This window comes from Enterobacter pseudoroggenkampii, from assembly GCF_026420145.1.
GTDB lineage: Bacteria > Pseudomonadota > Gammaproteobacteria > Enterobacterales > Enterobacteriaceae > Enterobacter > Enterobacter pseudoroggenkampii.
Genome location: NZ_JAPMLV010000004.1, coordinates 222,702 through 273,467, shown reverse-complemented (window position 1 = coordinate 273,467; position 50,766 = coordinate 222,702). Strand labels below are relative to the sequence as shown.

Below are 50,766 nucleotides of genomic sequence, written 5' to 3'. Positions count from 1 at the left end.
GTTTTAGAAGTGTTGGTTGCGGGGGCCGGATTTGAACCGACGACCTTCGGGTTATGAGCCCGACGAGCTACCAGGCTGCTCCACCCCGCGTCCGTCTTTCTACTCTTGTAGAAGCTTACTTCTTCAAATTTGATTGGTTGCGGGGGCCGGATTTGAACCGACGACCTTCGGGTTATGAGCCCGACGAGCTACCAGGCTGCTCCACCCCGCGTCCGTCTTTCTACAGTCGTAGAAGATACTTCATCAAATTTTAATTGGTTGCGGGGGCCGGATTTGAACCGACGACCTTCGGGTTATGAGCCCGACGAGCTACCAGGCTGCTCCACCCCGCGTCCGTGGATGCGCACTATACTCGGATAGGTTTGTGATGCAACCCCTTTTTCACATTTATCATGATTTTGTATGCAAATTGAACGACATGGCGTTGTTTGGACTACTTTTTGCGCAAAATTTGCCAAAGGGCATGCGATCGCATTTCATTAGCCCTGGCGGTTTGTTATCTTCATCACGCGGAAATGGGCAACTTAAAGACGAGATATAATGAAAGGACGTTGGGCGAAGTATCTGATGGCGGGCGCAATGGTAGCGATTCTTGCGGCCTGTTCTTCCAAACCGACCGATCGCGGTCAACAGTATAAAGACGGGAAGTTATCCCAGCCTTTCTCTTTAGTTAATCAGCCTGATGCGGTCGGCGCACCGATTAATGCCGGTGATTTCTCCGAGCAGGTCTACCAGATCCGCAACGCGTCGCCGCGTCTGTATGGCACCCAGAGTAGCGTGTATAACGCGGTCCAGGACTGGCTGAAAGCAGGCGGCGATACGCGCAACATGCGCCAGTTTGGTATCGACGCCTGGCAGATGGAAGGGGCCGATAACTACGGCAACGTTCAGTTTACCGGCTATTACACCCCGGTTATCCAGGCACGACACTCGCGTCAGGGCGAGTTCCAGTATCCTATCTACCGTATGCCGCCAAAACGCGGTCGTCTGCCGTCTCGTGCTGAGATCTACGCCGGTGCGCTGAGCGAAAACTACGTTCTGGCCTACAGCAACTCCCTGATGGATAACTTCATCATGGACGTTCAGGGCAGCGGTTACATTGATTTTGGCGACGGTTCACCGCTTAACTTCTTTAGCTATTCCGGTAAAAACGGCCACGCCTATCGCAGTATTGGCAAGGTGCTGATCGACCGTGGCGAAGTGAAGAAAGAAGATATGTCGATGCAGGCGATCCGCGAGTGGGGCGAGAAACACAGCGAAGCCGAGGTGCGTGAGCTGCTGGAGCAGAACCCGTCGTTCGTCTTCTTCAAACCGCAAAACTTCGCCCCGGTGAAAGGGGCGAGTGCCGTTCCGCTGATTGGCCGCGCGTCGGTAGCATCGGATCGCTCGATTATTCCTGCAGGCACCACGCTGCTGGCTGAAGTACCTCTGCTGGACAACAACGGCAAGTTCAACGGCCAGTATGAGCTGCGTCTGATGGTGGCGCTGGACGTCGGCGGGGCGATCAAAGGTCAGCACTTCGATATCTATCAGGGCATTGGCCCTGACGCTGGCCACCGCGCGGGCTGGTATAACCACTACGGACGCGTGTGGGTACTGAAGGCGGCGCCGGGTGCCGGAAACGTATTCAGCGGCTGATTGTGGTATTCTGAGCGCAATACGGATTACTGTTCAGGGTGAGGAAAACCTCACCCTTTTTACATCTGAGGTTTTATGTCTGTGGTAATCAGCGACGCCTGGCGCCAGCGTTTTGGCGGGACGGCACGTTTATATGGTGAAAAAGCCCTGCAGCTGTTTGCGGATGCGCATGTCTGCGTCGTGGGCATTGGTGGTGTGGGGTCGTGGGCGGCAGAAGCGCTGGCGAGAACCGGTATTGGCGCAATCACGCTGATTGACATGGATGACGTGTGCGTCACCAACACCAACCGTCAAATCCACGCTCTGCGTGATAACGTCGGCCTGGCGAAGTCTGAGGTCATGGCGGAGCGTATCCGCTTGATCAACCCGGAGTGCCGCGTGACGGTGATCGACGACTTTGTGACGGCAGATAACGTCGCGGAGTATATGAGTAAAGGCTACAGCTATGTGATTGACGCCATCGACAGCGTACGGCCAAAAGCGGCGCTGATCGCATACTGCCGCCGCTACAAGGTGCCGCTGGTCACGACGGGCGGCGCGGGCGGGCAAATCGATCCGACGCAGATCCAGGTGGCCGATCTGGCGAAAACGATCCAAGATCCGCTGGCTGCCAAGCTGCGTGAGCGCCTGAAGAGCGACTTTAACGTGGTGAAGAACAGCAAAGGCAAGCTGGGCGTCGACTGCGTGTTCTCGACCGAAGCGCTGGTCTACCCGCAGGCGGACGGTTCCGTGTGTGCGATGAAAAGCACGGCGGAAGGGCCAAAGAGAATGGATTGCGCCTCCGGGTTTGGTGCGGCCACCATGGTGACCGCCTCCTTCGGCTTTGTGGCGGTGTCTCACGCCCTTAAGAAAATGATGGCGAAGGCGGAACGTCAGGCCTGAGCCTGACGTGCGGCATCCAGTACCGCGTCGCTGAGCGCGATCAACCCCTGACCGCGCGAGGCGCTGAGCTGCGCGCGCAGTCCAAGCTCATCAAATAACGCCAGCGGCGAATGTGCCAGCAGTTCCGCCGCGCTTTTCCCTTCCACAGCGGTTAACAATACGGCCAGCAGGCCCCGGACAATGCGGCCTTCGCTGTCGCCGAAGAAGTGCAGCTTCTCGCCGGAGACGCTCACGCCCAGCCAGACGCGGTTTTCACAGCCAGCGATCTCTTTCGCCTGCGCTTTGAGATCGTCTGAAAGCGCAGGGAGCTGTTTACCCAGCAGGATCAGCTGACGATATTTATCTTCCCACTGCTGGAGCGGGGCGAAGGTCTGTTTTAAGGTCTCTTCTGTGATGACCGTGCCAAACGGATGTCCGGCTAAAGCAGCGCTAGTCATTAATCCACCAGTATTTCAAGGGCGCGGTCAACGGCGGCAACCAGCGCATCGACATCGCTTTGGGTATTATACGGCGCAAACGAGGCGCGCAGCGTACCGTTAACGCCGAGCGCCGCCAGCAGCGGCTGGGCGCAGTGCTGTCCGGCACGCAGGGCAATGCCATATCCGGCCAGCAGCGTCACCATGTCGCTATGATGAACGCCCGCAAAATCAAAGGCGAGCAGGCTGGAGTCCTGAACGCGGAACGAACGGAAACCCGGGCGCTTTTTGAGTTCTTCCTCTGCCAGCGTCGCCAGTCCCCGGCTCCAGCTTTCAGCCTGGACAATGTCGGTTTCTGCCAGCCACTCCAGCGCCGCGCTTAAGCCAATCACCCCCGCCACGTTCGGCGTACCGGCTTCCAGACGATAGGGAACGTCCTGAGTGTTGAAGCCATCGAACGACACTTCGGTAATCATTTTGCCGCCACCGAGCCACGGCGTCATTTTTGCCAGCAGATCTGGCTTGCCATATAACGCCCCTATACCGGTTGGTCCGTAGAGCTTATGTCCTGAGAAGGCATAGAAGTCGATATCCAGCGCCTGCACATCAGCAGGGAAGTGCACCACGCCCTGCGCGCCGTCGACCATTACCACCATCCCGCTGGCATGGGCTATGCGAATGGCCTGAGCCAGGTCCGGGCAGCCTCCCGTGACGTTCGACATCTGTCCGAGCGCCAGAATGCGGCTGCGGGAGGTAATCAGCTCGGGGAGACGGGCCACATCGGGCAGAAGATCTGCACCCAGTGGAAGCTTCACCACGCGTGCACCCGTTTGCTCGGCCACCATCAGCCACGGCACCAGGTTGGCGTGATGTTCCGCCTCGCTAACGACGATCTCATCGCCCGGCTGAAGCAGCGGGCGCGCGTAGCACTGGGCCACCATGTTGATGGCCTCGGTCGTACCGCGCGTCCAGACGATGTTTTTCCCGCTTTCGGCATTGATCAGGTGTGCGACCTGATCGCGTGCCGCTTCATAGCGCGCGGTTAAACGCTGCGCTTCGGCAAACTGGCTGCGATGCACGTTCCCGGCGCTCAGGCTGTAGAACTGCTGCGTGGCCTCAATCACCGCCTGGGGCTTAAGGGCGGTGGCGGCGCTATCCAGATAAATACCGGCATCGGCCAGGGCCGGAAACTGTGCGCGGAACTGCGCGGGGCTGAAAGCGTTCATGGGATTCCTCATTTCAATATAGCGATCGTCGCGCAATTTCAGCGGCAGGGCAAGGAGGTTGATATCTATCAGAATTGTCTGCTTATCCTGATGCCCCTAAAAAAGCAGGTTATGCTAAATAGTGTTAGGCGGATGTTTTAGCCTGTTATAAATCGAGGTTTGAATAGCATTAATTGCTAAAGGAGAATAATCATGAATAAGACAGCTGCAATCATTTCTGCCTGTGCGTTTACTTTTGCCCTGAGCGCGTGTTCCGGTAACAACTACGTGATGCACACCAACGATGGTCGTTCTATCGTATCGGAAGGGAAACCGACTACTGATAACGATACCGGGATGATTTCATACAAAGATGCTAACGGGAACAAGCAGCAGATCAACCGCACGGACGTGAAAGAGATGAAAGAGATCGAGCATTAACAGATCGCAGGCGAAAAAAAAGCACCGCAAATTGGCGGTGCTACATTAATCACTATGGACAGACAGGGTAAATGTACAGGAAGTGAAAAATTGGTAGCGTTGCTACCGTGGTCTGAATCGCAGACCAATTGCAAACACAACAACACAACATCACAACCGTAAGCCAAAAGCCCTTCAGAACACGCATTCCGAAAAAAGCTCTTCGTTCCGGCTCAGGAAGTGCCGCCACTATAGGTATTTGCTGGTAGTTCCTCAACGGACAAATTATAATGGCTCAGATAAAAAAAACTAATAGGTTAAACGTTGTTTCCTGTTTGTTAAAATCCGTTAACATCTAAGCCAGATAACCATGTCAAAGCGATTGCCACCCCTCAATGCATTACGTGTTTTTGATGCAGCAGCACGTCACCTGAGCTTCACCCGCGCAGCCGATGAGCTTTTTGTGACACAGGCCGCAGTAAGTCATCAAATCAAGTCTCTGGAGGATTTTCTGGGCCTTAAGCTGTTTCGTCGACGCAACCGTTCGTTGTTGTTGACCGAAGAGGGGCAGAGCTATTTTCAGGATATTAAAGAGATTTTTTCACAGCTTACGGAAGCCACGCGTAAGCTGCAGGCTCGCAGTGCAAAAGGTGCCCTGACCGTCAGTTTATTGCCCAGTTTTGCCATTCAATGGCTGGTGCCAAGACTTTCAAGCTTTAACTCAGCTTATCCGGGGATCGACGTTCGAATCCAGGCCGTAGATCGTCAGGAAGATAAGCTGGCAGATGACGTGGACGTTGCCATTTTTTATGGTCGCGGTAACTGGCCGGGCTTGCGTGTTGAGAAATTATACGCAGAATATCTCCTGCCGGTCTGCTCTCCTCTGCTGTTAACAGGTGAAAAGGCGCTGAAGTCACCCGCTGACCTTGCTCAGCATACGCTTTTGCATGATGCCTCTCGACGCGACTGGCAAACTTATACCCGTCAATTAGGTCTTACTCATATAAACGTGCAGCAGGGACCCATCTTTAGCCACAGTGCTATGGTGTTACAGGCTGCCATTCACGGGCAGGGCGTGGCGTTGGCGAACAACGTCATGGCGCAGTCCGAAATTGAGGCAGGCCGCCTGGTTTGCCCTTTTAATGATGTACTGGTCAGCAAGAATGCGTTTTATCTGGTTTGTCATGACAGTCAGGCAGAACTGGGTAAAATAGCCGCCTTCCGGCAGTGGATACTGGCGAAAGCGGCAACCGAGCAAGAAAAATTCCGCTTCAGGTATGAACAATAACGTTTGTGTGCCGGGCACGCATCAATTCAGGACTTAAACATGACCAGCCGATTCATGCTGATTTTTGCCGCGGTGAGTGGCTTTATTTTTGTTGCACTGGGCGCCTTTGGCGCACATGTCTTAAGCAAGTCTTTAGGCGCAGTAGAGATGGGCTGGATCCAGACCGGCCTTGAATATCAGGCGTTCCATACGCTGGCTATTTTTGGGCTGGCGGTGGCGATGCAGCGTCGTATCAGTATCTGGTTTTACTGGAGCAGCGTGTTTATGGCGCTGGGTACCGTGTTGTTCAGCGGTAGCCTGTACTGTCTTGCGCTCTCACATCTGCGCCTGTGGGCGTTCGTTACACCTGTCGGCGGCTTCAGCTTCCTGGCGGGTTGGGTATTAATGTTTATCGGAGCTATCCGTCTGAAACGCAAGGGCGTTGTTCATGAATAAGGTTGTTTTATATTGTCGCCCGGGGTTTGAGAAAGAGTGCGCCGCGGAAATTACCGATAAAGCGGCGAAGCGCGAAGTCTTCGGCTTTGCCCGCGTAAAAGAGAACGCGGGCTATGTGGTATTCGAGTGCTATCAGCCTGAAGACGCAGACAAGCTGGCACGCGAGCTGCCGTTCAGCTCGCTGATCTTTGCTCGCCAGATGTTTGTTGCGGGTGAGCTGCTGAAGGATCTTCCGCCGGAAGACCGCATCACGCCAATTGTCGGCATGCTGCAGGGCGTGGTGGAGAAGGGCGGCGATCTGCGCGTTGAAGTGGCGGATACCAACGAAAGTAAAGAGCTGATGAAGTTCTGTCGTAAATTCACCGTGCCGCTGCGTGCGGCGCTGCGTGATGCGGGCGTGCTGACGAACTACGAAACGCCCAAGCGTCCGGTGGTGCATATCTTCTTTATCGCACCAGGCTGCTGCTATACAGGCTATTCATACACTACCAACAACTCTCCCTTCTTTATGGGCATCCCGCGTTTGCGTTTCCCGTCCGATGCGCCAAGCCGTTCCACACTCAAGCTGGAAGAGGCGTTCCACGTCTTTATCCCGGCGGATGAGTGGGATGAGCGTCTGGCAAACGGCATGTACGCCGTTGACCTTGGCGCGTGCCCGGGCGGCTGGACCTATCAGCTGGTGAAACGCAATATGTGGGTATCGTCCGTTGATAACGGTCCAATGGCGCAAAGCCTGATGGACACCGGGCAGGTCACGTGGCTGCGTGAAGATGGTTTCCGCTATCGCCCGAACCGTAACAACATCTCGTGGATGGTGTGCGATATGGTTGAGAAGCCGGCAAAAGTCGCCGCGCTGATGGCCTCCTGGCTGGTGAACGGCTGGTGTCGTGAGACCATTTTCAACCTCAAGCTGCCGATGAAAAAGCGCTATGAGGAAGTGTCGCAGAATCTGGCCTATATTCAGGAGCAGATGGATGAACACGGTATTAACGTGGAGATCCAGGCGCGTCAGCTGTATCACGACCGCGAAGAGGTGACGGTGCATATTCGTCGCTGGTGGGCTGCGGTTGGCGGACGTCGCGACGAGCGATAGTGCGCGCTTTGTTTTGCCCGGTGGCGCTGCGCTTACCGGGCCTACAAACCCGTGTCGTCGTTTTAACGTTCTAACCGCAGCTGCTGTAAATTCCCGTCCAGCTGTAAATCCGTCTGTAGCGTTGCGATTTCCCGGCAGATAAACGCCATCTCTTTATGCGCCTCCAGCTTCTTGCGCCACTTTTCTGGCACCTCATCCAGACGGGCGTAAATTCCTTCCAGACTCTGAAAATCGGTCAGCAGCTGTGCGGCGCTCTTCGGCCCAATCCCGGCCACACCCGGAACTTTAGAACTGCTGATGCCTGCCAGCCCCCAGTAATCCGGCAGTTGCTCAGGCGATACGCCAAACTCGCTGGCAATAAACGGCGCGTCCAGCCAGCGTTTTTGAAAATAGTCGCGAATGCGGATAGTCGGGGAGAGCAGCTGGCAGTAGCCTTTGTCCGTTGAAACGATCGTGGCCTGATGCCCGGCACTCGCCACCTTTACGGCCAGGGTAGCCGCGAGATCGTCGGCTTCATTTCCCTGTGCCCCCCAGCAGGGGACGCTCCGCTGTTCAAATGCGGCGCGCAGCATGGGCAATTCGGCGTGAAGATCGTCCGGCATCGGTGCGCGTCCGGCTTTGTAGTCCGGCAGACGCTGGTGCCGCCAGCCCGTATTGCGGGCTTCGTCATCAAATACCGCGACCGCATGGGTGGGTTCACTGTGGCGGATAAGCTGTTCCAGCGCGTGCAGACAGGTGTCTTTACAAGGCGTCCCCTGTACCGCATGGATACGGCGAATCAGGTTAAGTGCATCGACGATAAGTAAATGAACGGCCACAGATAATCTCCCTTCTATCTCATGCGTGAAGGGTAACACTGTCAGCAGCGTGAAACTATGAATGGTGGGGAAAACAGGAAGAAGCCTCGCAAAACGAGGCTTCCTGAGAGGCTTAATCGCAGGTCACGATCTTCATCGCCAGGCCGCCGCGAGAGGTTTCGCGGTATTTGGCGTTCATATCTTTACCCGTTTCGTACATGGTTTCGATAACCTTATCGAGACAGACGCGCGGCTCGCTGGTGCGGCGCAGCGCCATACGTGCCGCGTTCACCGCCTTCACGGAGGCAATCGCGTTACGTTCGATGCACGGCACCTGTACCTGTCCGGCAACCGGGTCACAGGTCAGTCCCAGGTTATGTTCCATGCCGATTTCCGCAGCAATGCACACCTGTGTCGGGCTTGCACCCAACAGTTCGGCCAGACCCGCCGCCGCCATGGAGCACGCCACGCCGACTTCACCCTGACAGCCGACTTCCGCACCGGAAATGGAGGCGTTCATTTTGTACAGTGAACCAATTGCACTGGCGACCAGCAGGTAGCGCGCCAGTGAGTTCGCGTTCACTTCACGGATAAACTTGTCGTAGTACGCCAGCACTGCCGGAACGATACCACAGGCACCGTTAGTCGGCGCGGTGACCACACGGCCCCCTGCGGCGTTCTCTTCGTTCACCGCCAGGGCGAACATGTTGATCCAGTCAACGACGGCCATTGGGTCCGTTGTCGTTTTGTCAGTGCTCACCAGCATACGGCGCAGCGCTGCAGCACGACGCGGCACGCGAAGCTTGCCAGGCAGAACGCCTTCGGTAGTGATCCCACGCTCAATACCGCCGCGCATCACGTCCCAGACGTTAGTGAAGTGCTGCTCCAACTCTTCTTTGCTGTGCAGCGCCAGCTCGTTTTTCATCATCAGGCCGGAGAGGGAAAGGCCCGTCTCCTGGCAGTGACGCTGAAGATCCGCCGCCGTTTTGTACGGATACGGCACCTCGACAGAAGCGTTATCGGTTTGACCAAAGTGGTCTTCGTCGACGATAAAACCGCCGCCGATAGAGTAATACGTCTGGCTGTATACCGCTTTGTCGCCGGCCAGTGCGGTAATGCGCATGCCGTTTTCGTGCAGCGACAGGTTGTCCGCATGGAAATTCATGCAGTGGTCAACCGGGAATTCAACCTCATGCTCACCGTTCGCCAGCAGCAGGCGACCGTGGGTGTTCACATCCTGGATGAAGCCAGGGATCGCATCAATATCAACGGTATCCGGCAGATTTCCCGCCAGGCCCATGATAATGGCGATATCGGTATGGTGGCCTTTCCCGGTCAGGGAAAGCGAGCCATATACATCGGCAACCACGCGGGTAATGTCATGCAAGATGCCGCGTGCAATCAAGTCATCCGTGAACTGCTTACCGGCTTTCATTGGTCCGACGGTGTGAGAGCTGGAAGGACCAATACCGATTTTGAAAATATCGAATACGCTAATCATGATGCGTCCATTGCTTTCAGTCAGAGAGGGAGGAGTGCGCCGTCCGAAGACGGCGCGGGTGATAATCAGAACATGGTGTACAGGGAGTAGAAGATCGCAGAGATTGCGATAAGACCCATGATAACCACAAAGACGTTGCTCACATGACCGCTGTACTTGCGCATAGCAGGGACTTTCTGAATCGCGTACATCGGCATCAGGAACAGAATCATCGCGATGACCGGGCCGCCCAGGGTTTCAATCATGCCCAGGATGCTTGGGTTCAGCGTTGCTACCGCCCAGGTGGTGAGCAGCATGAACAGTGCAGTGATTTTGTTCAGCTTGTTGATTTCAATGCTCTTGCCTTTACCGCGCAGAGATTTAATCACCATACCGTTGAAGCCTTCACGTGCGCCGAGGTAGTGGCCCAGGAAGGATTTGGTGATGGCGATAATCGCGATGATAGGTGCCATCCACGCAATGACAGGTGCGTTAAAGTGGTTTGCCAGGTAAGACAGAATAGAGATGTTCTGCTCTTTCGCTGCCGCCAGGTCCGCCGGGGAGAGGCTCAGTACGCAGCTGAAGACGAAGAACATAACGGTCAGTACCATCATGATGTGAGCGCGTGCCAGGATGCTGGAGCACTTCTTCTCTGCACCATTACCGTACTCTTCACGTTTCGCAACAGCGAAAGAGGAGATGATTGGGGAGTGGTTGAAAGAGAACACCATTACCGGAATCGCCAGCCAGAGTGTCATCAGCAGGCCGTTACCGGTTGCCGATGCGCTGCTCAGGGACAGGGTTTCCAGCGCTGCACCGTTCCACTGTGGGATCAGGTAGCAAGCCAGCACCATCAGAGCAATAACGAACGGGAAGACCAGTACGCTCATTGCTTTCACAATCATCTGCTCACCGAAGCGCACGATGGTCATCATGCCCACAATCAGGATCAGAGACAGAATCGCACGCGGCGGCGGCGTCATGTGCAGCTGGTGCATCATGAAGCTTTCAACGGTGTTAGTGATCGCCACGCTGTAGACCAGCAGAATAGGGTAAATCGCGAAGAAGTAGAGCAGGGTAATCAATTTACCTGCGCCAACGCCGAAATGCTCTTCAACCACTTCAGTGATGTCTTCGCCCGGGTTTTTACCGGACAGCACGAAGCGGGTCAGACCGCGGTGTGCAAAGAAGGTCATCGGGAAAGCAATGATAGCCATAATGATCAGCGGGATCAGACCGCCGACGCCTGCGTTGATAGGAAGGAACAGTACACCAGCGCCGATTGCTGTGCCGTAAAGGCCAAGCATCCACATGGTATCCGTTTTGCGCCAACCACTTCGGGATTCAATCGAAGCAACGGTGCTGGTTTGAGTGGTTTCCATCTGTATCTCCTGGAGGAAGCGAATTGTCAGGTTTTTTAGTCAAATCCGATGAAAAAGTGCCTGACGGTAATATGAAATTCGTTCAGTGACGGTTTTTTAATAATTTTCACCCGTAACTATTGGCGGGCGGAAAGATACATTCTAGTTATGAATCTATCAGTGATCGTGATCCCAAATGCAATAATCCACTTATGATGTGGGCATCTTTAGACCATTTATCTGTTAAAAAAACATCAAAGAGAATTTACGGGCGCGAAGGCTACCACCAACGACATGTGCGCTGAAAGACCGCCCCGTGATATAGGTGTCTTTCGCTGTAAAGAAATGGGTTTTTAGTATTTTCTGGCAGGTAATTTGGATTAAGGCTGATAATTTACGGTTGCAAAATGCAGGTAATCGTTTGCGTATGTGACAACTTTGTAAAAGATATAAGTGATGCCTATGAATTACATCAGGAATAAAAAAAGCCGGGACGCGCAACAGGGCGACCCGGCTTTGATGAGATATCGCTAAGCGTCAGGTGCAGATTTCGTAGCAAGGAATATAGGCAGAGCCCGGCAGCTTCATGCGGTGCTGGGCGACAAAGCCCTGCAGCATGTCATCCATGCGGCGCATCATCTCCGGATCGCCGTGGATCTTGTACGGACCGTACTGTTCAATGGCGCGGATACCGACCTCTTTGACGTTGCCCGCCACAATCCCGGAGAAGGCACGACGCAGATCGGCGGCCAGGACTTCTACCGGCTGGTCCGGGTAGAGTTTCAGGTTCGCCATGTTCTCGTGTGAAGGCTCGAACGGGATCTGCAGGTCCGGCGCAATTCGGATTGACCAGTTAAAGCTGTACGCATCACCGGTATCGCGACGGTTTTCTTTCACCAATGGCATCGCTTTCTTCATCTGGCGGGCCACCTCCGCAGCATCGTCGATGATGATGCGATAGTGACGACGCGCGGCTTCACCCAGCGTGTGCACGATAAACTCGTCCAGCACGCGGAAGTAGTCGGCGCTCTCTTTTGGCCCGGTCAGGATCAGCGGCAGAACCTGATCTTTGTTGGCCGGGTTCATCAGAATACCCAGCAGGTAGAGCAGCTCCTCCGCTGTCCCCACGCCGCCCGGGAAGATGATAATGCCGTGGGCGATACGGACAAACGCCTCAAGACGTTTCTCGATATCCGGCATGATAATCAGCTCGTTAACCAGCGGGTTAGGTGGCTCAGCCGCGATGATGGACGGCTCGGTCATGCCGATGAAACGCCCCTCTTTATAACGCTGCTGCGCGTGTCCCACTGCGGCACCTTTCATTGGCGCTTCCATCGCACCCGGACCACAGCCGGTACAGATATTCAGCTCGCGCAGGCCAAGCTGGGTGCCCACCCGGCGCGCATAAAGGTATTCGGTTTCGTTAATGGAGTGACCGCCCCAGCAGACGACCATGTTCGGCGCTTCACCCACGTGCAGGGCACGGGCGTTACGCAAAATGGAGAACACCAGGTTGGTGATATGGACCGAGCTTTCCAGGTCGAGATGCTGGAAACGGCCTGCGTTGTGGATCTGCCCGTTAACAAACAGAATGTCACGCAGCACGGCAAACAGGTTAGCCTGAAGTGAACGAATGATGCGCCCGTCGACAAAGGCCTCTTCCGGCGGGTTGATGACTTCGAGCTTCACGCCACGCTCGCGGCGCAGCACGTTGATATCAAAGCTTTCGAAGCGGGACAGCAGTTCTTTACTGTTATCTGTCAGGCTTCCGGAGTTCAGTACGGCAAGTGAACAGTTACGAAACAGTTGATAAAGATCGCTGCTGGCCGTGCGTTTAAGCATGTCCACTTCCAGCTGCGACAACATATCCATTGAGCCAAGCGGGCTAATATGTGTAATCAAGTGAGCTCCTTACGGGACGATTATCGTCTTTCCCTGTTGATTACAATAGCCCTGGCGCGTGACGTTTCACAACCTAAAGCGCGGAAGATACCGCGCATATTGTGAAAATATTTATATTACTGACGCACCAGCCGTCCCGTCGCCGGCACAAAATCGGTGTTGGTGCGCCACGGGTTAATGTCCAGACCGCCGCGGCGGGTGTAGCGCGCGTAAACGCTCAGCTTCTCCGGCTGACAAAAACGCTGAATATCGCTAAAGATGCGCTCCACGCACTGCTCGTGGAATTCGTTGTGATGGCGGAACGACACCAGGTAGCGCAGCAATTTTTCCCGGTCGATTTTTGGGCCGCGGTACTGGATCTGCACCGAGCCCCAGTCCGGCTGGTGGGTGATCAGGCAGTTGGATTTCAGCAGATGGCTGACCAGCGTCTCTTCGACCACTTTTCCGCTCGCCGCGTTTTCGAGGTAATCGGCGCTGAATTCATAATTCTCCACCTCAATATCCTGATCGTCGATGCACGTCCCGTTGAAGTGGGCGACAGGCTGACCTTCCAGCTCGTGCAGGCGATACAGTGAAACGCTTACCTTACCCTGCGCGCAGGCGCTTAAGTCACGTTCCAGGGTGTGCTGAACGTCGTCCCAGCTGTTGAATTTTGTCTGGTTAAAACTGTTGAGATACAGCTTAAAGCTTTTGGACTCGACGAGATTAACGCTGGCGTAATCCAGCTCGACGTGGCCCACCGCCACCTGCGGCAGACCGCGTGCGTTGAGCCAGGAGAGTTCGTACAGCGTCCAGATATCACCGCCGACAAACGGCAATGCGTCCGCATGCAGACCCAGAGGATCGCGATTCAGGCTGCGCGGTACGCCCTGCAGCAGGCTTGCATCGTAGGTATCGCGGTAATCGGTCGATTTACCCAGCGTTAAGCCGGTTAACGCCTGATGATTTTCGTAAGACATGTTTCATAGCCACTTTACAGGTACACTTATGGGCTGAGTTTATCCTGTCTGACAAGAAGAGAGAAATCGGTGGACGTCGAAACTGCAAATGCCCTCACTACCTTCACGACCCGCTATTGCGACGCATGGCATGAAAAGCAGGGCTCGTGGCCGCAAAGTGCTGATTTATATGGTGTACCCTCGCCGTGCATTATCTCTTCGCTTGAGAATTACGTTATCTGGCAGCCGAAGCCCAATACCGGCGAGCAAAATGTAAATGCGGTTGAACGGGCAATGGACATTGTGGTACAACCAGCGGTTCATGCGTTTTATACCACGCAGTTCGCAGGGGATATGCCCGCGCGCTTTGCTGATATCACGCTGACGCTGTTGCAGACCTGGAGCGAAGACGATCTGCAGCGTGTTCAGGAAAACCTGATTGGTCATCTGGTCACGCAAAAGCGCCTTAAGCTTTCTCCGACGCTCTTTATTGCCACGCTGGACAGTGAACTGGATGTGTTATCCGTCTGTAACCTGTCAGGTGAAGTGGTTAAAGAGACTATCGGTACCCGCAATCGCGAGACTCTCGCCCCCTCTCTTGCGGATTTCCTCACCCGACTTGAGCCACTTCTGTAATCCATGATGCTATAGCGCGTGTGAGAGATCTCTTACAAGGTTTGTGAGAGATCGCTGGAACATTCAGTATTACCTCATTTAGTTCAGATTAATATTACTCTGTTTTTCAATAGATTACGGGTTTATTGCACCGTTTTTAGGGATTTCTTACGGCTTACACACCCGAAAGGGTGGGTTGTAAGACGAAGCGGAATAGCGGATTCTATCTCCGTCGACAGGACGCCGACACGAGAAACGAACATCAGGATGATGGCGTATCTCACTCAGGACTCGTCAGGATGGCGCTGCAGGAAGGCTTCAGGATGAAGCGAAGTGGATTACGCAGGATGCGTAAGGGACACCTCCAGGAAGGAGAACGAGAGCCGGTCAGGATGGTCGGTGGGTCTGGAAGGCCAGGACGTTTCAGGATGAAACAAACACGTCAGGAAGATGTGTGCAGGATGCATCGGTTTACGGATGACCAGGCCTTCGGGCTTCAGGAAAAGTTGTCACGGATGAGCAGGGAGCACGAATTGTAGCTGGAATGCTGCGGAACGAACCGGGAGCACTGTTTTTACAGTGCTCCCTTTTTTTATTTCTGTCTTCCGCAATGCTATGCTGCGCGCCGTTCACTTTTTCAGTTGAGGTTACTATGACGCAACACGATAGCGTTCGTGCTCAGTTGCACGCCATCGAAGCCCTTTTGCGCCAACATCAGCTGTGGCAGGAGACCGCGCCGCAGCCAGAAGCGTTCGCGAGCACCCAGCCCTTCTGCCTGGATACGCTGGCCCCGTTTGAGTGGCTGCAGTGGGTGTTAATTCCGCGCATGCACGCCCTCCTTGAGGGGGGGCACCCGCTACCGCAGGCGTTTGCTGTCTCTCCCTACTATGAAATGGCGCTCGAGGCGACGCACCCTGCGCGTGACGTGATGCTGGTCGAACTGGAAAAACTGGATGCCCTGTTTGCCGGTGAAGATGCATGACGCTTGAGATCCTCTATCAGGACGAGTGGCTGGTGGCGGTGAATAAACCGTCAGGCTGGCTGGTGCACCGCAGCTGGCTGGATCGCGACGAGAAAGTGGTGGTGATGCAGACCGTTCGCGACCAGATTGGTCAGCATGTTTTTACTGCCCATCGTCTCGACAGACCGACCTCCGGCGTGCTGCTGATGGGGCTGTCCAGCGAAGCTGGCCGTCTGCTGGCGCAGCAGTTTGAACAGCACCAGATCCAGAAGCGCTACCACGCGATCGTGCGTGGCTGGCTGACCGAATCCGCCACCCTGGACTACCCGCTGGTGGAAGAACTGGACAAAATTGCCGATAAATTTGCCCGCGATGACAAAGGTCCGCAGCCTGCGGTGACGGATTATCGCGGCATGGCGACGACGGAAATGCCGGTGGCTACCAGCAAATTTCCGACCACGCGCTACAGCCTGGTTGAGCTTCTGCCCAAAACCGGGCGTAAGCACCAGCTGCGACGCCATCTTGCACATCTGCGCCACCCGATTATTGGCGACAGCAAGCACGGTGATTTGCGCCAGAACCGCAGCGCGGCCGAACACTTTGGCTGCCATCGTCTGATGCTGCATGCGAGCGAACTCAGCATGACGCACCCGTTTACCGGCGAGCCGCTGACTATCCGCGCGGGGCTGGACAACGTCTGGATGCAGGCGCTGTCACAGTTTGGCTGGCTGGGACAACTCCCCGAAAATGAAAGGGTTGAGTTTGTATCGGGCAACGTTCAGGATGAACAGTAAACGCATTCATTATGGGAAAATATCATGGCTGAAGTAGGCATTTTTGTCGGCACAATGTACGGCAATTCGCTGCTGGTCGCGGAAGAGGCTGAGGCGATTCTGGTAAGCCAGGGCCATAAAGCCACGGTCTATGAAGACCCGGAGCTGGCAGACTGGGAAAAGTATAAAGACAAATACATTCTGGTGGTGACCTCCACTACCGGGCAGGGCGATCTGCCGGACAGTATCGTGCCGCTGTTCCAGGGCATTAAAGACCAGCTTGGCTATCAGCCGGACGTGCACTACGGCATCATTGCCCTGGGCGACAGCTCTTACGCCAACTTCTGCGGCGGCGGCAAGCAGTTCGATGCGCTCCTGCAGGAGCAGAGCGCCCAGCGCGTCGGCGAGATGCTGCTGATTGATGCGGGTGAGCACCCGGAGCCAGAAAGCGAATCAAACCCATGGGTCGAGCACTGGGCAACGCTGCTTAAATAACCCTGCGCTATACCAATGGTAGGCCGGGTCAGGCGTAGCCGCCACCCGGCAGTACACCCCGCACCAAACGTCATTTCCGTGAACCACCTTCCACTATCCTGGGCTTATGCCATAAACAAGCTCTCATACACCCTTAAATACTGTGTTTCTGCACGGTGAGGTGAAGAGGCACTCCTTCATATACTTTCCTGGTCACGATAAAACGGCTTCAGGCCGTACCAAAACGACAAAACAAATCTCATTCTGATTACCCTACCGGTGCTGTACAGAATGAACCTGGCGAAAGCTATGTTTCAGGAGTGCAACAATGAGTACATTAAGCCACACGGCGAGCAGCGCTGAAAAGCGCACCAACGCCCGCTACTGGATAGTGGTGATGCTGTTTATCGTCACGTCCTTTAACTATGGTGACCGCGCCACGCTGTCGATTGCCGGTTCGGAAATGGCAAAAGATATCGGTCTTGATCCCGTGGGCATGGGTTACGTTTTCTCCGCATTCTCATGGGCCTACGTCATCGGGCAAATTCCTGGCGGCTGGCTGCTGGACCGCTTTGGCTCTAAACGGGTCTATTTCTGGTCCATCTTCATCTGGTCTGCCTTTACCCTGCTGCAGGGCTTCGTCGATATCTTCAGCGGCTTCGGCATTATCGTGGCGCTCTTCACGCTGCGCTTCCTGGTTGGCTTAGCGGAAGCGCCTTCCTTCCCGGGCAACAGCCGCATTGTCGCTGCCTGGTTCCCGGCGCAGGAGAGGGGGACGGCGGTGGCGATTTTCAACTCCGCACAGTACTTCGCAACGGTGATCTTCGCGCCAATCATGGGCTGGCTGACGCATGAGGTGGGCTGGTCACACGTCTTCTTCTTCATGGGTGGGCTTGGGATCGTCATCAGCTTTATCTGGCTGAAAGTGATCCACGAACCCAACCAGCACCCTGGCGTGAACAAAAAAGAGCTGGAGTACATCGCAGAAGGCGGTGCGCTGATCAACATGGATCAGAAATCCGCGACGGCAAAAGTCCCGTTCAGCCAGAAATGGGCGCAGATCAAGCAGCTCGTCGGTTCGCGCATGATGATCGGCATCTATCTGGGCCAGTATTGTATTAACGCCTTAACCTACTTTTTCATCACCTGGTTCCCGGTATACCTGGTTCAGGCCCGTGGTATGTCGATTCTGAAAGCGGGATTCGTCGCCTCGGTCCCGGCAATCTGCGGTTTCGTCGGCGGCGTGCTCGGCGGGGTGATTTCCGACTGGCTGATGCGCCGCACGGGGTCACTGAACATCGCGCGTAAAACGCCTATCGTGCTCGGCATGCTGCTCTCCATGACCATGGTGTTCTGTAACTACGTCAATGCCGAGTGGATGATCATCGGCTTTATGGCGATGGCCTTCTTCGGCAAAGGCATTGGCGCGCTGGGCTGGGCGGTGATGGCGGATACGGCCCCGAAAGAGATCAGCGGCCTGAGCGGCGGTCTGTTCAACATGTTCGGCAACATCTCCGGGATTGTTACGCCCATCGCGATCGGTTACATCGTCGGCACCACCGGATCGTTCAACGGTGCGCTGATCTACGTGGGTGTGCATGCGCTGGTGGCGGTATTGAGTTACCTGGTGCTGGTGGGGGATATCAAACGCGTTGAACTTAAACCTGTTGCGGAGCGTGGCTGATGACAACGCAATCGAGTCCAATGGTCACGGAGATGAAGGTCATCCCGGTGGCCGGGCAGGACAGCATGCTGCTCAATATTGGCGGTGCGCATAACGCCTGGTTTACCCGTAATATCGTCGTACTGAAAGACAGCGCAGGAAATACCGGCGTGGGCGAGGCCCCTGGCGGAGAGGTGATTTACCAGACGCTGGTCGATGCCATTCCGCAGGTCGTGGGCCAGGAAGTGGCCCGTCTGAACAAGGTGGTTCAGCGGGTGCATAAGGGCAATCAGTCGGCAGACTTTGAGACGTTCGGTAAAGGTGCCTGGACGTTTGAACTGCGCGTCAACGCGGTCGCCGCCCTGGAGGCCGCCCTGCTCGATTTACTGGGTAAGGCGCTCAATGTCCCGGTCTGCGAGCTACTGGGGCCCGGTAAACAGCGCGATGCGGTCACCGTGCTGGGCTATCTGTTCTACGTTGGCGATCGCAATAAAACCGATCTCCCCTATCTGGCCCGAACCGCGGGCGACCACGACTGGTATCAGTTGCGCCATCAGGAAGCGCTCTCCAGCGACGCGGTGGTGCAGCTGGCCGAGGCGGCGCAGGATCGCTACGGCTTTAAGGATTTCAAGCTGAAGGGCGGCGTGCTGCCCGGCGAGCAGGAGATTGACACGGCCCGGGCGCTGAAAAAGCGCTTTCCGGATGCACGGATCACCGTCGATCCCAACGGCGCATGGCTGCTGGATGAAGCGATTAGCCTGTGCAAAGGGCTAGGGGATGTTCTGACCTATGCGGAAGATCCCTGCGGCGCGGAGCAGGGTTTTTCGGGCCGTGAAGTCATGGCTGAGTTCCGTCGCGCCACCGGGCTGCCTGTCGCGACCAATATGATTGCTACCAACTGGCGCGAAATGGGTCACGCGGTGATGCTAAACGCCGTCGACATACCGCTGGCGGACCCGCACTTCTGGACGCTTTCAGGCGCAGTGCGCGTGGCGCAGCTGTGCGACGACTGGGGGCTGACCTGGGGCTGTCACTCGAACAATCACTTTGATATTTCGCTGGCGATGTTTACCCACGTTGGCGCGGCGGCGCCGGGTAACCCGACCGCCATCGACACCCACTGGATTTGGCAGGAAGGGGAAGCCCGCCTGACGAAAAATCCGCTGGAAATCATCAATGGCAAGATTACCGTACCGGATGCGCCGGGCCTGGGCGTGGAGATTGACTGGGATCGGATCCATAAAGCCCATGAGGAGTATAAAAAATTGCCGGGCGGCGCGCGTAACGACGCGGGCCCGATGCAGTACCTTATTCCCGGCTGGACATTTGACCGTAAGCGCCCTGTTTTCGGACGTCACTGATAAAAGGACTGAACGATGAGTACTTTTTCTACCCCTGTAGTTACCGCCATGCAGATCGTTCCGGTTGCGGGCCATGACAGCATGTTGATGAACCTGAGCGGCGCGCATGCGCCATTCTTTACCCGCAACATTGTCATTATCAAAGACAATTCCGGCCATACGGGCGTGGGCGAAATTCCGGGCGGGGAGAAGATCCGCCAGACGCTGGAAGATGCCATTCCGCTGGTGGTGGGCAAAACGCTGGGTGAGTACAAAAATGTCCTCAACACCGTGCGCAACACCTTTGCCGATCGCGATGCCGGTGGGCGTGGCCTGCAGACCTTCGATCTGCGCACCACCATTCACGTGGTGACCGGGATTGAATCCGCAATGCTGGATCTGCTGGGTCAGCATCTGGGCGTCAACGTTGCGTCGCTGCTGGGCGAGGGTCAGCAGCGCAGCGAAGTGGAAATGCTGGGCTATCTGTTCTTTGTTGGCGACCGCAAGCTGACGCCTTTGCCGTACCAGGGCCAGCCGGACGAACAATGCGACTGGTACCGACTTCGCCACGACGAGGCGATGACTCCGGATGCGGTGGTGCGCCTGGCGGAAGCCGCTTATGAAAAATATGGCTTCAATGATTTCAAACTGAAGGGCGGCGTGCTGGCCGGTGAGGAAGAGGCGGAAGCCGTGACCGCGCTGGCAAAACGTTTCCCGCAGGCCCGCGTGACGCTGGATCCAAACGGCGCATGGTCGCTTAATGAGGCCATTGCGATCGGTAAACAGCTGAAAGGCGTGCTGGCGTATGCGGAAGATCCGTGTGGGGCAGAGCAAGGCTTCTCAGGACGTGAAGTGATGGCGGAATTCCGTCGCGCTACGGGGCTGCCGACTGCGACCAATATGATTGCGACCGACTGGCGTCAGATGGGACACACCCTGTCATTGCAGTCTGTTGATATTCCGCTGGCTGACCCGCACTTCTGGACGATGCAGGGGTCGGTGCGCGTGGCGCAGATGTGCCATGAGTTTGGCCTGACCTGGGGCTCGCACTCTAACAATCACTTCGATATCTCTCTGGCGATGTTCACTCACGTCGCTGCCGCCGCGCCGGGCACGATCACCGCTATCGACACCCACTGGATCTGGCAGGAAGGTAACCAGCGTCTGACTAAGCAGCCGTTTGAGATCAAAGGTGGCATGGTGCAGGTGCCTTCCACCCCGGGGCTGGGGGTTGAGCTGGATATGGATCAGGTCATGAAGGCCCACGAGCTGTATCAAAAACACGGTCTGGGCGCGCGCGACGACGCGATGGCGATGCAGTATCTGATCCCGGACTGGACATTCGACAATAAACGCCCGTGCATGGTACGATAAACGCATTGGGACCGCTCCCATTAGCGGTCTTTTACGTGGTGTATGCTTAACGTAACGACTATGCGTAAGGATGGCTTATGAAAATTGTTATCGCACCGGACTCGTATAAGGAAAGTTTGAGTGCGCTTGAGGTTGCGACAGCGATAGAACGTGGTTTTCGCGAGATCTTTCCCGAGGCGGTTTACGTCAAACTGCCGGTCGCGGACGGTGGCGAAGGGACGGTTGAGGCGATGATCGCGGCAACCCAGGGACGCATTGTACATGTTCCGGTGACCGGCCCGCTGGGTGAGCGCGTGGAAGGGTTTTATGGCTTATCCGGTGACGAGCAGAGTGCCTTTATTGAAATGGCGGCGGCAAGCGGCCTGGAGCTGGTTGCGCCTTCGCAGCGTAATCCGCTGAAAACCACCTCCTGGGGCACGGGCGAACTGATTCGTCACGCGCTGGATGCGGGCGTTAAGCATATCATCATTGGCATTGGCGGCAGCGCCACCAATGACGGCGGCGCAGGGATGGTGCAGGCGCTGGGCGCTAGATTGCTCGACGCCAGCGAACAGCCTCTTGGGCAAGGCGGGGGCGAGCTGGGAAAACTCGCGCGTATCGACCTGAGCGGGCTGGACAGACGTCTGGCAGAATGCCGGATAGAAGTCGCCTGTGATGTGACGAATCCGCTTACCGGAAAGGATGGCGCGTCAGCCGTATTTGGCCCGCAAAAGGGGGCCACTCCCGAGATGATCGTTACCCTGGACAACGCGCTGGCGCACTATGCGAGCGTGATTGCCCGGGATCTGGATATCGATGTGCTAAACCTTGCTGGAGGAGGCGCGGCGGGTGGCATGGGGGCCGCGCTGTACGCCTTTTGCGGCGCGCAGCTGCGCCAGGGCATCGAGATCGTGACCGATGCGCTACACCTGGCCGATCAGGTAGCCGATGCGGATCTGGTGATCACGGGAGAAGGTCGCATCGACAGCCAGACGATCCACGGCAAAGTCCCGGTGGGCGTGGCGAAAGTGGCAAAACGCTTTAACAAACCCGTCATCGGCATTGCAGGCAGCCTGACGGCGGACGTTGGCGTGGTTCACGATCACGGCATTGATGCCGTGTTTAGCGTGATCTACACCATCTGCTCGCTGGAAGACGCGCTGGAAAATGCCGGCGAGAACGTCTGGATGGCCGCAAGGAATATCGCGGCGGTGCTGAAAGTCGGGCAGGGGATGTAGTTCTCCCTCTCCCCCTGGGAGAGGGGCGGGGTGAGGGCATCAGGCCGCACCCGCAATCGTAGGCCCGGTAAGGCGAAGCCGCCACCGGGCTTTTACCTCAGCTCCCCAACACCTTCATCGCTTCCCGCGTCACGTTATCCATTTCATCCAGCAGCTCCAGGAACTCCGGTTCAAGCTCCGATTCCGGCGTACCGGCACGCAGCTGCTGTTCCAGCAGCTGGCAGAGGTTTTTCAGCCGCGGTACGCCGCTGTACCCGCAGCTACCGTGCAGCTTGTGGATTGCTTCCAGCAGATCTTCCGGGTTTTCACCCACCAGCTGCTCTTCCACCTTATTGCGAATTTCCGGCAGAAACGCGACCAGCATTTGCAGCATCTCGCGGGCCAGATCGGGTTTACCTGCCGCCTGGCGCAGAGCAAGCTGCCAGTCAAGGGTCGCGTTCTGGTTGACGGTTATTTCAACCGGCTCGCTGGATACCGTGTACGTCCCGCCAATATGACCCGGCTTATAGCGTAACAGCAGGTTATGAAGTTTCTCTTCATCGATTGGCTTCGCCAGATAGTCATTCATTCCGGCGCTCAGCAGCTTCTCTTTTTGACCGGCCATCGCGTGCGCGGTGACTGCAATCACCGGCGTTTGTTGCTGATGCGGCAGCTGGTGGATCAGCTCGCAGGCCCGAATGCCATCCATGCCCGGCATCTGAATATCCATAAGGATTAAATCGAACTGCATCTGCTTAGCCTGTTCAACCGCCTGCGCGCCGCTGGTGCACAGCTCAACGTGCTGAACCTGGTCTTCAAGCAATGCACCAATGAGCTTCAGGTTGGCCGGATTATCATCCACCGCCATGACGCTCATCGGCAATTTTTGCTCATCGTCAATCATCGGGAGGGCATGCTGGCTGAGACGGCAATACTCCGTGAGCGCGGGCAGCAGGCGGGTCGCGGTGAGCGGTTTAAGCAAGCAGGCAGCTGCCCCGTCATTTTTCAACTCTTCTGCATTGAGCTGCGCGTGGCAAGGCAGCGCCAGCAGCAGGTAGTCGGTCATCGACGCGGCTTTTGCCAGCCGCTCCTGCTGCATGGTCAGCTCGCCGGTGAAGGTGACCGGGATCCCCATCAGCAGGATGTCGTAATGCTCAACGGCCAGGGCGGAGAAGGTTGGGCTGTAGACCACCTCCAGCGGCGTGGTGCTTAAGATGTCGAGCGCGCACTGCGCCGCCGCAGCGTTAGGTTCGACGTAGGCCAGACGCTTGCCTTTCAGGCAGTCCGTCACCGGGCCATCGGTCAATACGTTTGGATTGAGGTCCAGATTAATGTGGAACCAGAAGGTTGAACCGCGGTTCGGCTGGCTGTGGAAAGAGATATCGCCGCCCATCTCGTTCACCAGGCGTTGCGTGATCACCAGCCCCAGGCCGGTGCCGCCATGACGGCGGGAGATACTGGCATCCGCCTGACGGAACGCCTGGAACAGACGCGACTGATCCCGCTCCGGAATCCCGATGCCGGTATCGCGGATCTGGACTTCAATCTGCACTTTATTGCTGCTGATCGAGCGTTTTTCTACCAGAATGTCGATGTTACCGCTTTCGGTGAATTTAATGGCATTCCCGACAAGGTTGGTAATGACCTGCTGCAGGCGCAGCGGATCGCCAATGACGTTATCCGGCACGTCGTTTTTAATGTTGAGCGTCAGCTCAAGGCCTTTGTCGTGCGACGAGTGCGCGAGCAGCGTCACCACCTCATCGAGCGTACTGCGCAGCGGGAACGGAATACTTTCCAGGATAAGTTTGCCCGCTTCCAGCTTGGAGAAGTCCAGCACGTCGTTGATGATCGCCAGCAGGTTGTTGGCCGAGCGCTCAATGGTGTGCAGGTGATCGCGCTGGGTCGGGTTGAGCTCGCTTTTCAGGGTCAGGCGGGTGAAGCCGATCACGCCGTTGAGCGGCGTACGCAGCTCGTGCGACATATTGGCCAGGAATTCCGACTTAATACGCGCCGCTTCCTGAGCGCGCTTTTTCGCCAGATCCAGCTCAACGTTCTGGATCTCCATCTGCTCCAGCGTTTCGCGCAGGTCGGACGTCGCCTGGTCAACGTTGTGCTGCATCTCTTCGTGGTACGCCGCCAGCGACATGGCCATCGAGTTGATGCCGTTCTTCAGCATATCCAGCTCGCCCAGCATAAACCCTTCCACACGGCTGTCGAGTTGTCCCCGGCGGATGCGGTCAACCGTGTTAACCATGTTGCGGATGGGGCCCGTCACGTCGCGCATCAAGCGCCAGCCGAAGATCAGCGCAATGCCGATGCAGAACAGCATCATCACGCCAGAGATAAAGATCTCTTTATACTGCTGTAGCCGGACCGACTTGAGATCCAGCTCCAGCGCCACATATCCCAGCATATTGTTGCTTGATTTGGCGTCGGATTGTGCAGATTCATCGGGTGAATAGCTTTCCGACACGATCGGCGTGCGCAGGATCATGATATCGCCGCGCCGCAATACGGTGAGGTGGCGCGGGAACGGCGTACCGTCCGGGATCTTCAGGGCCGCCGGATCGAGATGAAAATTCGAGGTGACAAACAGGCGGTTATGTTCGTCGTAAACGGAAATGGCGCGTACGATGTCCGAGTGGCGCCGGTGGAGTACGCTGATTAACTGCCCAATGGATTCGCGGTTTTGCAGGTTCATGCCGTACTCGCTGGAAACGGCAAGCGGTTCGATAATGCTGGCGCCTGCATCCTCCAGCTGTCGCTGCAAATCGTTATAGCGGTGCACCACAAAGAAGATACTCAGCAGCAAACCGATGAGAACGGTGGGGGCGAGGATCAAAATCATCATGCGCGCGCGCAGGCTGTAGTTGGTCATGGCGTTCCGTTATGGGACAATTAAGATAATTATGTTTATGTGAGAAAAATCTCGGCGATGGCGCAATTCTACTCTGCAAAGCGACGCGTGACGACGCGTCAAATCATCACTGTTGAAGCCACGGACCTTGATCCGTTTGGTCAGGGAGTGGCACGTCACAATGGTAAGGCTCTGTTTATAACAGGTTTACTGCCAACAGAACGAGCAGAAATTACGCTGACGGAAGATAAACGCCAGTTCGCGCGCGGGCAGGTTAAGCGTCGCCTCAACGATAGTCCGGAGCGCGTGAATCCCCGCTGTCCACATTTTGGCGTTTGTGGGGGCTGCCAGCAACAGCACGCGAGCACAGAATTACAGCAAAAAAGCAAAAGCCGCGCGCTGGCGCGTCTGCTTAAACATGACGTTAATGAAATTCTCGCCGATGAGCCCTGGGGCTATCGTCGGCGCGCACGCCTGAGCCTCAGCTATCAGCCAAAAACGGATCGGCTGGAGATGGGGTTTCGCAAGGCCGGCTCCAGCGACATCGTTGATGTGAAGCAGTGCCCCATTTTGGTGCCCCATCTTGAGGCATTGCTTCCGGATGTGCGCACCTGCCTCTCCGGGCTGGACGGCATTCGCCATCTCGGGCATGTCGAACTGGTCATGGCCAACAATGGACCGCTGATGGTCCTGCGCCATACCGCGCCGCTGTCGAAAAAAGATCGCGAAAAACTGGAACGCTTTTCGCATTCACACGACCTGGCGCTTTTCCTTGCACCACAAAGCGAGATACTTGAGCAGGTTACCGGTGAGGTGCCATGGTATGCGTCAAACGGACTACGCTTAACGTTCAGCCCGCGGGATTTCATTCAGGTGAATGACGGTGTTAACCAGCAGATGGTTGAGAAAGCGCTGGCGTGGCTGGATGTTCAGAAAAGCGATCGGGTGCTCGATCTGTTCTGCGGAATGGGCAACTTCACGCTGCCGCTGGCGCGAAAAGCGGCCAGCGTCGTCGGCGTGGAAGGCGTTGAGGCGCTGGTGGCGAAAGGGCAGGAGAACGCACAGCAGAACGGCTTGCAAAATGTGACATTCTTTCATCAAAATCTTGAGGAAGATGTCACCCAACAGCCGTGGGCAAAACAGGGCTTTGATAAAATCCTGCTTGACCCGGCGCGTGCCGGTGCCCCAGGTGTGATGGCGCATATTATTAAACTCGCGCCAAAGCGTGTGGTCTATGTTTCCTGTAACCCGGCAACGCTTGCCCGGGACAGTGAGGCATTAATTAGCGCGGGTTACCAGATTCAGCGTCTGGCAATGCTGGACATGTTCCCGCACACTGGTCATCTGGAATCGATGGTGTTGTTCGAGCACATCTAATTTGTTTGGCTTGTCGACTTCGACAGGCCCTGGTCCCTAAAGGAGAGGACAATGGTTGCGGTAAGAAGTGCACATCTCAATAAAGCTGGGGAGTTTGACCCACAAAAATGGATCGCAAGTCTGGGAATTTCCAGCCAGCAGTCGTGTGAACGCTTAACCGAAACCTGGGCCTATTGTCTGCGCACCACGCAGGGGCATCCCGACGCCGATCTTCTCCTGTGGCGCGGCGTGGAGATGGTTGAAATCCTGTCCATGCTGAACATGGACATCGAAACGCTGCAGGCCGCGCTGCTGTTCCCTCTCGCGGATGCGGACGTGGTCAGCGAAGACGTACTGCGCGACAGCGTCGGGAAATCCGTCGTCGCGCTGATCCACGGCGTGCGCGATATGGCGGCTATCCGCCAGCTCAAAGCCGCGCACACCGATTCCGTCTCCTCAGAACAGGTTGATAACGTTCGCCGGATGCTGCTGGCCATGGTGGATGATTTCCGCTGCGTGGTCATCAAGCTGGCCGAGCGTATTGCCCACCTGCGTGAGGTGAAGGATGCGCCGGAAGACGAGCGCGTGCTCGCCGCCAAAGAGTGTACAAACATCTATGCGCCGCTGGCGAACCGCTTAGGGATTGGTCAGCTGAAATGGGAGCTGGAAGATTACTGCTTCCGCTATCTGCACCCGGCGGAATATAAACGTATTGCCAAACTCCTGCACGAGCGCCGCATCGACCGCGAGCACTATATCGAGGAATTTGTCGGTGGCTTGCGCCAGTCGATGAAAGAAGAGAACGTGCGCGCCGAAGTCTACGGTCGGCCTAAGCATATCTACAGCATCTGGCGCAAAATGCAGAAGAAACACCTCGCCTTTGACGAGCTGTTTGACGTGCGCGCCGTGCGTATCGTGGCGGAGCGTCTGCAGGACTGCTACGCCGCGCTGGGGATAGTGCACACTCACTTTCGTCATCTGCCCGATGAGTTCGATGACTATGTCGCCAACCCTAAACCGAACGGCTATCAGTCTATCCATACCGTGGTGCTTGGCCCTGGCGGCAAAACGGTCGAGATTCAGATCCGCACCAAACAGATGCACGAGGACGCCGAGCTGGGCGTCGCCGCGCACTGGAAATACAAAGAAGGTACGTCCGGCGGGGCGCGTTCAGGACATGAAGACCGTATTGCCTGGCTGCGCAAGCTGATTGCGTGGCAGGAAGAGATGGCCGACTCTGGCGAGATGCTCGACGAAGTGCGCAGCCAGGTCTTTGATGACCGGGTCTATGTCTTTACCCCGAAAGGGGACGTTGTCGACCTGCCTGCGGGCTCTACGCCGCTCGATTTTGCCTACCACATCCACAGCGATGTGGGGCACCGCTGCATCGGGGCGAAAATCGGCGGACGAATCGTACCGTTCACCTATCAATTGCAGATGGGTGACCAGATTGAAATCATTACCCAGAAGCAGCCCAACCCGAGCCGGGACTGGCTTAACCCGAACCTGGGATATGTCACCACCAGCCGCGGACGCTCGAAAATTCACGCCTGGTTCCGTAAACAGGATCGTGACAAGAACATCCTTGCCGGTCGCCAGATCCTCGACGACGAGCTGGAGCATATCGGGATAAGCCTGAAAGAGGCGGAGAAATTCCTGCTGCCGCGCTACAACTTCAACGAGCTTGACGAGCTGTTAGCGGCGATCGGCGGCGGTGATATCCGTCTGAATCAGATGGTGAACTTCCTGCAGGCGCAGTTCAATAAGCCAAGCGCGGCAGAGCAGGACGCGGCGGCGCTGAAGCAGCTGCAGCAGAAAACCTACGCGCCTCAGCAGCGCAGCAAAGACAATGGCCGCGTGGTGGTCGAGGGCGTGGGCAATCTGATGCACCACATTGCCCGCTGCTGCCAGCCTATTCCGGGCGACGATATCGTCGGCTTTATCACCCAGGGGCGCGGGATTTCGATTCACCGTTCCGACTGCGACCAGCTTGCCGAGCTTCAGTCGCATGCGCCGGAGCGCATCGTGGAAGCGGTCTGGGGTGAGAGCTATTCCGCCGGCTATTCGCTGGTGGTGCGCGTTACCGCCAACGACCGCAGCGGCCTGCTGCGCGACATCACGACCATTCTCGCCAACGAAAAGGTCAACGTGCTGGGCGTCGCCAGCCGCAGCGATACCCGCGAGCAGCTTGCCACCATCGATATGACCATCGAAATCTACAACCTGCAGGTGCTGGGCCGCGTGCTCGGCAAGCTGAACCAGGTGCCGGATGTGATTGACGCGCGTCGTCTGCACGGCGGCTAAACATCCTCTTACGTAGGCCGGGTAAGGCAACGCCGCCACCCGGCATTTTTTCATCAGGACAGTACTATGACTCAAATCGACCGCCTGCTCGGCATCATGAAACGCCTGCGCGACCCGGAAAACGGCTGCCCGTGGGACAAAGAGCAGACTTTCGCCACCATAGCCCCGTACACCCTTGAAGAGACCTACGAGGTGCTGGACGCCATTTCCCGTGAAGATTTTGACGACCTGCGCGGTGAACTGGGCGATCTGCTGTTCCAGGTGGTGTTCTACGCGCAGATGGCGCAGGAAGAAGGGCGCTTTAACTTTGACGATATCTGCGCTGCCATCAGCGACAAGCTTGAGCGCCGTCATCCCCATATTTTTGGCGATGCCACCGCAGGGAACAGCACCGAGGTGCTGGCCCGCTGGGAGCAGATCAAAAGCGCCGAGCGGGCGGAAAAATCCCAGCACTCCGCGCTGGATGATATTCCGCTGAGCCTGCCCGCGCTGATGCGCGCACATAAAATCCAGAAACGCTGCTCCGCCGTCGGTTTTGACTGGACCTCCCTCGGCCCGGTGCTGGATAAAGTGCACGAAGAGATTGATGAAGTCATGCACGAAGCGCAGCAGGCGGTGGTGGATGAAGCAAAGCTTGAGGAAGAGATGGGCGACCTGCTGTTTGCGACCGTCAATCTTTCTCGCCACCTGGGTGTAAAAGCGGAAACCGCCCTGCAAAAAGCCAACTTAAAATTCGAACGACGCTTTCGCGAAGTTGAGCGGATTGTCGCTTCGCGAGGCCTGGAAATGAGCGGTATTGACCTCGAAGCAATGGAAGAAGTCTGGCAGGAAGTAAAGCGCCAGGAATCTGATCTCTAACGGAATTTTGCGATCAAGCGCAATTTGTGTGATTTTTTAAATGACAAGCGCTTGATTTGCGTCAAAAACATTTACCCAAAAGGGGCTATTTTCTCACTCCTTATGTTTGTCATGGCCTGGAATGGGGACGGAGAATGAAAGTTTGTGGCGCTCGCCGTGTTCGGGTATACTACTTTCCCGTCCTGGTTATTCCATCGTTTCACCCTAACTTCTCAGGTTCAGCATGACAACGAACTATATTTTTGTGACCGGCGGGGTCGTATCCTCTCTGGGTAAAGGCATTGCCGCAGCCTCCCTCGCAGCCATTCTTGAAGCCCGTGGCCTCAATGTGACCATGATGAAACTGGATCCGTACATCAACGTCGATCCGGGCACCATGAGCCCAATCCAACACGGGGAAGTGTTCGTTACTGAAGACGGCGCTGAAACCGATCTGGATCTTGGCCACTACGAGCGTTTCATCCGCACCAAAATGACCCGTCGTAACAACTTCACGACTGGCCGCATCTACTCCGACGTTCTGCGTAAAGAGCGCCGTGGTGATTATCTGGGTGCCACCGTTCAGGTTATCCCGCACATCACTAACGCCATCAAAGAACGCATTGTTGCGGGTGGCGAAGGCCACGACGTGGTGCTGGTTGAAATCGGCGGTACCGTGGGTGATATCGAATCTCTGCCATTCCTGGAAGCGATTCGTCAGCTGGCGGTAGATATTGGCCGTGAACACGCGCTGTTCATGCACCTGACCCTGGTGCCGTACATGGCCGCTGCAGGTGAAGTGAAAACCAAACCGACTCAGCACTCTGTTAAAGAGCTGCTCTCCATTGGTATTCAGCCAGACATCCTGGTTTGCCGCTCCGATCGCGCGGTGCCGGCGAACGAACGTGCGAAAATTGCATTGTTCTGTAACGTGCCTGAAAAAGCCGTTATTTCAATGAAAGATGTCGATTCCATTTATAAAATCCCGGGCCTGTTGAAATCGCAGGGCCTGGACGATTATATTTGTAAACGATTCAGCTTGAACTGTCCGGAAGCTAACCTGTCTGAATGGGAACAGGTTATTTATGAAGAAGCCAATCCGGCAGGCGAAGTGACTATCGGTATGGTCGGTAAGTACATTGAACTGCCGGATGCCTATAAGTCAGTGATCGAAGCGCTGAAACACGGTGGTCTGAAGAACCGTGTCTCCGTGAACATCAAGCTGATTGATTCTCAGGATGTTGAAACGCGTGGCGTTGAAATCCTGAAAGATCTGGATGCTATCCTTATCCCTGGCGGCTTCGGCTACCGTGGTGTAGAAGGCAAGATCGCCACCGCGCGCTATGCGCGTGAAAACAATATTCCATACCTCGGCATCTGCCTGGGTATGCAGGTTGCGCTGATCGAATTTGCGCGCAACGTAGCGGGAATGGAAAACGCGAACTCTACGGAATTTGTGCCAGACTGTAAGTACCCTGTGGTGGCGCTTATCACTGAATGGCGTGACGAAGAAGGTAACGTCGAAGTCCGTACCGAGAAGAGCGATCTGGGTGGCACCATGCGTCTTGGCGCACAGGCCTGCCAGCTGACTGACGATAGCGTGGTTCGCAAGCTGTATGGCGAGCCGGTCATCACCGAGCGCCATCGTCACCGCTATGAAGTCAACAACATGTTGTTGAAACCTATTGAAGCCGCGGGCCTGCGTGTTGCGGGACGCTCCGGGGATGATCAGTTAGTCGAGATCATTGAAGTGCCAAACCATCCGTGGTTTGTCGCCTGCCAGTTCCACCCGGAATTTACTTCAACGCCACGTGACGGGCATCCGCTGTTTGCAGGCTTCGTGAAGGCCGCCAGCGACTACCAGAAGCGTCAGGCGAAGTAAAAAAAGTTAGAACGGCAACGCGTACCTTTGGTACGCGTTGTTTGTCTGGAGTTTTAGTTTAACTTGTACTGAGGAAAATCTAATGTCCAAAATCGTTAAAGTCATCGGTCGTGAAATCATCGACTCCCGTGGTAACCCGACCGTTGAAGCCGAAGTTCACCTGGAAGGTGGTTTCGTTGGTATGGCTGCTGCTCCATCAGGTGCTTCTACCGGTTCCCGCGAAGCGCTGGAACTGCGCGATGGCGACAAATCTCGCTTCCTGGGTAAAGGCGTACTGAAAGCGGTTGGCGCTGTAAACGGTCCTATTGCTCAGGCAATCATTGGCAAAGACGCCAAAGACCAGGCTGGCATCGACAAGATCATGATCGATCTGGACGGTACTGAAAACAAATCTAACTTTGGTGCGAACGCAATCCTGGCAGTTTCCCTGGCGAACGCCAAAGCGGCTGCGGCTGCTAAAGGTATGCCACTGTTTGAGCACATCGCTGAACTGAACGGCACCCCAGGCAAATACTCCATGCCTGTACCAATGATGAACATCATCAACGGTGGTGAGCACGCAGACAACAACGTTGATATTCAGGAATTCATGATTCAGCCAGTTGGCGCGAAATCCCTGAAAGAAGCGGTACGTATGGGTTCTGAAGTGTTCCACAACCTGGCTAAAGTTCTGAAAGCCAAAGGTATGAACACGGCTGTTGGTGACGAAGGTGGCTATGCGCCAAACCTGGGTTCTAACGCAGAAGCACTGGCTGTTATCGCAGAAGCAGTAAAAGCTGCAGGCTACGAGCTGGGCAAAGACATCACCCTGGCGATGGACTGTGCAGCATCTGAATTCTACAAAGACGGTAAATACGTTCTGGCTGGCGAAGGCAACAAAGCGTTCACCTCCGAAGAGTTCACTCACTTCCTGGAAGACCTGACCAAACAGTACCCAATCGTGTCTATCGAAGACGGTCTGGACGAGTCTGACTGGGCTGGCTTCGCATACCAGACTAAAGTACTGGGCGACAAAATCCAGCTGGTTGGTGACGACCTGTTCGTAACCAACACCAAGATCCTGAAAGAAGGCATCGAGAAAGGCATCGTTAACTCCATCCTGATCAAATTCAACCAGATCGGTTCTCTGACCGAAACTCTGGCTGCGATCAAAATGGCGAAAGACGCTGGCTACACCGCTGTTATCTCTCACCGTTCTGGCGAAACTGAAGACGCTACCATTGCCGACCTGGCTGTGGGTACCGCTGCAGGCCAGATCAAAACTGGTTCTATGAGCCGTTCTGACCGTGTTGCTAAATACAACCAGCTGATTCGTATCGAAGAAGCGCTGGGCGAAAAAGCACCATACAACGGTCGTAAAGAGATCAAAGGCCAGGCATAATCGCCTAAGCCTTAAAACGAAAATGCCAGTCGAATGACTGGCATTTTTTTTTGCTATTTAAAATCAACCGCCATTTGCTCCGGAATGGTCAGCCCCTGAGTGGTTTGCACGCAGCGGGCGATATAATCCGTAAACCGGGGTGGCTTCGGCATCCCCATGCTCAGCAGCTTATCGTTGCTGAAGCGCACGTTAAGCGTGGCAAACGCACCGTATAACCGCATGGCTTTCAGCATCAGACGTTCGTTGCACGGCCCAAAAATATGTTTCAGCTCGCGACGCATTCTGACCAGCGTTTCGTAGCTGACCTGCGCATACTTATCACCTACGGGGGCTTTCTCCAGCGCCTGCGCCATTGCCTGATCGATATCCGCAAAGCGAACGCTGTTCTCTTCTCCCGCAGAAATGTGTACCACTTCTCCCGGACGCGCGTTGCTGTTGAGCAGCATTAACATCGCGTCGGCGCAATAATCCACCGGAACAACGTCGATCCGGTCTTCCATTGAGCACATAAACTTCTGCAGCATCAGGCCCATGCTAAAGACCCAGAAAATGCTGCTCGACGGTGTGCAGCCGTGACGGGTATGGCCGACGACGATGGACGGACGGGCGATGAGCAGCGGCAGGTTCGGACACTCCTGGCGCATCAGCTGTTCGATGGTTGACTTCGAAAACGTGTATTCCACCAGGTGTTCAGCATTCTCTCTGAATTCAGCGCTTTCGGCTACCAGGGAATCCTGCTCCGGCGTGCATGACATCGCGGTGCCGACATGGAGGAAACGCTGCAGTCCTGTGACCTGCTCCATACGGCGTGCCAGCGCGAGCGTACCTTCAACGTTGACCTTCCAGATCAGCGGGTTGTTACCAAATGAGGCGACGGCCGCACAGTTCACCACATGCGTGACCCTATCCAGACGGGGATCGTTCAGGAAGGCTTCAGGCTGGCTGAGGTCGCCAATCAGGATATTATCCACCGTCAGGGAGGCCAGTTTGTCCTCAGGAACGTTGAACTTGCGCATATTCTCCAGCACGCGCTCCAGCCCGCTCTGCGGATCGCCGGCACGCGCGAGCAAAAGGAGTTCTACGGATTGATCGTTGGTCAGGATTTTTTCAAGAACTGCACCGCCCAGAAATCCGGTCACGCCTGTAATCAATAACATCTTCATTAATACCGTCTCATTATGATTGATGAGGCGGATTGTAGGCGTGCAAAAGTAAACGGCATTTAAATAATAAATCGCCGAAACCGACAGCATCTTAAGCTTATTTTAAGGAAAGGAAATCGGGCGGATATTTTGGACATTAGCGGAAGGGTAAAAATTCACTCTATTAAAATTTAAATTTTAACTTATTGAATTTAATGTTTTTTATAGAGACGCGCCCGAACGGTAAACTTAATTCAAAATGTAATAAATATAATAATTTGTTACACCAAACATTTATCAAATAAATGATTTAAACGCCACTTAACTAAAATCAGACGGCATAAATCGCAGGCTATTTTATTTAGCCTGCGAAGGATTTTTAGAGTAACAGAGGAAGCGTAGCGCTGGCTGTTTGTTGGCTAACGTCGCCGTAATGACCATCCAGCGCAATCATGGACGTGGTCAGCAGCTCGACCAGCAGCATCACCCCAACCTTAGCATTGAGTGCGCCTGCGCTAAGGGGTCCCTCTGGTTTGGCAGCCACCAGCAACATGTCGCTCAGGGACGCCAGCGGGCTGCGGGGCGTATTGCTGAGTGCCAGAACCTTAACGCCGCGCTTGCGGGCAAGCTTCACCACGTGGAGTAAATCCCGCGTTGAACCCGAACTGGAGATGGCCACAACCAGCGTCTCTTTCGAAAGCGTTGTCGCATTCATGGCCGCGCGGTGCATATCGCTAAACAGCTGTGCGGGTTTGCCCAGACGCAACAGCTTGTAGTGCAGATACTCCCCAAGGATCGCGCTGGCCGCGACGCCATAAATTTGCACGGATTGTGCCTGGTGCAGCGCCAGCGCCGCCTTTTCAAGCAGCGTGCGGTCGAGGAGTCTGGCGGTATCCTGCAAAGCCTGCACCGACTCATCCACGACGTTATCAATCTCATCTCCCGCCTGACGCGCGGGCTGGCCCTGCTGAATATCCAGCGCAAGCGCCATTTTAAATTCGTTATAGCCTTTGCAGCCCAGCGTACGGCAAAGACGCGTGACGCTGGCCTCGCTGGTGTGGCTCTCGCGCGCCAGCTCGGTGATCGTCAGGTAGAGCACCCGGGCAGGATCGCTGAGGACAAATTCACCGAGTTTTTGTTGTGTTGGGCTGTACCCGGAAGCCTCCTGGCGTAGCTTCAGCAGCAGGTTTTCATGGTCTGACATGCTCGATCCTTAATGCGTTTCTCTGCGACTAGTGTGGCGGAAAGCGGGGGAAAGATGCCAGTCATTTTGAAAAAGTATGATCGTCGTCCTGGTTTTTGATGGTAATTTTCACTATTGAATATTTGTATGGTAAAAATTTTCATCGTTTAATGGGGGGATGAAAAAATGATGCAAATATTCAGTGGGGCTTCTTCAGGGGGATGGTTTGAAAAAGCGCAGCGCTTTGGCAAATCCTTTATGTTGCCGATTGCCGTGTTGCCTGCGGCGGGTCTGCTGCTGGGGATAGGCGGCGCGTTATCGAATCCCAATACGCTGGCGGCTTATCCGTTTTTAGATGTGGGCTGGCTTCAGGCCATTTTCACCATCATGAGCAGCGCAGGATCCATCGTGTTTGCGAACCTCTCGGTGCTGTTTGCCGTTGGGGTGGCCGTAGGGCTGGCAAAAAGCGATAAGGGTACGGCCGGGCTGGCGGCATTACTCGCGTTTCTGGTGATGAATGCCACCATTAACGCGCTGCTGATCCTCACTGGCAAACTGGCGCACGACAACCCGGGCGCCGTGGGGCAGGGCATGACGCTGGGCATTCAGACGCTGGAAACCGGTGTGTTTGGCGGCGTGGTGATTGGTCTGGTGACCTGCACGCTCCATCATCGGTTTAATAAAATAGCGCTTCCGCAGTTCCTCGGATTCTTTGGCGGCTCGCGCTTTGTTCCTATTATCAGCTCCCTGGCGGCGATCCTCGTCGGTGCGCTCATGACCGTGGTCTGGCCGCATTTCCAGAAGCTGATTTTTGGTCTGGGCGGGCTGGTGGATGCCACCGGTTATCTGGGCACCCTGCTGTACGGCTTTATTCTCCGCATGCTGGGCCCGTTTGGTTTGCACCACATCTTCTATCTGCCGTTCTGGACCACCGCGCTTGGCGGCAGTGAAATCGTCAACGGTCATCTGGTGGAAGGCACGCAGCGGATCTTCTTCGCCCAACTGGCCGATCCTACCACGCGTCAGTTTTACGAAGGCACGTCACGCTTCATGTCCGGGCGCTTTATTACGATGATGTTTGGCCTGCTCGGCGCGTGCCTGGCGATGTACCACACGGCAAAACCCGAGAACAAAAAGCGCGTTGCCGGACTGCTGCTTTCTGCCGCGTTAACCTCGTTCCTGACCGGGATTACCGAGCCTATCGAATTCTCGTTCCTGTTTATTGCACCGGTGCTTTACGTCATTCATGCGCTGTTTGACGGGCTGGCGTTCATGCTTGCACACATGCTGCATATCACCATCGGGCAAACCTTCTCCGGCGGTTTTATCGACTTCGTGCTGTTCGGCATTTTGCAGGGGGAGGCCAAAACCAACTGGATGTTCGTTCCGCTGGTCGGCGTGCCGTGGTTCTTCCTTTACTACTTCACCTTCCGCTATCTGATTAACCGCTTTGATTTTGCTACGCCGGGTCGGGAAAAGGAGGCGATGACCAATGAAGTGACCTTCTCGCAGAGCGAGCGCGCCGTTGCGGTAATCGCCGGATTGGGCGGAAAAGACAATCTGGACGAGGTGGACTGCTGCGCCACGCGTCTTCGCGTCACGGTGAAGGACGGCAGCAAGGTGAATGACGCGGCGCTGAAAGCCACCGGGGCGCGCGGCGTTATCGTGCGCGGTAACGGTGTTCAGGTCATTTATGGCCCGCATGTCACGATTATCAAAAACGAAGTGGAAGAGATCTTATCGTAATGAAAACTGTACTGGATAACCTGAAGGGAAAACTGGTCGTCTCCTGTCAGGCGCTGGAGAATGAACCGCTGCATAGCCCGTTTATTATGTCGCGGATGGCGCTGGCGGCGGCGCAGGGCGGGGCCGCTGCAATTCGTGCCAACAGCGTGGTAGATATCGAGGCCATTAAGCAGCAGGTCTCTTTGCCGGTCATCGGCATCATCAAACGGGATTACCCGGAAAGCGAGGTGTTTATCACCGCCACGATGAAAGAGGTGGATGAGCTCATGACCGTCTCTCCGGAAATCATTGCGCTTGATGCGACGGCGCGGGCGCGTCCCGGCGGAGAATCCCTGGAAACGCTGGTCTCGCGCATCCGCTCACGCTATCCCGCGGTGCGGCTGATGGCGGATATCGCCTCCGTGGACGAAGCCGTGACGGCGCAGGCGCTGGGCTTTGACTGCGTCGGCACCACGCTTTACGGCTACACGGCTGAAACCGAGGGTCATACATTGCCTGACAATGACTGCGCGTTCCTGAAAGCGGTGCTGGCGGCCGTGACGGTTCCCGTGGTTGCCGAAGGCAACGTGGATACGCCTGAACGCGCGGCCAGATGCCTGGCGCTGGGCGCGCATACGGTCGTCGTCGGCGGTGCGATCACCCGCCCACAGCAAATCACGGAACGGTTTATGGCGGCGATTGGCGCGCAAAGCACCGATGGAGCATGACCATCCGGCGGGGATCTGCGATACTTATCGTTTATCCCCTTTACTGAGATGACTATGCAGTACCCGATTAACGAGATGTTCCAGACCCTGCAAGGCGAGGGTTACTTTACCGGCGTTCCCGCTATTTTCATTCGTTTACAGGGATGCCCGGTTGGCTGTGCCTGGTGTGATACCAAACATACGTGGGATAAGCTCGCAGATCGGGAAGTGTCGCTGTTTAGCATTCTGGCGAAAACCAAAGAGAGCGATAAGTGGGGCGCGGGCAGTTCCGAAGATCTGCTGGCCATTATTGGTCGTCAGGGCTGGACGGCGCGCCACGTTGTGATCACCGGCGGTGAACCCTGCATCCACGATCTGACGCCGCTGACCGAGCTGCTCGAAAAGAACGGCTACAGCTGCCAGATTGAAACCAGCGGCACCCATGAAGTGCGCTGTTCACACACGACCTGGGTGACGGTATCGCCAAAAGTGAATATGCGCGGCGGGTATGACGTGCTGTCTCAGGCGCTGGAACGCGCGGATGAGATTAAGCACCCGGTAGGGCGCGTGCGTGATATCGAAGCGCTGGATGAACTGCTGGCCACGCTGACGGATGAAAAGCAGCGCGTCATTGCGCTTCAGCCGATCAGCCAGAAAGATGACGCGACGCGCCTGTGCATTGAAACCTGTATTGCGCGCAACTGGCGCCTGTCGATGCAGACGCACAAGTATCTGAATATTGCATAAAAAAAGCCCGGTGGCGCGAGCGCTTACCGGGCCTATGGTTCGATGCTCTTGTCGACCGGGCAGGCGTCAGCGCCACCCGGCAAGCATCACTCTCCGCGATACACGCAGCCTGCCGTGCAGGTCTCTTTGATCATCACCGCGCTCAGCAGCGGTACCAGCGGCTTCATCTGATCCCAAATCCATTTTGCCAGCACTTCACTGGTCGGGTTTTCAAGGCCCGGGATCTCATTCAGGTAGTAGTGATCCAGACGATCGTAGGTCGGCTTAAACGCCGCCTTCAGCTCGGCAAAATCCATGATCCAACCGGTATGCGGATCAACTTCACCGGTGATCTCAAGACGCACCATGAACGAATGCCCGTGCAGACGGCCGCATTTATGTCCTTCTGGAACATGCGGAAGGTGGTGGGCGGCTTCGAAGGTGAAATCTTTAAACAGTGTGGTGGACATGATCGCTCTCAGTAATGCGGAAAAAACCGCCGCATAGTACCGGAAAGCACAATTTTTAGCATTAACTAAAACGGCTCTGAAGCCAGGCGTCTCATTAAGAGGCGTTTTTTGTTGTTTTTATCGATAATTTTCAGAGGGTTAATTAATCGGTTTTATCGCTAAGCATGACAACCAAAACAGGTTAGTCCATTTGGTTATTTATTATTTCCATCCCTTCTTTAATTGTTATTATCCTCGCCGTTAACCTTATCTTCAGTTTGGATTTATTCGCTTAAAGTCCGCTTGGCTACTGGAACATAACGACGCATGACAACACAGGCCCCACCTTCAAATTTGCTTCCTCTGAACCCGGAGCAACTGGCGCGCCTTCAGGCTGCCACCTCTGATTTTTCTCCCACTCAGCTTGCCTGGGTCTCCGGTTATTTCTGGGGAATGCTCAATCAGCAGCCTGGCGCCGTGGCAGGTGCACCGGTAACGGCCGTTGAAATTCCGGCCATTACCCTGATTTCCGCCTCGCAGACGGGCAATGCCCGCCGCGTGGCCGAGGCGCTGCGTGACGACCTGCTGGCCGCCAAACTGAACGTGAACCTGGTCAATGCCGGGGATTATAAATTCAAACAAATCGCGTCAGAAAAACTGCTGGTGGTTGTGGCCTCAACGCAGGGTGAAGGTGAACCCGCAGAAGAAGCGGTGGCCCTGCACAAGTTCCTGTTCTCGAAAAAAGCGCCGAAGCTGGATGGCACGGCGTTTGCCGTGTTTGGCCTGGGCGATACCTCCTATGAATTCTTCTGCCAGTCCGGTAAAGACTTCGACAGCAGGCTGGCGGAACTGGGCGCGGAGCGTCTGCTGGACCGCGTTGACGCGGATGTCGAATACCAGACCGCCGCCGCCGAATGGCGTGCACGCATCGTTGAGGTGTTAAAAGCGCGCGTGCCGAAAGAGACGTCGACGCAGGCCGCGTTCACCGCGACGGGTGCTGTTAACGACATCCACACCAGCCCGTACACCAAAGAGGCGCCGCTGACGGCGAGCCTGTCGGTGAACCAGAAAATTACCGGCCGCGACTCGGAAAAAGACGTGCGCCATATCGAAATCGATCTGGGAGACTCGGGCCTGCGCTATCAGCCGGGCGATGCGCTGGGTATCTGGTATCAGAACGATCCGGCGCTGGTGAAAGAACTGGTTGAGCTGCTGTGGCTGAAAGGCGACGAGCCTGTCACCGTTGACGGCAAAACCCAGCCGCTTTCAGAGGCGCTGCAGTGGCATTTCGAACTGACGGTGAACACCCCGAATATCGTCGAAAACTATGCCACCTTGACGCGCAGCGAATCCCTGCTGCCGCTGGTGGGCGATAAAGCGAAGCTTCAGCATTACGCCGCGACGACGCCGATTGTCGATATGGTGCGCTTCTCTCCGGCTCAGCTGGATGCCGATGCGCTGATCGGTCTGCTGCGCCCGCTCACCCCGCGCCTGTACTCTATCGCCTCTTCCCAGGCTGAAGTGGAGAGTGAAGTGCATGTTACCGTCGGCGTGGTGCGCTACGATATCGAAGGCCGCGCCCGCACGGGTGGGGCATCAGGCTTCCTGGCGGATCGCGTGGAAGAAGAGGGCGAAGTGCGCGTCTTTATCGAGCACAACGACAACTTCCGCCTGCCGGCAAACCCGGAAACCCCGGTCATCATGATTGGCCCTGGCACCGGCATTGCGCCGTTCCGCGCCTTCATGCAGCAGCGCGCGGCAGATGAAGCGCCGGGTAAAAACTGGCTCTTCTTCGGCAACCCGCACTTTACCGAAGATTTCCTCTACCAGGTTGAGTGGCAGCGCTATGTGAAAGAAGGCGTTCTGACCCGCATCGACCTGGCCTGGTCCCGCGACCAGAAAGAAAAAGTATACGTACAAGACAAGCTGCGCGCACAGGGCGCAGAGCTGTGGCGCTGGATCAATGACGGTGCCCACATTTATGTCTGCGGCGACGCCAATCGTATGGCGAAAGACGTTGAGCAGACTTTGCTGGAAGTGATTGCCGAATTCGGCGGTATGGATGCCGAAGCGGCAGACGAATTTTTAAGTGAGCTGCGCGTTGAGCGCCGTTATCAGCGAGATGTCTACTAATGAGCGAAAAACATCCAGGGCCACTGGTGGTCGAAGGTAAACTGACAGACGCCGAGCGCATGAAGCTGGAAAGCAACTATCTGCGCGGCACCATTGCTGAAGATCTGAATGACGGTCTCACCGGCGGTTTCAAAGGCGACAACTTCCTGCTGATCCGTTTTCACGGCATGTACCAGCAGGACGACCGCGACATCCGCGCCGAGCGTGCAGAACAGAAGCTGGAGCCGCGTCACGCGATGCTGCTGCGCTGCCGTCTGCCGGGCGGGGTGATTACCACCAAACAGTGGCAGGCGATCGACAAGTTTGCCGGTGAAAACACGATCTATGGCAGCATCCGTCTGACTAACCGTCAGACCTTCCAGTTCCACGGTATTCTGAAGAAGAACGTCAAGCCGGTGCACCAGATGCTGCACTCCGTTGGGCTGGACGCGCTGGCGACCGCCAACGACATGAACCGTAACGTGCTTTGCACCTCGAATCCGTATGAATCCGAGCTGCATGCCGAAGCGTACGAGTGGGCGAAGAAGATCTCCGAGCACCTGCTGCCGCGCACGCGCGCCTATGCGGAGATCTGGCTCGATCAGGAAAAAGTCGCCACCACCGACGAAGAGCCGATCCTTGGCCAGACCTACCTGCCGCGTAAGTTTAAAACCACGGTCGTTATTCCACCGCAGAACGATATCGACCTGCACGCCAACGACATGAACTTCGTGGCGATTGCCGAAAACGGCAAGCTGATTGGCTTTAACCTGCTGGTGGGCGGCGGCCTCTCCATTGAGCACGGTAACAAGAAAACCTACGCCCGCACCGCAAGCGAGTTCGGCTTCCTGCCGCTGGAGCACACGCTGGCCGTGGCGGAAGCGGTAGTGACCACCCAGCGCGACTGGGGCAACCGTACCGACCGTAAAAACGCGAAAACCAAATACACCCTGGAGCGCGTGGGCGTTGAGACGTTCAAAGCGGAAGTGGAGCGTCGTGCGGGTATCAAATTCGAGCCGATCCGCCCTTACGAATTCACCGGTCGCGGCGATCGCATCGGCTGGGTGAAGGGCATCGATAATAAATGGCACCTGACGCTGTTTATCGAAAACGGCCGTATTCTGGATTATCCGGGCCGTCCGCTGAAAACCGGTCTGCTGGAAATTGCTAAGATCCATAAAGGCGAGTTCCGCATTACCGCTAACCAGAATCTCATTATTGCCGGCGTGCCGGAGAGCCAGAAGGCGAAGATCGAGAAGCTGGCGCGCGATCACGGGTTAATGGATGCGGTGAAGCCGCAGCGTGAAAACTCAATGGCCTGCGTGTCGTTCCCGACCTGTCCGCTGGCGATGGCCGAAGCGGAGCGTTTCCTGCCGTCATTTACTGACAAGGTAGAAGCGATTCTGGAAAAACACGGTATTCCGGACGAGCATATTGTTATGCGCGTCACCGGCTGCCCGAACGGCTGCGGCCGCGCGATGCTGGCCGAGCTGGGTCTGGTGGGGAAAGCGCCGGGGCGTTATAACCTGCACCTGGGCGGTAACCGAATCGGTACGCGCATCCCGCGTATGTTCCGCGAGAACATCACCGAGCCGGAAATTCTTGATTCCATCGACGAGCTTGTCGGGCGCTGGGCGAAAGAGCGCGAAGCGGGTGAAGGCTTCGGCGACTTTACGGTGCGTGCGGGCATCATTCGCCCGGTGCTCGATCCCGCAAGGGATTTCTGGGAGTAACCACGAGAGGTAATTATGTCCGTACTCGATCTAAACGCGCTTAACGCATTGCCAAAAGTCGAACGCATTCTGGCACTCGCAGAAACCAATGCCCACCTTGAAAAGCTGGACGCCGAAGGGCGCGTGGCGTGGGCGCTGGAAAACCTGCCGGGAGACTATGTGCTGTCGTCGAGCTTTGGTATTCAGGCGGCGGTCAGCCTGCATCTGGTGAATCAGATCCGTCCGGACATTCCGGTGATCCTCACCGATACCGGCTACCTGTTCCCGGAAACCTACCAGTTTATTGACGAGCTGACGGACAAGCTCAAGCTGAACCTCAAAGTTTACCGCGCGACGGAAAGCGCGGCCTGGCAGGAGGCGCGCTACGGTAAGCTGTGGGAACAGGGCGTTGAGGGCATTGAGAAATACAATGAGATCAACAAAGTTGAGCCGATGAACCGGGCGCTGAAAGAGCTCAATGCGCAGACATGGTTTGCTGGCCTGCGCCGCGAGCAGTCCGGCAGCCGGGCAACCTTGCCGGTGCTGGCGGTCCAGCGCGGGGTGTTTAAAGTGCTGCCGATTATCGACTGGGATAACCGGACGGTGTATCAGTATCTGCAAAAGCACGGGCTGAAGTACCATCCGCTGTGGGACCAGGGCTATCTGTCGGTGGGTGACACCCACACCACGCGCAAATGGGAACCGGGAATGGCGGAAGAAGAGACGCGATTCTTTGGGCTGAAGCGCGAGTGCGGGCTGCACGAAGGGTGATCCTTTATCCTCCCTCTCCCTGTGGGAGAGGGTTGGGGTGAGGGCATCAGGCCGCACCAGGCTTTAAAACATCAGGCTTTCCCCGCTTTCGCCAGCTCCTTCACCAGCGGCAGCATCACCTTCACCACATCACGGCTGCGGTGCTCAATCCGCTGCGGCAGCGCGCGATCGATGTGCTGCTGATTATCCAGCATCACGTTGTGCCAGCTTGTCCCGTCCGGGAAGGCTTTCGATTTAGCCCGCTGCTGATAGCCATCTTTCTTGCCCAATGCCCAGTTTGTCGCTTCGACATACAGCACCGGAATGCCCGCCTTATCGAACACTTCCCCGTCGTTGCAGCAGCCCGTTCCTCGCGGGTAATCCGGGTTACCGCCGGGGTTGCTGGCGGCATAAACCCCGTGGCTGCGGGCAATCGCCAGCGCACGATCTCGCGTCAGTTTCCGCACGGTACCCGGCGTACTTTGCCCGCTGTTGAAATAGAGCTTGTCGCCGACGATCAGGTTATCGAGGTTGATCACCAGCAGCGTATTTTTCTTCTCCTCAGCGCTCATGCGTTTAAGGAGATTCTCAGCGCCGAGTTTGCCCTCTTCTTCACCGCTGGTGGCCACGAAACGGATACCATACTGGGTTGGAATATCCTTCATCCGCTCGGCCAGTTCGAGCATCACGCCCAGGCCTGCTGCGTTGTCGTCCATGCCCTGCAGCGTCAGCCCGCCGAGGTTGTTATCCGTATCGGCGTCACTCATCGGGGCGTAGGTATCAAGGTGCGCCATAATAATAATTTGCTCTTTTGCGCTACCTTCATGTGCCGCAATAACCGTACTGCCGGTCACGTTATGCCAGTTTTTCGTTTTATTTCGTGAGGTATAGACGTAGCGGCTGTGAAACGACCGGATATCGCTCTGGTAGCCCATCCCGGCAAACTGCTGGCGAAGATAGTCCGCGGAGAGCATTTCCGCAGGCGAACCGGTCATACGGCCAGGAAAGACGGTGGCGATATGCCGCGCCTGCATAGTGGCGATTTCACCATAAGGTTGGTTTTTTGCCTGGGCAGGAAGAATAAAGCAAACGCCGAGCGCCAGGGCAGCAATACGGTGGCGCGTTGCGGAGAACATAGTGAGTCCTTAAAAACTGAGCAAAATAATAACCCGCTTAGTATGAAACTGTGATCGTCCATACACAATTTGAATTGCTCTTAAATGCCCGAAATTTCGCGTGTTAAGCACTTTTTGGTATTAGCTTTTCCACGGCGTTATTCCATTGAGTAACTACTCATTCCAATTCGTAATTTCATTCGGTCTAAGCCGCCCCCTATAGTCCCTCTATTCCTCGTTGTTAGTGAGTTGTTGCTTGTGGACTATCTGCCCTTATTTGCCGCGATAAAAGAGAAGCCGGTGCTGGTTGTTGGCACGGGTGAAATTGCCGATCGCAAAATTGCGTTTCTGCAGCGCGCAGGGGCGCAGGTGCGGGTAGTAGCAGAAGCGGATTTCGACGAATCACAAATCGACAGCGTCGTGCTGGTGATTGCGGCGACCGAAGATCGCGACCTGAACCGGCGGATTTCCGAGGCCGCTCAGGCCCGCTACCGCCTGGTGAACGTGGTGGACGACCAGCCTTTATGCTCATTTATCTTCCCGTCGATCGTTGACCGTTCGCCGCTGCTGGTGGCGATCTCCTCCGGCGGTACCGCACCGGTGCTGGCGCGCGTGCTGCGGGAAAAAATCGAAGCGCTGCTGCCGACCAGCCTCGGGCGCATGGCGGAAAAAGCCAGCTACTGGCGCAACCATCTGAAAACCCGCCTGACCAGCGTGACGGAACGCCGTCGCTTCTGGGAACGCGTGTTTCGCGGCCGCTTTGCCAGCCTGATGCATGCCGGCAATGAGACGGCGGCGCAGAAAATTCTTGAAGACGAACTGGATAACCCCGGCAGCACCGGCGGGGAGATCATTCTGGTAGGCGCAGGACCGGGCGATGCCGGGCTCCTGACGCTGCGCGGACTGCAGGTGCTGCAGGACGCGGACGTGGTGTTTTACGACCATCTGGTTACCGACGGCGTGCGCGAGCTGATCCGTCGCGACGCGGAGCAAATCTGCGTCGGCAAACGGGCTGGCGAGCACTCGGTGCCGCAGCACGACACCAACCAGATGCTGATTGACGCCGCCAAAGCGGGTAAAACCGTGGTGCGCCTGAAAGGGGGCGATCCGTTTATCTTTGGTCGCGGCGGCGAAGAGCTGCAGGCGGCAGCCGAAGCGGGCGTACCGTTCCAGGTGGTGCCGGGCATTACGGCGGCCTCTGCGGTAACGGCCTACGCCGGTATCCCGCTGACCCACCGCGATTACGCCCAGAGCGTGACCTTTGTGACCGGCCACTACAAGGCCGACAGCACACCGTTCGACTGGTCGCATCTCGCCCAGAGCCGCCAGACGCTGGCGATCTACATGGGCACGATGAAGGCGGCAGATATCAGCGAACAGCTTATTCAGCACGGTCGCGAGGCGACGACGCCCGTTGCCGTCATTTCTCGCGGCACGCGCGTCGATCAGCACGTTGCGACGGGCACCCTGGAACATCTTGCAACCCTGGCGAAAGACGCCCCGATGCCCGCCCTGATCGTGGTGGGAGAAGTGGTGCAGCTGCACAGCACGCTCGCCTGGTTCCAACACACAACCGATACAGAAGGCTTTGGTTCTTCTGTCGTAAATTTGGCTTAAGGAACGGTTATGGACCAAAAACGTCTTACACACCTGCGGCAGCTCGAAGCGGAGAGTATCCATATCATCCGCGAAGTGGCCGCCGAGTTTTCTAACCCGGTGATGATGTACTCCATCGGTAAAGATTCCAGCGTCATGCTGCATCTGGCGCGTAAAGCGTTTTATCCGGGCACGCTGCCGTTCCCGCTGTTGCACGTGGATACCGGCTGGAAATTCCGCGAGATGTATGAGTTTCGCGACCGTACCGCGAAAGCCTACGGCTGCGAGCTGCTGGTGCATAAAAACCCGGAAGGGGTGGCGATGGGCATTAACCCATTCGTGCACGGCAGCGCCAAGCATACCGATATCATGAAAACCGAAGGGCTGAAGCAGGCGCTGAATAAATACGGTTTTGACGCTGCTTTTGGCGGCGCGCGCCGTGACGAAGAGAAATCCCGCGCCAAAGAGCGTATCTACTCCTTCCGCGACCGCTTCCACCGCTGGGACCCCAAAAACCAGCGCCCGGAGCTGTGGCACAACTACAATGGTCAGATCAACAAAGGCGAAAGCATTCGCGTCTTCCCGCTCTCTAACTGGACCGAGCTGGATATCTGGCAGTACATCTATCTGGAAAACATCGAGATCGTTCCGCTGTATCTGGCCGCCGAGCGCCCGGTGCTGGAGCGCGACGGCATGCTGATGATGATCGACGACGATCGCATCGACCTGCAGCCGGGTGAAGTGATCAAGAAACAGATGGTCCGTTTCCGCACCCTCGGCTGCTGGCCGCTGACCGGCGCGGTGGAATCCAGCGCGCAGACGCTGCCGGAGATCATCGAAGAGATGCTGGTGTCCACCACCAGTGAGCGACAGGGGCGCGTGATTGACCGCGACCAGGCAGGCTCCATGGAGCTGAAGAAACGTCAGGGTTATTTCTAAGGAGCCGCCATGAACACCACTATTGCTCAACAAATTGCCAACGAAGGCGGCGTGGAAGCCTATCTGCACGCGCAGCAACATAAAAGCCTGCTGCGTTTTCTGACCTGCGGCAGCGTGGATGACGGTAAAAGTACCCTGATTGGCCGCCTGCTGCACGATACGCGCCAGATTTACGAAGATCAGCTCTCTTCCCTGCATAACGACAGTAAACGTCACGGTACCCAGGGGGAAAAACTCGATCTGGCCCTGCTGGTGGACGGCCTGCAGGCGGAGCGTGAGCAGGGCATCACCATCGACGTGGCCTACCGCTATTTCTCTACCGAGAAACGCAAATTTATTATCGCCGACACCCCGGGGCACGAACAGTACACCCGCAATATGGCGACCGGCGCGTCGACCTGCGACCTGGCGATCCTGCTGATGGACGCGCGTAAAGGCGTGCTGGATCAGACCCGTCGTCACAGCTTTATCTCCACGCTGCTGGGGATCAAACATCTGGTGGTGGCGGTCAACAAGATGGATCTGGTGAACTTCAGCGAAGAGAAGTTCGAGGAGATCCGCCAGAGCTACTTGACCTTTGCCGAACAGCTGCCGGGCAATCTGGATATTCGCTTTGTACCGCTCTCGGCGCTGGAAGGGGATAACGTCGCCTCCCAGAGCGCGAACATGCCGTGGTACAGCGGCCCGACGCTGCTGGAGGTGCTGGAAACCGTTGAAATTCAGCGCGTGGTCGACACCCAGCCGATGCGCTTCCCGGTGCAGTACGTTAACCGTCCTAACCTCGATTTCCGCGGTTTCTCAGGTACCCTCGCGTCAGGCTCCGTGAAGGTCGGCCAGCGCGTTAAGGTGCTGCCATCCGGCGTGGAATCCACCATCGCCCGCATCGTCACCTTCGACGGTGACCTGCAGGAAGCGGGCGCCGGTGAAGCCGTAACGCTGGTGCTGAAAGACGAGATTGATATCAGCCGGGGCGATCTGCTGGTGGATGCCCAGGAAACCCTGGCGGCCGTACAGGGGGCTTCCGTGGATGTGGTGTGGATGGCGGAGCAACCGCTGACGCCGGGCCAGAGCTACGACATCAAAATTGCCGGCAAGAAAACCCGCGCCCGCGTGGACGGTATTCAGTTCCAGGTGGACATCAACAATCTCACCCAGCGCGAGGTTACCGAACTGCCGCTGAACGGCATTGGTCTGGTCGATCTGACCTTCGACGAACCGCTGGTGCTGGATCCGTATCAGCAGAACCCGGTGACGGGGGGGCTTATCTTTATCGACAGGCTGACCAACGTTACCGTCGGGGCCGGAATGGTCCGCGAACCGATTAAACAGTCTGTCGTGGCGTCTGAATTCAGTGCCTTCGAGCTGGAACTGAACGCGCTGGTGCGTAAACACTTCCCGCACTGGGGCGCACGCGATCTGCTGGGAGGCAAGTAATGGCCGCCCATGATGAGAACGTCGTCTGGCATCCTCATCCGGTGACCGTCGCCCAGCGCGAACAGCTCCACGGTCACCGTGGGGTTGTGCTGTGGTTTACCGGGCTGTCCGGCTCGGGTAAATCAACGGTGGCGGGCGCGCTGGAAGAGGCATTGCATCAGCAGGGCGTAAGCACGTACCTGCTGGATGGTGACAACGTGCGTCACGGCCTGTGCAGCGATTTAGGGTTTAGCGACGACGACCGTAAAGAGAACATCCGCCGGGTGGGCGAAGTGGCCAGCCTGATGGCGGACGCCGGGCTGGTGGTGCTGACCGCGTTTATCTCTCCGCACCGCGCCGAGCGCCAGATGGTGCGTGAACGCGTGGGCCAGGATCGCTTTATCGAGGTGTTTGTTGATACGCCGCTGGAGATTTGCGAAGCGCGCGACCCGAAAGGGCTGTACAAAAAAGCGCGTGCCGGAGAACTGCGAAACTTCACCGGAATTGACGCGGTATACGAAGCGCCTGAATCGCCTGAAATTCACCTGGAGGGTCAACAATTGGTAACAAATTTAGTAAGCCAATTATTAGACCTGCTCAGACGGGACGATATTATCAGATCCTGAGACGGTATCGTTCGGGAGCTGTCTTCCCGAACGATGAGTCACGGTCACAGGATTAGCTATGCGCAACAGTGAACATTACATCACCACCACCGGGTCGGAGCCGCTCGCGACCGACGACGAAACGACCTGGTCATTTCCTGGGGCCATCATCGGCTTCGTCTCATGGTTGCTGGCGCTGGGTATCCCGTTTCTCATCTACGGCGGTAACACGCTGTTCTTCTTTCTCTACACCTGGCCTTTCTTTCTGGCGCTGATGCCCGTGGCGGTTGTCGTCGGCATTGCGCTGCACTCGTTGCTCAACGGTAAGCTCCTGTACAGCACCGTGGTCACGATTGTGACGGTGGTTCTGATGTTTGGTCTGTTATTTTTGTGGCTCATGGGCTAACTTCAGCCATAATTCAAACCGTAACCAACTGTGTAACGATATTGTGCAGGACGATTCTGCGGAAAAAATGTGGTACATTTGCCCGCGATGTTGCGGCATCTCTGTTACCCCGGCGTAGTGCTCTGGGGAAGTCTTGGGATGATGATGCCGTTTTTCAGGGGGCAGGATGGGTAAACTAACGCTGCTGTTGCTGGCTTTGCTAATCTGGCTGCAATATTCGCTGTGGTTCGGTAAGAACGGACTGCACGACTATAGCCGGGTAAGCGATGACGTCGCGGCTCAGCAGGCAACAAACGCCAAACTTAAGGCGCGAAACGATCAACTCTTTGCTGAAATTGATGACCTCAATGGCGGGCAAGAGGCGATTGAGGAACGCGCACGTAATGAACTCAGTATGACTAAGCCGGGCGAAACCTTTTATCGTCTGGTTCCGGATGCGTCTAAACGCAATCAGGGCTCAGCACAAAACAATCGATAATCAGGCCCAGGATTACGACATGGCAGTAACTTTTTCGGACGTATGCGCCGTGGTGCCGGCCGCAGGTTTTGGCCGGCGCATGCAGACAGAATGTCCCAAGCAGTACCTCTCTATTGGCGATAAAACGATCCTCGAGCACGCCGTGGCGGCGCTGCTGGCGCACCCACGGGTGACGCGGGTGATTATCGCTATCAGCCCTGGCGATGCGCGCTTTGCGCAGCTGCCGCTGGCAAATCATCCACAGATTACCGTCGTTGACGGTGGCGCCGAGCGCGCCGATTCCGTGCTGGCGGGCATTCAGGCCGCCGGTAACGCGCCGTGGGTGCTGGTGCATGACGCGGCGCGTCCGTGCCTCCATCAGGACGACCTTGCGCGTCTGCTGGCCCTGAGCGAAACAAGCAAGGTTGGCGGGATTCTGGCCGCACCGGTGCGCGACACCATGAAGCGCGCCGAGCCGGGCAAACAGGCTATCGCCCACACCGTCGATCGCGTCGATTTATGGCACGCGCTGACGCCACAATTTTTCCCCCGCGAATTACTCCACGACTGCTTAACGCGTGCGCTTAGAGAAGGTGCAACCATCACGGACGAAGCCTCTGCGCTGGAATATTGCGGTTTCCACCCTGAGCTTGTTGAAGGACGCGCTGATAATATTAAAGTGACGCGTCCGGAAGATTTACAGCTCGCGGAATTCTATCTTACCCGTTCGACCCATCAGGAGAAGGCATAATGCGAATTGGACACGGTTTTGATGTACACGCCTTTGGCGGAGAAGGCCCAATTATCATTGGCGGCGTGCGCATTCCTTATGAAAAAGGACTGCTGGCACATTCTGATGGC

45 protein-coding genes and 3 tRNA genes (1 of these 48 cut by a window edge) are annotated in these 50,766 nt (G+C 56.2%); 33 read left to right on the top strand and 15 right to left on the bottom strand.

Annotated features, from left to right (window positions below; genetic code table 11):
- Positions 1-13: 13 nt before the first annotated feature.
- The 3 genes from OTG14_RS18315 to OTG14_RS18305 form a co-directional block, all read right to left on the bottom strand.
- A tRNA-Met gene (locus tag OTG14_RS18315) sits at positions 14-90 on the bottom strand.
- A 44-nt stretch (positions 91-134) separates the two neighbouring features.
- A tRNA-Met gene (locus OTG14_RS18310) sits at positions 135-211 on the bottom strand.
- Between the two features lie 44 nt (positions 212-255).
- Positions 256-332: transfer RNA gene (locus OTG14_RS18305), tRNA-Met, on the bottom strand.
- Between the two features lie 208 nt (positions 333-540).
- Here OTG14_RS18305 and mltA point away from each other — a divergent pair.
- Together mltA and tcdA are read left to right on the top strand one after the other, a co-directional pair.
- Positions 541-1,638, top strand: a complete 1,098-nt coding sequence (gene mltA / locus OTG14_RS18300) for a murein transglycosylase A (RefSeq protein ID WP_023309035.1) — start codon at positions 541-543, stop codon at positions 1,636-1,638.
- A 75-nt stretch (positions 1,639-1,713) separates the two neighbouring features.
- Positions 1,714-2,520 carry a tRNA cyclic N6-threonylcarbamoyladenosine(37) synthase TcdA gene (gene tcdA, locus OTG14_RS18295; RefSeq protein WP_006811804.1) on the top strand — a complete coding sequence of 269 codons (807 nt, stop codon included), beginning with the start codon at positions 1,714-1,716 and terminating at the stop codon, positions 2,518-2,520.
- Here the strand turns inward: tcdA and csdE are convergent.
- A complete protein-coding gene (gene csdE / locus OTG14_RS18290; protein ID WP_023333259.1) occupies positions 2,511-2,957 on the bottom strand; it encodes a cysteine desulfurase sulfur acceptor subunit CsdE in 447 nt (148 codons plus the stop codon). The two genes, tcdA and csdE, sit on opposite strands and share 10 nt — an antisense overlap.
- Positions 2,957-4,162: a cysteine desulfurase CsdA gene (csdA, locus tag OTG14_RS18285; RefSeq protein WP_061714531.1), complete on the bottom strand. Its 1,206-nt coding sequence runs from the start codon at positions 4,160-4,162 to the stop codon at positions 2,957-2,959. Before csdA ends, csdE begins: the two co-directional genes overlap by 1 nt.
- 192 nt (positions 4,163-4,354) lie before the next feature.
- On the opposite strand from csdA, the gene OTG14_RS18280 reads away from it, so the two are divergent.
- The 4 genes from OTG14_RS18280 (at position 4,355) to rlmM (ending at position 7,377) form a co-directional block, all read left to right on the top strand.
- Complete coding sequence (locus tag OTG14_RS18280; RefSeq protein ID WP_008499648.1) at positions 4,355-4,582, top strand: YgdI/YgdR family lipoprotein; 228 nt, start codon at positions 4,355-4,357, stop codon at positions 4,580-4,582.
- A gap of 349 nt (positions 4,583-4,931) precedes the next feature.
- On the top strand, positions 4,932-5,849 hold the full coding sequence (gene gcvA / locus OTG14_RS18275) for a glycine cleavage system transcriptional regulator GcvA (protein ID WP_024909282.1): 918 nt from the start codon (positions 4,932-4,934) through the stop codon (positions 5,847-5,849).
- A gap of 39 nt (positions 5,850-5,888) precedes the next feature.
- On the top strand, positions 5,889-6,284 hold the full coding sequence (locus OTG14_RS18270) for a DUF423 domain-containing protein (RefSeq protein ID WP_023309031.1): 396 nt from the start codon (positions 5,889-5,891) through the stop codon (positions 6,282-6,284).
- Positions 6,277-7,377: a 23S rRNA (cytidine(2498)-2'-O)-methyltransferase RlmM gene (gene rlmM, locus OTG14_RS18265; RefSeq protein WP_023309030.1), complete on the top strand. Its 1,101-nt coding sequence runs from the start codon at positions 6,277-6,279 to the stop codon at positions 7,375-7,377. Before OTG14_RS18270 ends, rlmM begins: the two co-directional genes overlap by 8 nt.
- A gap of 62 nt (positions 7,378-7,439) precedes the next feature.
- Here rlmM and xni read toward each other — a convergent pair whose 3' ends face one another.
- The 5 genes from xni to queF form a co-directional block, all read right to left on the bottom strand.
- Entirely contained in the window at positions 7,440-8,195 is a 756-nt protein-coding gene (gene xni / locus OTG14_RS18260) for a flap endonuclease Xni (protein ID WP_267215560.1), read from the bottom strand.
- 112 nt (positions 8,196-8,307) lie between these two features.
- The gene (locus OTG14_RS18255) at positions 8,308-9,675 is read right to left on the bottom strand and encodes an L-serine ammonia-lyase (protein ID WP_267215559.1); all 1,368 of its coding nucleotides are present in this window, start codon (positions 9,673-9,675) and stop codon (positions 8,308-8,310) included.
- A 65-nt stretch (positions 9,676-9,740) separates the two neighbouring features.
- Positions 9,741-11,036, bottom strand: a complete 1,296-nt coding sequence (locus OTG14_RS18250; RefSeq protein WP_024909280.1) for an HAAAP family serine/threonine permease — start codon at positions 11,034-11,036, stop codon at positions 9,741-9,743.
- Between the two features lie 516 nt (positions 11,037-11,552).
- On the bottom strand, positions 11,553-12,917 hold the full coding sequence (gene ppnN, locus OTG14_RS18245) for a nucleotide 5'-monophosphate nucleosidase PpnN (protein WP_008499641.1): 1,365 nt from the start codon (positions 12,915-12,917) through the stop codon (positions 11,553-11,555).
- A 116-nt stretch (positions 12,918-13,033) separates the two neighbouring features.
- Positions 13,034-13,876 carry an NADPH-dependent 7-cyano-7-deazaguanine reductase QueF gene (gene queF / locus OTG14_RS18240; RefSeq protein WP_021241894.1) on the bottom strand — a complete coding sequence of 281 codons (843 nt, stop codon included), beginning with the start codon at positions 13,874-13,876 and terminating at the stop codon, positions 13,034-13,036.
- A 69-nt stretch (positions 13,877-13,945) separates the two neighbouring features.
- Between queF and syd the strand changes: the two genes are divergently transcribed.
- The 8 genes from syd (at position 13,946) to OTG14_RS18200 (ending at position 22,272) form a co-directional block, all read left to right on the top strand.
- Positions 13,946-14,491 carry a SecY-interacting protein gene (gene syd, locus OTG14_RS18235; RefSeq protein ID WP_267215558.1) on the top strand — a complete coding sequence of 182 codons (546 nt, stop codon included), beginning with the start codon at positions 13,946-13,948 and terminating at the stop codon, positions 14,489-14,491.
- Between the two features lie 631 nt (positions 14,492-15,122).
- A complete protein-coding gene (locus OTG14_RS18230) occupies positions 15,123-15,452 on the top strand; it encodes a YqcC family protein (RefSeq protein ID WP_023309024.1) in 330 nt (109 codons plus the stop codon).
- Positions 15,449-16,225 (top strand): tRNA pseudouridine(65) synthase TruC, encoded by a 777-nt coding sequence (gene truC, locus OTG14_RS18225; protein WP_248272355.1) that lies wholly within the window; start codon positions 15,449-15,451, stop codon positions 16,223-16,225. The genes OTG14_RS18230 and truC overlap by 4 nt, the downstream gene beginning before the upstream one ends.
- Positions 16,226-16,249: 24 nt before the next feature.
- A complete protein-coding gene (locus OTG14_RS18220) occupies positions 16,250-16,699 on the top strand; it encodes a flavodoxin (protein WP_032648107.1) in 450 nt (149 codons plus the stop codon).
- A 307-nt stretch (positions 16,700-17,006) separates the two neighbouring features.
- Positions 17,007-18,362, top strand: coding sequence for an MFS transporter (gene gudP / locus OTG14_RS18215; RefSeq protein WP_248272354.1), 1,356 nt, complete (start codon positions 17,007-17,009; stop codon positions 18,360-18,362).
- On the top strand, positions 18,362-19,702 hold the full coding sequence (locus tag OTG14_RS18210; RefSeq protein ID WP_248272353.1) for a glucarate dehydratase family protein: 1,341 nt from the start codon (positions 18,362-18,364) through the stop codon (positions 19,700-19,702). The genes gudP and OTG14_RS18210 overlap by 1 nt, the downstream gene beginning before the upstream one ends.
- A gap of 15 nt (positions 19,703-19,717) precedes the next feature.
- Entirely contained in the window at positions 19,718-21,055 is a 1,338-nt protein-coding gene (gene gudD, locus OTG14_RS18205) for a glucarate dehydratase (RefSeq protein ID WP_024909272.1), read from the top strand.
- A gap of 77 nt (positions 21,056-21,132) precedes the next feature.
- Positions 21,133-22,272: a glycerate kinase gene (locus OTG14_RS18200; RefSeq protein WP_248272351.1), complete on the top strand. Its 1,140-nt coding sequence runs from the start codon at positions 21,133-21,135 to the stop codon at positions 22,270-22,272.
- 97 nt (positions 22,273-22,369) lie between these two features.
- Here the strand turns inward: OTG14_RS18200 and barA are convergent, their stop codons facing one another.
- A complete protein-coding gene (barA, locus tag OTG14_RS18195) occupies positions 22,370-25,129 on the bottom strand; it encodes a two-component sensor histidine kinase BarA (protein ID WP_024909270.1) in 2,760 nt (919 codons plus the stop codon).
- A 57-nt stretch (positions 25,130-25,186) separates the two neighbouring features.
- Between barA and rlmD the strand changes: the two genes are divergently transcribed.
- The 5 genes from rlmD to eno all read left to right on the top strand — a co-directional run bounded on the left by rlmD (position 25,187) and on the right by eno (position 32,868).
- Positions 25,187-26,485, top strand: a complete 1,299-nt coding sequence (gene rlmD, locus OTG14_RS18190; RefSeq protein ID WP_032648099.1) for a 23S rRNA (uracil(1939)-C(5))-methyltransferase RlmD — start codon at positions 25,187-25,189, stop codon at positions 26,483-26,485.
- A gap of 51 nt (positions 26,486-26,536) precedes the next feature.
- Entirely contained in the window at positions 26,537-28,768 is a 2,232-nt protein-coding gene (gene relA, locus OTG14_RS18185) for a GTP diphosphokinase (protein ID WP_024909268.1), read from the top strand.
- A 66-nt stretch (positions 28,769-28,834) separates the two neighbouring features.
- Positions 28,835-29,626, top strand: coding sequence for a nucleoside triphosphate pyrophosphohydrolase (gene mazG / locus OTG14_RS18180; RefSeq protein WP_149366631.1), 792 nt, complete (start codon positions 28,835-28,837; stop codon positions 29,624-29,626).
- Between the two features lie 223 nt (positions 29,627-29,849).
- Positions 29,850-31,487, top strand: a complete 1,638-nt coding sequence (pyrG, locus tag OTG14_RS18175; RefSeq protein WP_032648095.1) for a glutamine hydrolyzing CTP synthase — start codon at positions 29,850-29,852, stop codon at positions 31,485-31,487.
- 82 nt (positions 31,488-31,569) lie between these two features.
- A complete protein-coding gene (gene eno / locus OTG14_RS18170) occupies positions 31,570-32,868 on the top strand; it encodes a phosphopyruvate hydratase (protein ID WP_024909267.1) in 1,299 nt (432 codons plus the stop codon).
- A 53-nt stretch (positions 32,869-32,921) separates the two neighbouring features.
- Here eno and OTG14_RS18165 read toward each other — a convergent pair whose 3' ends face one another.
- The gene (locus OTG14_RS18165; protein WP_032648092.1) at positions 32,922-34,031 is read right to left on the bottom strand and encodes an SDR family oxidoreductase; all 1,110 of its coding nucleotides are present in this window, start codon (positions 34,029-34,031) and stop codon (positions 32,922-32,924) included.
- 358 nt (positions 34,032-34,389) lie between these two features.
- Positions 34,390-35,214: a MurR/RpiR family transcriptional regulator gene (locus OTG14_RS18160; protein ID WP_024909265.1), complete on the bottom strand. Its 825-nt coding sequence runs from the start codon at positions 35,212-35,214 to the stop codon at positions 34,390-34,392.
- 165 nt (positions 35,215-35,379) lie between these two features.
- On the opposite strand from OTG14_RS18160, the gene OTG14_RS18155 reads away from it, so the two are divergent.
- From OTG14_RS18155 to queE, 3 genes are read left to right on the top strand one after another with little or no spacing between them, the layout of a single operon-like run.
- Positions 35,380-36,939 carry a maltose/glucose-specific PTS transporter subunit IIC gene (locus OTG14_RS18155; protein WP_090418480.1) on the top strand — a complete coding sequence of 520 codons (1,560 nt, stop codon included), beginning with the start codon at positions 35,380-35,382 and terminating at the stop codon, positions 36,937-36,939.
- Positions 36,939-37,646 (top strand): N-acetylmannosamine-6-phosphate 2-epimerase, encoded by a 708-nt coding sequence (locus OTG14_RS18150; RefSeq protein ID WP_267215557.1) that lies wholly within the window; start codon positions 36,939-36,941, stop codon positions 37,644-37,646. The genes OTG14_RS18155 and OTG14_RS18150 overlap by 1 nt, the downstream gene beginning before the upstream one ends.
- 54 nt (positions 37,647-37,700) lie before the next feature.
- Positions 37,701-38,372, top strand: a complete 672-nt coding sequence (queE, locus tag OTG14_RS18145; RefSeq protein WP_023333236.1) for a 7-carboxy-7-deazaguanine synthase QueE — start codon at positions 37,701-37,703, stop codon at positions 38,370-38,372.
- Between the two features lie 86 nt (positions 38,373-38,458).
- On the opposite strand, the gene queD is transcribed toward queE, so the two are convergent.
- The gene (queD, locus tag OTG14_RS18140; RefSeq protein WP_014885039.1) at positions 38,459-38,821 is read right to left on the bottom strand and encodes a 6-carboxytetrahydropterin synthase QueD; all 363 of its coding nucleotides are present in this window, start codon (positions 38,819-38,821) and stop codon (positions 38,459-38,461) included.
- A gap of 306 nt (positions 38,822-39,127) precedes the next feature.
- On the opposite strand from queD, the gene cysJ reads away from it, so the two are divergent.
- Genes cysJ through cysH form a run of 3 tightly spaced genes read left to right on the top strand, consistent with a single transcriptional unit; the run spans position 39,128 to position 43,395 of the window.
- Positions 39,128-40,933 carry an NADPH-dependent assimilatory sulfite reductase flavoprotein subunit gene (cysJ, locus tag OTG14_RS18135; protein ID WP_267215556.1) on the top strand — a complete coding sequence of 602 codons (1,806 nt, stop codon included), beginning with the start codon at positions 39,128-39,130 and terminating at the stop codon, positions 40,931-40,933.
- Complete coding sequence (gene cysI / locus OTG14_RS18130) at positions 40,933-42,645, top strand: assimilatory sulfite reductase (NADPH) hemoprotein subunit (RefSeq protein ID WP_032648087.1); 1,713 nt, start codon at positions 40,933-40,935, stop codon at positions 42,643-42,645. The genes cysJ and cysI overlap by 1 nt, the downstream gene beginning before the upstream one ends.
- A gap of 15 nt (positions 42,646-42,660) precedes the next feature.
- Positions 42,661-43,395, top strand: a complete 735-nt coding sequence (cysH, locus tag OTG14_RS18125) for a phosphoadenosine phosphosulfate reductase (RefSeq protein WP_024909260.1) — start codon at positions 42,661-42,663, stop codon at positions 43,393-43,395.
- 71 nt (positions 43,396-43,466) lie between these two features.
- On the opposite strand, the gene OTG14_RS18120 is transcribed toward cysH, so the two are convergent.
- Complete coding sequence (locus OTG14_RS18120; RefSeq protein WP_267215555.1) at positions 43,467-44,510, bottom strand: aminopeptidase; 1,044 nt, start codon at positions 44,508-44,510, stop codon at positions 43,467-43,469.
- A 237-nt stretch (positions 44,511-44,747) separates the two neighbouring features.
- Here OTG14_RS18120 and cysG point away from each other — a divergent pair, with 237 nt between their 5' ends.
- From cysG to ispF, 8 genes are all read left to right on the top strand, one after another.
- Positions 44,748-46,106, top strand: a complete 1,359-nt coding sequence (gene cysG / locus OTG14_RS18115; RefSeq protein WP_090418465.1) for a siroheme synthase CysG — start codon at positions 44,748-44,750, stop codon at positions 46,104-46,106.
- Between the two features lie 9 nt (positions 46,107-46,115).
- On the top strand, positions 46,116-47,024 hold the full coding sequence (gene cysD, locus OTG14_RS18110; RefSeq protein ID WP_006811770.1) for a sulfate adenylyltransferase subunit CysD: 909 nt from the start codon (positions 46,116-46,118) through the stop codon (positions 47,022-47,024).
- 9 nt (positions 47,025-47,033) lie between these two features.
- On the top strand, positions 47,034-48,458 hold the full coding sequence (gene cysN / locus OTG14_RS18105) for a sulfate adenylyltransferase subunit CysN (protein ID WP_032648081.1): 1,425 nt from the start codon (positions 47,034-47,036) through the stop codon (positions 48,456-48,458).
- Positions 48,458-49,063, top strand: a complete 606-nt coding sequence (gene cysC / locus OTG14_RS18100) for an adenylyl-sulfate kinase (protein WP_010434543.1) — start codon at positions 48,458-48,460, stop codon at positions 49,061-49,063. The genes cysN and cysC overlap by 1 nt, the downstream gene beginning before the upstream one ends.
- A 58-nt stretch (positions 49,064-49,121) precedes the next feature.
- Positions 49,122-49,448 carry a DUF3561 family protein gene (locus tag OTG14_RS18095; RefSeq protein ID WP_008499610.1) on the top strand — a complete coding sequence of 109 codons (327 nt, stop codon included), beginning with the start codon at positions 49,122-49,124 and terminating at the stop codon, positions 49,446-49,448.
- A 166-nt stretch (positions 49,449-49,614) separates the two neighbouring features.
- Positions 49,615-49,926 carry a cell division protein FtsB gene (ftsB, locus tag OTG14_RS18090; protein ID WP_008499609.1) on the top strand — a complete coding sequence of 104 codons (312 nt, stop codon included), beginning with the start codon at positions 49,615-49,617 and terminating at the stop codon, positions 49,924-49,926.
- A 19-nt stretch (positions 49,927-49,945) separates the two neighbouring features.
- Complete coding sequence (gene ispD, locus OTG14_RS18085) at positions 49,946-50,656, top strand: 2-C-methyl-D-erythritol 4-phosphate cytidylyltransferase (protein ID WP_024909255.1); 711 nt, start codon at positions 49,946-49,948, stop codon at positions 50,654-50,656.
- Positions 50,656-50,766, top strand: partial view of a 2-C-methyl-D-erythritol 2,4-cyclodiphosphate synthase gene (gene ispF, locus OTG14_RS18080; RefSeq protein WP_008499607.1) — the 5' portion only. The gene runs 369 nt beyond the window's last position; 111 of the gene's 480 nt are visible here — the first part of the coding sequence; it begins with the start codon at positions 50,656-50,658; the stop codon falls past the right edge of the window. The genes ispD and ispF overlap by 1 nt, the downstream gene beginning before the upstream one ends.

Excerpts from the sequence above, each read along its gene's own strand:
- mltA (WP_023309035.1), top strand. The coding sequence starts at position 541 with ATGAAAGGACGTTGGGCGAAGTATCTGATGGCGGGCGCAATGGTAGCG.
- tcdA (WP_006811804.1), top strand. The coding sequence starts at position 1,714 with ATGTCTGTGGTAATCAGCGACGCCTGGCGCCAGCGTTTTGGCGGGACG.
- csdE (WP_023333259.1), bottom strand. The coding sequence starts at position 2,957 with ATGACTAGCGCTGCTTTAGCCGGACATCCGTTTGGCACGGTCATCACA.
- csdA (WP_061714531.1), bottom strand. The coding sequence starts at position 4,162 with ATGAACGCTTTCAGCCCCGCGCAGTTCCGCGCACAGTTTCCGGCCCTG.
- OTG14_RS18280 (WP_008499648.1), top strand. The coding sequence starts at position 4,355 with ATGAATAAGACAGCTGCAATCATTTCTGCCTGTGCGTTTACTTTTGCC.
- gcvA (WP_024909282.1), top strand. The coding sequence starts at position 4,932 with ATGTCAAAGCGATTGCCACCCCTCAATGCATTACGTGTTTTTGATGCA.
- OTG14_RS18270 (WP_023309031.1), top strand. The coding sequence starts at position 5,889 with ATGACCAGCCGATTCATGCTGATTTTTGCCGCGGTGAGTGGCTTTATT.
- rlmM (WP_023309030.1), top strand. The coding sequence starts at position 6,277 with ATGAATAAGGTTGTTTTATATTGTCGCCCGGGGTTTGAGAAAGAGTGC.
- OTG14_RS18255 (WP_267215559.1), bottom strand. The coding sequence starts at position 9,675 with ATGATTAGCGTATTCGATATTTTCAAAATCGGTATTGGTCCTTCCAGC.
- OTG14_RS18250 (WP_024909280.1), bottom strand. The coding sequence starts at position 11,036 with ATGGAAACCACTCAAACCAGCACCGTTGCTTCGATTGAATCCCGAAGT.
- queF (WP_021241894.1), bottom strand. The coding sequence starts at position 13,876 with ATGTCTTACGAAAATCATCAGGCGTTAACCGGCTTAACGCTGGGTAAA.
- OTG14_RS18230 (WP_023309024.1), top strand. The coding sequence starts at position 15,123 with ATGACGCAACACGATAGCGTTCGTGCTCAGTTGCACGCCATCGAAGCC.
- truC (WP_248272355.1), top strand. The coding sequence starts at position 15,449 with ATGACGCTTGAGATCCTCTATCAGGACGAGTGGCTGGTGGCGGTGAAT.
- OTG14_RS18220 (WP_032648107.1), top strand. The coding sequence starts at position 16,250 with ATGGCTGAAGTAGGCATTTTTGTCGGCACAATGTACGGCAATTCGCTG.
- gudP (WP_248272354.1), top strand. The coding sequence starts at position 17,007 with ATGAGTACATTAAGCCACACGGCGAGCAGCGCTGAAAAGCGCACCAAC.
- OTG14_RS18210 (WP_248272353.1), top strand. The coding sequence starts at position 18,362 with ATGACAACGCAATCGAGTCCAATGGTCACGGAGATGAAGGTCATCCCG.
- gudD (WP_024909272.1), top strand. The coding sequence starts at position 19,718 with ATGAGTACTTTTTCTACCCCTGTAGTTACCGCCATGCAGATCGTTCCG.
- OTG14_RS18200 (WP_248272351.1), top strand. The coding sequence starts at position 21,133 with ATGAAAATTGTTATCGCACCGGACTCGTATAAGGAAAGTTTGAGTGCG.
- barA (WP_024909270.1), bottom strand. The coding sequence starts at position 25,129 with ATGACCAACTACAGCCTGCGCGCGCGCATGATGATTTTGATCCTCGCC.
- rlmD (WP_032648099.1), top strand. The coding sequence starts at position 25,187 with ATGGCGCAATTCTACTCTGCAAAGCGACGCGTGACGACGCGTCAAATC.
- relA (WP_024909268.1), top strand. The coding sequence starts at position 26,537 with ATGGTTGCGGTAAGAAGTGCACATCTCAATAAAGCTGGGGAGTTTGAC.
- mazG (WP_149366631.1), top strand. The coding sequence starts at position 28,835 with ATGACTCAAATCGACCGCCTGCTCGGCATCATGAAACGCCTGCGCGAC.
- pyrG (WP_032648095.1), top strand. The coding sequence starts at position 29,850 with ATGACAACGAACTATATTTTTGTGACCGGCGGGGTCGTATCCTCTCTG.
- eno (WP_024909267.1), top strand. The coding sequence starts at position 31,570 with ATGTCCAAAATCGTTAAAGTCATCGGTCGTGAAATCATCGACTCCCGT.
- OTG14_RS18165 (WP_032648092.1), bottom strand. The coding sequence starts at position 34,031 with ATGAAGATGTTATTGATTACAGGCGTGACCGGATTTCTGGGCGGTGCA.
- OTG14_RS18160 (WP_024909265.1), bottom strand. The coding sequence starts at position 35,214 with ATGTCAGACCATGAAAACCTGCTGCTGAAGCTACGCCAGGAGGCTTCC.
- OTG14_RS18155 (WP_090418480.1), top strand. The coding sequence starts at position 35,380 with ATGATGCAAATATTCAGTGGGGCTTCTTCAGGGGGATGGTTTGAAAAA.
- OTG14_RS18150 (WP_267215557.1), top strand. The coding sequence starts at position 36,939 with ATGAAAACTGTACTGGATAACCTGAAGGGAAAACTGGTCGTCTCCTGT.
- queE (WP_023333236.1), top strand. The coding sequence starts at position 37,701 with ATGCAGTACCCGATTAACGAGATGTTCCAGACCCTGCAAGGCGAGGGT.
- queD (WP_014885039.1), bottom strand. The coding sequence starts at position 38,821 with ATGTCCACCACACTGTTTAAAGATTTCACCTTCGAAGCCGCCCACCAC.
- cysJ (WP_267215556.1), top strand. The coding sequence starts at position 39,128 with ATGACAACACAGGCCCCACCTTCAAATTTGCTTCCTCTGAACCCGGAG.
- cysI (WP_032648087.1), top strand. The coding sequence starts at position 40,933 with ATGAGCGAAAAACATCCAGGGCCACTGGTGGTCGAAGGTAAACTGACA.
- cysH (WP_024909260.1), top strand. The coding sequence starts at position 42,661 with ATGTCCGTACTCGATCTAAACGCGCTTAACGCATTGCCAAAAGTCGAA.
- OTG14_RS18120 (WP_267215555.1), bottom strand. The coding sequence starts at position 44,510 with ATGTTCTCCGCAACGCGCCACCGTATTGCTGCCCTGGCGCTCGGCGTT.
- cysD (WP_006811770.1), top strand. The coding sequence starts at position 46,116 with ATGGACCAAAAACGTCTTACACACCTGCGGCAGCTCGAAGCGGAGAGT.
- cysN (WP_032648081.1), top strand. The coding sequence starts at position 47,034 with ATGAACACCACTATTGCTCAACAAATTGCCAACGAAGGCGGCGTGGAA.
- cysC (WP_010434543.1), top strand. The coding sequence starts at position 48,458 with ATGGCCGCCCATGATGAGAACGTCGTCTGGCATCCTCATCCGGTGACC.
- OTG14_RS18095 (WP_008499610.1), top strand. The coding sequence starts at position 49,122 with ATGCGCAACAGTGAACATTACATCACCACCACCGGGTCGGAGCCGCTC.
- ftsB (WP_008499609.1), top strand. The coding sequence starts at position 49,615 with ATGGGTAAACTAACGCTGCTGTTGCTGGCTTTGCTAATCTGGCTGCAA.
- ispD (WP_024909255.1), top strand. The coding sequence starts at position 49,946 with ATGGCAGTAACTTTTTCGGACGTATGCGCCGTGGTGCCGGCCGCAGGT.